44 protein-coding genes, 1 tRNA gene and 2 pseudogenes (1 of these 47 running past the window's edge) are annotated in these 57,671 nt (G+C 45.6%); 13 read left to right on the plus strand and 34 right to left on the minus strand.

The genetic code is table 11. From position 1 onward, the window contains the following. Window positions 1-126 precede the first annotated feature (126 nt). Both ruvA and ruvB read left to right on the plus strand, forming a co-directional pair. Window positions 127-735, plus strand: coding sequence for a Holliday junction branch migration protein RuvA (ruvA, locus tag B7990_RS05070; protein WP_088639953.1), 609 nt, complete (start codon window positions 127-129; stop codon window positions 733-735). A 116-nt stretch (window positions 736-851) separates the two neighbouring features. After that, complete coding sequence (gene ruvB, locus B7990_RS05075; RefSeq protein ID WP_088639954.1) at window positions 852-1,889, plus strand: Holliday junction branch migration DNA helicase RuvB; 1,038 nt, start codon at window positions 852-854, stop codon at window positions 1,887-1,889. 123 nt (window positions 1,890-2,012) lie between these two features. On the opposite strand, the gene B7990_RS05080 is transcribed toward ruvB, so the two are convergent. Continuing rightward, on the minus strand, window positions 2,013-3,464 hold the full coding sequence (locus B7990_RS05080) for a BamA/TamA family outer membrane protein (RefSeq protein WP_254917332.1): 1,452 nt from the start codon (window positions 3,462-3,464) through the stop codon (window positions 2,013-2,015). A gap of 29 nt (window positions 3,465-3,493) precedes the next feature. Here B7990_RS05080 and B7990_RS05085 point away from each other — a divergent pair, with 29 nt between their 5' ends. The 6 genes from B7990_RS05085 to B7990_RS05110 all read left to right on the plus strand — a co-directional run bounded on the left by B7990_RS05085 (window position 3,494) and on the right by B7990_RS05110 (window position 12,153). After that, on the plus strand, window positions 3,494-5,914 hold the full coding sequence (locus B7990_RS05085) for an MMPL family transporter (protein ID WP_088639956.1): 2,421 nt from the start codon (window positions 3,494-3,496) through the stop codon (window positions 5,912-5,914). After that, window positions 5,911-7,101, plus strand: a complete 1,191-nt coding sequence (locus tag B7990_RS05090) for a pyridoxal phosphate-dependent aminotransferase (RefSeq protein WP_088639957.1) — start codon at window positions 5,911-5,913, stop codon at window positions 7,099-7,101. The genes B7990_RS05085 and B7990_RS05090 overlap by 4 nt, the downstream gene beginning before the upstream one ends. Window positions 7,102-7,113: 12 nt before the next feature. Then, entirely contained in the window at window positions 7,114-9,231 is a 2,118-nt protein-coding gene (locus B7990_RS05095; protein WP_088639958.1) for an ATP-binding cassette domain-containing protein, read from the plus strand. Further along, window positions 9,228-10,733, plus strand: coding sequence for a serine/threonine-protein kinase (locus tag B7990_RS05100; protein ID WP_088639959.1), 1,506 nt, complete (start codon window positions 9,228-9,230; stop codon window positions 10,731-10,733). The genes B7990_RS05095 and B7990_RS05100 overlap by 4 nt, the downstream gene beginning before the upstream one ends. A 197-nt stretch (window positions 10,734-10,930) precedes the next feature. Further along, complete coding sequence (locus tag B7990_RS05105) at window positions 10,931-11,338, plus strand: YraN family protein (RefSeq protein ID WP_088639960.1); 408 nt, start codon at window positions 10,931-10,933, stop codon at window positions 11,336-11,338. A gap of 227 nt (window positions 11,339-11,565) precedes the next feature. Further along, window positions 11,566-12,153 (plus strand): L-threonylcarbamoyladenylate synthase, encoded by a 588-nt coding sequence (locus B7990_RS05110; RefSeq protein ID WP_088639961.1) that lies wholly within the window; start codon window positions 11,566-11,568, stop codon window positions 12,151-12,153. A 117-nt stretch (window positions 12,154-12,270) separates the two neighbouring features. On the opposite strand, the gene B7990_RS05115 is transcribed toward B7990_RS05110, so the two are convergent. Continuing rightward, window positions 12,271-12,343: transfer RNA gene (locus B7990_RS05115), tRNA-Arg, on the minus strand. A 520-nt stretch (window positions 12,344-12,863) separates the two neighbouring features. Between B7990_RS05115 and B7990_RS05120 the strand changes: the two genes are divergently transcribed. Next, complete coding sequence (locus tag B7990_RS05120; RefSeq protein WP_088639962.1) at window positions 12,864-14,339, plus strand: C2 family cysteine protease; 1,476 nt, start codon at window positions 12,864-12,866, stop codon at window positions 14,337-14,339. A gap of 40 nt (window positions 14,340-14,379) precedes the next feature. Then, window positions 14,380-15,921: a C2 family cysteine protease gene (locus B7990_RS05125; RefSeq protein ID WP_088639963.1), complete on the plus strand. Its 1,542-nt coding sequence runs from the start codon at window positions 14,380-14,382 to the stop codon at window positions 15,919-15,921. Window positions 15,922-15,967: 46 nt separating this feature from the next. On the opposite strand, the gene B7990_RS05130 is transcribed toward B7990_RS05125, so the two are convergent. The 26 genes and pseudogenes from B7990_RS05130 to B7990_RS05250 form a co-directional block, all read right to left on the minus strand. Next, entirely contained in the window at window positions 15,968-18,178 is a 2,211-nt protein-coding gene (locus B7990_RS05130) for an HD-GYP domain-containing protein (RefSeq protein ID WP_088639964.1), read from the minus strand. Window positions 18,179-18,263: 85 nt separating this feature from the next. Next, window positions 18,264-18,818 carry a DUF1353 domain-containing protein gene (locus B7990_RS05135; protein WP_088639965.1) on the minus strand — a complete coding sequence of 185 codons (555 nt, stop codon included), beginning with the start codon at window positions 18,816-18,818 and terminating at the stop codon, window positions 18,264-18,266. A 76-nt stretch (window positions 18,819-18,894) separates the two neighbouring features. Further along, a complete protein-coding gene (locus B7990_RS05140) occupies window positions 18,895-22,218 on the minus strand; it encodes a DEAD/DEAH box helicase family protein (RefSeq protein WP_088639966.1) in 3,324 nt (1,107 codons plus the stop codon). A 4-nt stretch (window positions 22,219-22,222) separates the two neighbouring features. Then, window positions 22,223-22,660 carry a DeoR family transcriptional regulator gene (locus B7990_RS05145; RefSeq protein ID WP_088639967.1) on the minus strand — a complete coding sequence of 146 codons (438 nt, stop codon included), beginning with the start codon at window positions 22,658-22,660 and terminating at the stop codon, window positions 22,223-22,225. Between the two features lie 99 nt (window positions 22,661-22,759). Next, on the minus strand, window positions 22,760-23,872 hold the full coding sequence (locus tag B7990_RS05150; RefSeq protein ID WP_088639968.1) for a restriction endonuclease subunit S: 1,113 nt from the start codon (window positions 23,870-23,872) through the stop codon (window positions 22,760-22,762). Then, complete coding sequence (locus B7990_RS05155) at window positions 23,869-24,711, minus strand: FRG domain-containing protein (protein WP_088639969.1); 843 nt, start codon at window positions 24,709-24,711, stop codon at window positions 23,869-23,871. Before B7990_RS05155 ends, B7990_RS05150 begins: the two co-directional genes overlap by 4 nt. Window positions 24,712-24,722: 11 nt before the next feature. Next, a complete protein-coding gene (locus B7990_RS05160; protein ID WP_088639970.1) occupies window positions 24,723-26,216 on the minus strand; it encodes a class I SAM-dependent DNA methyltransferase in 1,494 nt (497 codons plus the stop codon). A gap of 1,882 nt (window positions 26,217-28,098) precedes the next feature. Continuing rightward, window positions 28,099-28,404: pseudogene (locus tag B7990_RS15205) on the minus strand (DUF4157 domain-containing protein); the annotation flags it as partial. Between the two features lie 2,062 nt (window positions 28,405-30,466). Continuing rightward, window positions 30,467-30,772, minus strand: a pseudogene (locus tag B7990_RS15210) (DUF4157 domain-containing protein); the annotation flags it as partial. Between the two features lie 377 nt (window positions 30,773-31,149). Further along, on the minus strand, window positions 31,150-31,371 hold the full coding sequence (locus B7990_RS05175) for a hypothetical protein (protein WP_088639971.1): 222 nt from the start codon (window positions 31,369-31,371) through the stop codon (window positions 31,150-31,152). A 61-nt stretch (window positions 31,372-31,432) separates the two neighbouring features. Further along, window positions 31,433-33,121: a hypothetical protein gene (locus tag B7990_RS05180; RefSeq protein ID WP_141099218.1), complete on the minus strand. Its 1,689-nt coding sequence runs from the start codon at window positions 33,119-33,121 to the stop codon at window positions 31,433-31,435. A gap of 71 nt (window positions 33,122-33,192) precedes the next feature. Then, on the minus strand, window positions 33,193-34,527 hold the full coding sequence (locus B7990_RS05185; RefSeq protein ID WP_088639973.1) for an ATP-binding protein: 1,335 nt from the start codon (window positions 34,525-34,527) through the stop codon (window positions 33,193-33,195). A gap of 7 nt (window positions 34,528-34,534) precedes the next feature. Further along, the gene (locus B7990_RS05190; RefSeq protein WP_088639974.1) at window positions 34,535-35,617 is read right to left on the minus strand and encodes a contractile injection system tape measure protein; all 1,083 of its coding nucleotides are present in this window, start codon (window positions 35,615-35,617) and stop codon (window positions 34,535-34,537) included. Beyond that, the gene (locus B7990_RS05195; protein WP_088639975.1) at window positions 35,614-36,942 is read right to left on the minus strand and encodes a hypothetical protein; all 1,329 of its coding nucleotides are present in this window, start codon (window positions 36,940-36,942) and stop codon (window positions 35,614-35,616) included. Before B7990_RS05195 ends, B7990_RS05190 begins: the two co-directional genes overlap by 4 nt. Continuing rightward, window positions 36,939-37,766 (minus strand): hypothetical protein, encoded by an 828-nt coding sequence (locus B7990_RS05200; protein ID WP_088639976.1) that lies wholly within the window; start codon window positions 37,764-37,766, stop codon window positions 36,939-36,941. The genes B7990_RS05195 and B7990_RS05200 overlap by 4 nt, the downstream gene beginning before the upstream one ends. Continuing rightward, the gene (locus tag B7990_RS05205; protein WP_088639977.1) at window positions 37,767-40,907 is read right to left on the minus strand and encodes a baseplate J/gp47 family protein; all 3,141 of its coding nucleotides are present in this window, start codon (window positions 40,905-40,907) and stop codon (window positions 37,767-37,769) included. Between the two features lie 18 nt (window positions 40,908-40,925). Further along, window positions 40,926-41,330, minus strand: coding sequence for a GPW/gp25 family protein (locus B7990_RS05210; RefSeq protein WP_088639978.1), 405 nt, complete (start codon window positions 41,328-41,330; stop codon window positions 40,926-40,928). A 1-nt stretch (window position 41,331) separates the two neighbouring features. After that, window positions 41,332-41,634 carry a PAAR domain-containing protein gene (locus B7990_RS05215; RefSeq protein ID WP_088639979.1) on the minus strand — a complete coding sequence of 101 codons (303 nt, stop codon included), beginning with the start codon at window positions 41,632-41,634 and terminating at the stop codon, window positions 41,332-41,334. An 8-nt stretch (window positions 41,635-41,642) separates the two neighbouring features. Next, a complete protein-coding gene (gene vgrG, locus B7990_RS05220; protein ID WP_088639980.1) occupies window positions 41,643-43,430 on the minus strand; it encodes a type VI secretion system tip protein VgrG in 1,788 nt (595 codons plus the stop codon). A gap of 7 nt (window positions 43,431-43,437) precedes the next feature. Then, window positions 43,438-44,076 carry a peptidoglycan-binding protein gene (locus B7990_RS05225; RefSeq protein ID WP_088639981.1) on the minus strand — a complete coding sequence of 213 codons (639 nt, stop codon included), beginning with the start codon at window positions 44,074-44,076 and terminating at the stop codon, window positions 43,438-43,440. A 1-nt stretch (window position 44,077) separates the two neighbouring features. Then, a complete protein-coding gene (locus B7990_RS14925; protein WP_176407208.1) occupies window positions 44,078-44,233 on the minus strand; it encodes a hypothetical protein in 156 nt (51 codons plus the stop codon). Window position 44,234: 1 nt separating this feature from the next. Beyond that, window positions 44,235-44,717: a phage tail protein gene (locus tag B7990_RS05230; RefSeq protein ID WP_088639982.1), complete on the minus strand. Its 483-nt coding sequence runs from the start codon at window positions 44,715-44,717 to the stop codon at window positions 44,235-44,237. A 13-nt stretch (window positions 44,718-44,730) separates the two neighbouring features. After that, window positions 44,731-45,183 carry a phage tail protein gene (locus B7990_RS05235; protein WP_088639983.1) on the minus strand — a complete coding sequence of 151 codons (453 nt, stop codon included), beginning with the start codon at window positions 45,181-45,183 and terminating at the stop codon, window positions 44,731-44,733. A gap of 16 nt (window positions 45,184-45,199) precedes the next feature. After that, complete coding sequence (locus B7990_RS05240) at window positions 45,200-46,966, minus strand: phage tail sheath C-terminal domain-containing protein (RefSeq protein ID WP_088639984.1); 1,767 nt, start codon at window positions 46,964-46,966, stop codon at window positions 45,200-45,202. Window positions 46,967-46,983: 17 nt separating this feature from the next. Next, entirely contained in the window at window positions 46,984-47,769 is a 786-nt protein-coding gene (locus tag B7990_RS05245) for a hypothetical protein (RefSeq protein WP_088639985.1), read from the minus strand. Next, window positions 47,769-48,347, minus strand: a complete 579-nt coding sequence (locus B7990_RS05250; protein WP_088639986.1) for a DUF4255 domain-containing protein — start codon at window positions 48,345-48,347, stop codon at window positions 47,769-47,771. The genes B7990_RS05245 and B7990_RS05250 overlap by 1 nt, the downstream gene beginning before the upstream one ends. Window positions 48,348-48,840: 493 nt before the next feature. On the opposite strand from B7990_RS05250, the gene B7990_RS05255 reads away from it, so the two are divergent. The 3 genes from B7990_RS05255 to B7990_RS14930 all read left to right on the plus strand — a co-directional run bounded on the left by B7990_RS05255 (window position 48,841) and on the right by B7990_RS14930 (window position 51,883). Further along, window positions 48,841-50,178 carry a LuxR C-terminal-related transcriptional regulator gene (locus B7990_RS05255; RefSeq protein ID WP_088639987.1) on the plus strand — a complete coding sequence of 446 codons (1,338 nt, stop codon included), beginning with the start codon at window positions 48,841-48,843 and terminating at the stop codon, window positions 50,176-50,178. Window positions 50,179-50,381: 203 nt separating this feature from the next. Beyond that, window positions 50,382-50,720: a hypothetical protein gene (locus tag B7990_RS05260; protein WP_088639988.1), complete on the plus strand. Its 339-nt coding sequence runs from the start codon at window positions 50,382-50,384 to the stop codon at window positions 50,718-50,720. A 155-nt stretch (window positions 50,721-50,875) separates the two neighbouring features. Further along, window positions 50,876-51,883, plus strand: a complete 1,008-nt coding sequence (locus B7990_RS14930; protein ID WP_176407210.1) for a hypothetical protein — start codon at window positions 50,876-50,878, stop codon at window positions 51,881-51,883. 143 nt (window positions 51,884-52,026) lie between these two features. Here B7990_RS14930 and B7990_RS05270 read toward each other — a convergent pair whose 3' ends face one another. The 6 genes from B7990_RS05270 to B7990_RS05295 all read right to left on the minus strand — a co-directional run. After that, a complete protein-coding gene (locus tag B7990_RS05270; RefSeq protein ID WP_088639989.1) occupies window positions 52,027-53,355 on the minus strand; it encodes a TldD/PmbA family protein in 1,329 nt (442 codons plus the stop codon). Window positions 53,356-53,433: 78 nt separating this feature from the next. Beyond that, window positions 53,434-53,670, minus strand: a complete 237-nt coding sequence (locus B7990_RS05275) for an XRE family transcriptional regulator (protein ID WP_088629222.1) — start codon at window positions 53,668-53,670, stop codon at window positions 53,434-53,436. A 72-nt stretch (window positions 53,671-53,742) separates the two neighbouring features. Continuing rightward, entirely contained in the window at window positions 53,743-54,405 is a 663-nt protein-coding gene (locus B7990_RS05280; RefSeq protein ID WP_088639990.1) for a hypothetical protein, read from the minus strand. Beyond that, on the minus strand, window positions 54,405-55,697 hold the full coding sequence (locus B7990_RS05285; protein WP_088639991.1) for an AAA family ATPase: 1,293 nt from the start codon (window positions 55,695-55,697) through the stop codon (window positions 54,405-54,407). Before B7990_RS05285 ends, B7990_RS05280 begins: the two co-directional genes overlap by 1 nt. An 82-nt stretch (window positions 55,698-55,779) precedes the next feature. Beyond that, window positions 55,780-57,504 carry a hypothetical protein gene (locus B7990_RS05290; protein WP_088639992.1) on the minus strand — a complete coding sequence of 575 codons (1,725 nt, stop codon included), beginning with the start codon at window positions 57,502-57,504 and terminating at the stop codon, window positions 55,780-55,782. Between the two features lie 36 nt (window positions 57,505-57,540). Next, window positions 57,541-57,671: the final stretch of a hypothetical protein gene (locus B7990_RS05295; RefSeq protein ID WP_254917334.1), read on the minus strand. Its footprint extends 376 nt past the window's final position; the window shows 131 of its 507 coding nt (coding positions 377-507); its start codon lies off the right edge, out of view; its stop codon occupies window positions 57,541-57,543.

Below are 57,671 nucleotides of genomic sequence, written 5' to 3' on the forward strand. Positions count from 1 at the left end.
CGATGGGCTGACAAAACCCAATTTTCTTGCTATGCCAAATTATGCGTATGATTTGGCTTGACAGAGTCGTCAAAAAGCTGTATATTTGAGCAGTAGCACAAAAGAGCATAAGTTTTTGGAGTTTCTATGATCGAACGAATTCGCGGCATCCTGGTACAGAAAACGCCCACATTTGTCGTTGTGGAATGCGCCGGAGTCGGTTACGGCGTCAACATTTCTGCATTTACCGCAGGGAAGCTGCCCGAAGAAGGGGCCGAGGTCACCCTGCACACGAATCTCGTGGTGCGAGAAGATTCCATGACGCTGTTTGGATTTGCGGATACGACCGAAAAGAACCTCTTTCTCATGCTTCTGGATGTGAACGGGGTCGGTCCAAAGCTTGCCCAGCGGATTCTGAGCGGCAGCACTCCAGCAGACCTCCTGAATATGATTGCAAGCGATAACAAGGCGGCTCTTGGGAAAATCAAGGGTCTCGGCAAAAAGACCTGCGAGCAAATGACGCTCACGCTCAAGGAAAAGGCGTCTAACATGTTGCAGTCGCTCGGCGACGTCGAGGGTAGCGGGATTACAAGCGTCGGCGCTTTGACGGGCGCAAAGCTTGAAGCGGTCTTGGCACTGCACACGCTCGGAGTCAAGGACCCGATGGCAGAAAAAGCGGTTGTGAAAGCCGTTGAAGTTCTCGGAGATGGCGTTGATGCCGCAGCACTTATCCCAGAGGCTTTAAAATATTTGTAAAAGGAGATGCCCCCGGAATAAATCCGGGGTGACAAACGGCGGGCATGACAAGCCCCTAAGACAATAACTATTGACTACTGACCACTGACTATTTACCAATGACTAAGAACTAGAATATGGAAGACCAGCGTATAATTTCCCCGCAGAAATGCTCTTTTGACGAGGGCGATTCCGACCGCAACTTGCGACCGCCCAGCCTGAGCGAATTTACAGGCCAGGACGATATCAAGGAAAGCCTTTCGATTGCGATTGAAGCCGCAAAGCAGCGCGGCGACGCGCTGGACCATTGCCTGTTCGCAGGGCCTCCGGGACTTGGCAAAACGACGCTTTCAAGCATCATCGCCAAAGAAATGGGCGTAAACATCCACATCACGAGCGGCCCGGTTCTCGAAAAGGCAAGCGACCTTGCCGGGCTGCTGACGAGCCTGCAAGAGAACGACATTCTGTTCATCGACGAGATCCACCGCCTGAATCGCGTGGTCGAGGAATACCTCTACCCCGCCATGGAAGATTTCAGGCTCGACATCATGCTCGATTCTGGCCCTGCGGCAAGGAGCGTGAACCTCCCGCTCAAGCACTTTACACTCGTTGGCGCCACAACGCGCAGCGGGCTTTTGACGGGGCCGCTCCGCGACCGTTTCGGGTTGCAATACCGGCTGGAACTCTATAACGAAAAAGACATCGTCAAGATCCTCATGAGGAGCGCACGCATTCTAGGCGTCGATCTTTCTGAAGATGCAGCCAAGATTCTCGGCGGCCGCTGCCGCGGGACGCCCCGTGTAGCAAACCGAGTCCTCAGGCGCTGCCGAGACGTAGCGCAGGTTCGCGGTACAGGAGTCATCGACGAACGTGCGGCCCTCAAGACGCTCGAAATGCTTGGCATCGACAGCGAAGGGCTTGACCCGACCGACCGCAAGATTCTCGCGATGATGATCGACAAGTTTAACGGAGGCCCGGTCGGTCTCGGAACGATCAGTGCCGCCATGGGCGAAGAGCCGGACACGCTCGAAGAAGTCTACGAGCCGTACCTGCTACAGAAGGGGCTTATTTCCCGTACGCCACGCGGTCGCGTCGCGACCCACAACGCCTACAGGATGTTGCATAAGCCAATCCCCAAGTCGCTAATCAACGAGCAGACGGAACTGCTACTGTGAAAAATCACTGGATCCCTCGGGCTACGCCCTCGGGATGACGAGAAGAAAACACCCATTCGGGATGACAAAAAAACAACCATTCAGGATAATAAGAAATCGCCCTTTCAGGATGACGAGAAGGAATTACCTGAATTCCGGTGCAATGGTCAGCACAAGGTTGATGCCATGCAGCCCGTGGAACGCAAACTGCATACGGAACAGGAACATATCCGGTTTACGGACACGCACACCAAAACCCCATGAATTATAGAGGTTCTTTTTGGACCAATGGTTGATCTTATCGCTAATGATGGCATATTCATCAAAAACAACGCCATCCACTAGACGGTCGATCGGCCAGCGGTATTCCGCCGAAAATCCAAGAATAAAGGGACTCGCCCAAGAATCGGCATACCCGCGCAACGGATAACGGGCATCCAGCAAGTGATAAGCCGAATACGGTGCGCCACCCTTCTCGACCTCCCACATTCCCATGAAACGCAGCTGGAACGCGAGTACGCGATGTTCAAAAAGCGTCTCCACCAAATTTTCCGGGCGCCATACGCGCAAGACTTCATTCCACGAGAAGTCCGTATAGAACTTTCTCGTCTTGCGGCCTTCTTTTGCGGAAAGCACATACTTGTCGGCACGGCCGATAAAGAAGTAGATCTGGTAAAACGCATCAAGGCTTATATAATCGTGATTCTTGCCGCCATCTTTCAATGCCCCGGATCGTTTCAGCCCCGCCTGGGCCAGGTTTTCCTCGGAAATTCCCCCGTAATCGCTAGTAAACACATAAGAAGCCTTCAAGCTTATACGCTGGCCTCTCGACGGTGCATACGGAAAATCCAAGTTATCAAAAACGATATTTGCATATAAAGGAATTTCAAAATGATTCTGGTACAAGCCTCGATCTGCAATCGAGTACTTCGCATCATCCAGCACAGAATCCTTTATGTCCGTAAAATTTGCAAGGTGATAATCAAAATCAGAACCAAAGCTCAAGTTCAGATTTCTCGATTCAGTAATCGGGAACCCCAGCTTAGCCCCAATCGTAAGCAACGTATCGGACTGATGGAACAGGCTCTTTGTCCCTGGAATTACAAAGAAATCATCGCGATTCATGTCCAGATTGACATTCACGGAACCGTACATTTTCTTGTTCCAAAGTCCCTGCTTCGAATACCGCAGCTTAACTTCGACATCGCTATTTGCAAAATAATGACCTTCAAAGACTCCGTAGTCCCCTTCAATAAAAATATTCCTATGCCGGTAGCAAACGCCAAGCATCGTGGAACTCCCCGGTTTCAGGTTCAGGACCGGATAAATGAGGATATTCTTATTGGAGCCAAACGTAATCAGCTCCACGGCCTTGTCTACAACGCCATTATCAATTGCATATTGTAACGGAGCCGAAATCGGGTAAACCAGCGAACCAAAGAACGGCTGGACCACATGGATAAACGGCCATGAAAGGATCTCAGTAAACGACATGGAACCAGAAGAGGAGTCCTGCACGGCATCGCGCGACTCCTCCGCGTGCGCCGGCAAACACAGCACACCCACAAGCACCAGTAATGTTACCAAACGAATCATTTCCACCCTAATATATAGTTATATTGAGTATGATGTTTTCACTTTTTGCAAAAATTATCAAAAAATTAGCGACTTATCCCAAGATTATCCTGACGGTATTCCTTGCGGTAGGGATTTTGAGCATTTACCCCATCATGCACTTGCGCTGGGATTTACAGCTACAGGACACAATCACCAGCGCTCGCGAACCAAGCAATGTCAAAAAAATCGAAGATGAATTCGGAGGACTTGGCAGCCTCATTGTCATACTCCAGTCCGAGGATTCAAGCGCAAACTACCGCATCGCCAAGAATCTCGCAGAGCAAATGCAGAAGGATCCGTCCGTCCATTTTGCAGATTTTGAAACCGATATCGAATTTTACAGAAAGAACAAGTTTCTCTACGCAAGCGAAAGCGATATCGAGATCATGGTACACCGCATAGAGAAACTCAAGCGCGACTACATATTAAAGAGCAATCCGCTATACATCGACTTAAGAAGCGTGATTGATTCGATTACGCAGACAACGGCAGAACAGCGCGCACAGCTACTGAGCGATCTCGAAAAGAAATATTTCGACAAGCTCTCCGTGAGCCATTCCAACAAAACAGGCACAATCCGCATTATCGAGATTTATCCGTCACACTCGATTTCCGATTTACAGGCAAATAGGCAGCTGTACTATACCGTACAAAGAGCGCTTCAAAAAGAAGAAAAGCCAAGCGACTTGCATATACACTACGCCGGGAAAGTCTACGAATCCATCCAGACCGGCAAGCGGCTCCTGCCCGAAGCGAAAATGGTCGGCATCGTAACGACCGTTCTCATTCTCGTGCTTCTCATCCTCAATTTTTACAAGCAACCGCAGCTGATCCTTATTTCGGCATTGCCTATCGCGACACCGATTGTCACGACGATGGCGTGTTCGTACTTGTTCTACGGACGCATCAACCTGTTTACGCTCTTGCTTGCAATTGTACTTCCCGGACAGGCGCTGCAAATTATCAACCACGTCCTCAACCGATACTTCCTGGAGCGCGAACAGAAGCTGAGTCCACAACTCAGCATCGAAAGCGCGTTGCTCGGCATTGGCCCTTCGACCGCAGTATCCAGTTTTGCGTTTGCCGCCTTGTTCGCATGTCTCATCTTGATTCCTCTGCCTGGGCTTCAGGAACTTGGCGTCCTCGGTTCCACAGGATGCATTTTGAACTGGGCGATCACATTGCTTTTCTCCACCGCCCTTTTGCAAGTGACACAACGCAAAAAACCATTCTCGATTAGGCACGCGCAAATCCATCCGGAATACAGGATTTCGATGCTTTCCAATCGTGTAAACTGGATTATCTTTTCGATTATTATTGCAGCAAGCCTTGTTGGGCTTTACTTCGGGGGAACGAAAATTCACATCCGCAACGACTTTTCAGCAACAGAAATCAACTACAAAAATGCAACCATCGACTCGCTGATTGCACAAACGGGATTCATGAACAAGACTCCCATAATCGTGATGATTCCGGAAAGCGCCGAAAGCGAGAACCTGCTGGAACAATTTACCAAGCTCAAGAATGACGGTAATCTTTCGACCGTCAATTCCCTGTTTACGCTTGCGCAGTTCTCCCCCAACTTGCAGCAGAAGAAAATGGAAAAGCTCCGCCAGCTGCACAACTTGATCACAAAGGAATTCCGCGAAGCGCTCTCGAAGAGCGAACTGGAAAATCTAGAAAAGGTGGAACAGGCGCTGGAATTTGACGAAACGGACGATTTTGAACCGCCCGAGTACATCGCCAAGAAGTTCCGCGACAAACACGGCAAGCAAGGGCGTTTTGCTTTTATCTTCACGGACATCAAGGAACATTTCGGCAGCGAATGCGTGAAGTTGTACAAGGAACTCCACCAGATTGAAGGGATTGATAACGGAAAATACTTGGTGGCGGGCATACCGATTACACGCGCTATTTTCTTGGACAGGATTACAAATAACTTTAGTAGGCCATTGCAAGTGGGCGGTATTCTCGTATTCCTGTTCATGCTCGTTTACTACAACCGTTTAAGCCGCGCCTTGTTCACAGCCCTCCCCTCAGTTTTTGCGGCATGCTGGTTCATTGCGGCGCTCAACTTCTTTGATGTCAAGATTTCGGCGTACAGTGCCCTCATTTTCCCGATTCTCATTGGCGCAAGCGTTGACGGTTCGCTCCAGTTTTTCACGGCGTATTACGAAAAACAAAAAGGGACGGCGCTTACCATTTTAAGGGACAAGTTCTTCACAATCTTTCTTTCGCAGATGGCGGCCTTCATCGGTACATACGGTATGCTCATTTCGTCCCATCCGGGACTGCGCAGCATGGGCTATGTTTCGTTGACAGGGCTTATCTGCATATTCATCGCCCAGTTCACCATCTTCCCCCTCATCGCAGGCTCTCTCGACCAATACCGCCTGAGAAAACAAAGGAAAAAGGAAGCCCACAAATGAAATCGCTTTCCGATAGAACGCAAAACATTGCAGCATCGCTCACCGTCGCCATCGACACAATGGCAAAACAGATGATCGCAGACGGCAAGGACGTCGTGAGTCTCGGCGCAGGCGAACCCGACTTTGGAACGCCCACCCCCATTCAAGATGCGGCTATCGAAGCGATCCGCGCAGGCAAAACACGCTACACCGCCCCCGTCGGGATTCTCGATGTGCGCAAAGCAGTCGCCCAAAAATTGGAAGAAGAAAACGGCCTCCATTACGACGCATCGCAAATCATCATGACGAGCGGTGCAAAGCATGCCGTGTTCAACGCGCTCGCCGCCTTGATTAACCCGGGCGACGAAGTGATCATCCCCGCCCCGTACTGGGTCACGTATCCGGAACTTGTGAAGTGGCTCGGCGGTACACCTGTTTTTGTGGAAGCAGGCATCGAAAAGAATTTCAAGATCGACGCGGAAGACTTGCGCAAGGCTTGCACACCGCGCACAAAGGCGATTCTCCTGAACAACCCGTGCAACCCGACTGGCGCCGTTTACAGCAAGAGCGAACTTGAAGCGTTAGCAAAAGAAATTGTCGCGCAGGACATCTACTGCATCTCGGACGAAGTTTATGAATACTTTGTCTACGATACGGAATTTACAAGCGCCGCAGTGTTCCCCGGAATGGCCGAACGCACAATTGTGATTAACGGTTTTTCGAAATCGCATTGCATGACCGGCTGGAGAATCGGTTACGATGCCGCCCCCGCTTCGATTGCAAAGATTATCGGCAAAATTCAGGGACAGGCCACGCACCACCCGAGCAATGTCGCGCAGTACGCCGCCCTCGGCGCACTCAACATGGACAAGAGCAATGTGCACGCCATGCAGGCCGCCTTCCGCAAGCGCAGAGCCTACATGCTTGAACGCACTTCGTTCCTCTCGACTAAGCCGCGCGCACCCGAAGGCGCATTCTACCTGTTTGCACCGGTGAGCGATTACTACGGCAAAAAGACTACGGACGGCAAGGTGATTGCAGGCTCGATTGATTTTTGCAGCGCACTTTTGGAAAGCAAGGGACTTGCGATTGTGCCTGGCGCCGCCTTTGGCGACGACACTTGCGTCCGATTCTCGTATGCGGCAAGCGACGAAAATCTCGCGAAAGCTTGCAACCGCTTTGAAGCGTTCGTGAAAGAACTACAATAACGGACAAACGCGATGTTCCCATTCCGCCTCGTCAATCCAGACCCGTCAAAGCCTTTCACCATCGGGCGCAAATCGGACAACATTTTGCAGTTCGACAACCTGATGGTTTCGAGGTATCATGCGGTTCTGAATTTTACGGACGGCAAATGGATTTTGCAAAGCTTGACCCAGAACAGCATCACGATGCTGAACGGGAAAGACGTGACGACCGCAGCAATTAGCGACGGCGATGTGATTCACATTGGGCCGAGGCAGTTGCGGGCGACGCTCCGTGGCGCAGATCTGACGCTCTTGATTATGGAGCGAGAAGCGGAAAGCGATATGCAGACCGTAACGCTTTCGACGGAATGGAGAGAAATTGAAATTCCTGGAATCGGGAAAGCGAAGTGCCGCGGGATTGTGAGCCGAGATGCGCGCAGTTCTGGGGAAGCCCGCGAAAATCGTGCCGAGATCAAGTTTGCCAAAACGATTGTGGACGAGAGCGGCAAGCGCACACGCACGATTGCGATTGCAAACGGAGATGCGAGCCGTTTTGAATCAGCCGTGGTCGGGTTCCGCAATAACGATTTGTTGATTGAAGCGCAAAATTCGGGCTTTGACGTTTTCGCACAAAACGTGAACATCTTCGCCGGAAAAAAGCAATTATTAAAAGGGATTGATTTCGAACTCCCCGCTGGCGAGATTCTTGCGATTATCGGGCGTTCCGGGCAAGGCAAGTCTTCGCTTCTGAAGATGATTCAAGGCATCAACAGTTGCGACAAGCAAAGCATTGTACGCATCGGCGGTGTCGATTACCGCAAAAACGAGATTCGCAGGCGCATTGCCATATTGCCGCAAGACCCGCCGCTCCGCCCGGAGCTGACCGTCGAAGAAACCATTCTCGACGGTGCGCGTTCGTCGATGGACATTCAGAATTTCAAGCAAGATGCACTTGCGCGACTCGAAAAGTTCTGCGAACTTTTCGGGCTGAGCGGACGCAAGCATAACCTCGTGAAGACGCTCAGCGGCGGCGAAATGCGCCGCGTCGCGCTCGCACGAGAACTCATGGGCAATCCAGGACTCGTGATTCTCGACGAGCCGCTCTCGGGTCTTGACCCGTACAATTCGAGAATCCTATGTACGCACCTCAAACAGCTAGCGTTCCTCGGCCATACAATTATCCTCACGACGCACAGCTACGAAGCATTGCAGATTGCAAATAAAGTTCTCGTACTGCACCAGGGCGAAGAAGCGTTCTTCGGAACCGTTCAGGCGGCCTACACGCACTTCAACACGAACGATCCGCAAGCGCTCCTCACGAGCATCACGCAAAGCAAATCAGCCGAGTGGCGCGCATTTCGAACAGCATCTAAAGCAAGCGAAAGCCCGAACAGCGTCAAAAAGAAAGCATCCAAGTATTACTTTGAACGCACCAGGCTCCCCCGCAATTTCGCCTACACCGTGCGCATCACCGCCAAGCAGTGGTTCCGCGACAAGGGCCGCATTGCAGCGCTTTTTGTGCAGCCCGCGATTATCGGATTTTTGCTCTCGCAGATATTCTCCAACCAAAGTTCGCTCTGGACCGTCGCCTTTGCGATCATCCTTTGTGCGAACTGGTTTGCGCTTTCGCTTTCCATCCGTGAAATCGTGCAGGAGAAAGACATTCTCCGAGACAAGTTCCGCCGGGGCGTATCCGCCATCTCGACGCTTACAGCCAAATGCACTCTCCCCATCATTTTCACGATGATGCAGACAGCCATTGTCTATGCGTTTATCAGTACCCGCATTACCCCCCACCCCCAAATTGCGCTTATCGCCTGCGTTTTCGCCTGCATCGCCATCCCCGCAACCACCGTCGGGCTGTTCACAAGTACACTTTCCAAAAATACGAGCCAGGCAAACGCCTTCTTGCCGCTACTCATCATCCCGCAAGTCGCGCTCGCAGGCGCCCTCGTGCCACTCGATCAAATGCAGCCCATTGGCCGCGCCCTCTCCAGCATCATCTGGTCGCGCTACAATCAAGCTTCACTCCTCAACATTTTGCTGGAACGAAAAGACGACATTTTCAACACGATTTTTGCCATCGCCATCGCACTTAGTTTCTATATTGTTACTGCAATTTTACTACACAAATTAAAGAAGCCAAGATGATACGTCCAGAACAACCGCAAACTTTTCCGTACCCCTTTAACGAAAACTACGAACTATTGGGAACGCTCGGCAAAGGTGGAATGGGCTATGTCTACAAGGCTCTCGATAAAAGGCTAAACCGCGAAGTCGCCTTCAAGATTCTCGACTCGACCTCCGATGAAGAGGCCATCAAGCGTTTCTACCTCGAAGCGCAAGCCATGAAGGAACTCGACCACCAAAACATCGTTCACGTGTTCGACTTTGGCCAGCAGGACAAGCAGCTCTTTATCGCGATGACTTACGTGCAAGGTATTTCGCTTGCCGAAATTTTGCAGAACAAGAGCAAGCTCTCGTTTGAAGCGATCGAAGTCATCATCAAGCAGATTGCACGCGGCCTCCTTTACGCGCACAGCAAGGGCATCGTCCACCGCGACGTGAAGCCCTCGAACATCATGCTCACGCGCGACAACCGCGTCTACATCATGGACTTTGGCATTTCGTACATCCAGGAAATGGAAAAGGAACGCCTCACCCGCACCGGCATGACGATGGGTACGCCCGAATACATGTCGCCCGAACAGTGCCACGGTGACGAAGTCACGCTCCAGTCCGACATTTACAGCATGGGCGTAATCCTTTACGAAATGACTTGCGGACGCTTGCCGTTCGAAGGCAGCCGCCCTGTAGAAATTGCACTCAAGCACGTGCAGGAACCGCCTCCGGCCCCGGAACTTTTCCGTGAAGACATCCCGGACGGACTTTCGGCGCTCATCCTCAAGTGCCTCAAGAAAAAGCTGAACGAGCGCTTCCACGACATGCAGGAATTCTTGGACGAATGCGACCAGGTGTTCCCGCAGCACGACACGCCACATCAGAATTCGAGTATCGGTCGCAAGACCGGCAGCCACCGCAACGTGCCCTCGATTGCAGAAGCCGCCAAGCGATTCGGCAGCAACATGACTCCGCACAAGCTCATGATCGTAGCGTTCTCGGTACTGTTCCCGCTCATCGTGATTTTGCTCATGCTCCTCATGTTCACGCACAAGCCGCAGAACATGCTGCACGAAGTTGAATGGAGCGAGGTCATCGCGAATTACGAAACGAGGGCCATCGAACCTGAAATGTCGAAGGGCTACCCGCTTTCGAACTTGACCGACGGCGACCTGACCACCGCTTGGCTCAACAAGATGCCGCTAAAGCCGCTAAATCCGGTACTCGCCATGTACTTCGACCAGAACACGCTCATCACGAACATCGGTATTGCCATTGGCTACCAGAAGTCCGTCAACGACGCTTTCGGCGACCGCTTCCGCATTTTCAAGAAGCCGCACACGCTCACCATCGAGACGAAGGACGGGTTCAAGCAACGCGTTAAGCTTGAGAATATCAGAGGCATGCAGTACCCGAACATCCAGGCGGTAGAAACGACGGAACTCAGATTCTACCTCGAAGACGTCTACGAAGCCGACAACGACGACTACGCCATCTCCGAGATTAGATTGCTTGGGATGGAAGTGAAGTAACAATTATCGTCACCCTGAACGAAGTGAAGGGTCCAGTAAAGTTTTATACAAGACATAACTGGATGGGGCTAAAGCCCCAACTCTTCGGCTCGGTTATAAAAATGAGCAGGCTCATTTTTGCAACACTCGCCTTCTGAGTTGTCTTCGCTACGCTCAGAATGACGTTACAGTAACAAAGCAAATAAAAAGGGGAGCACATGATTTCTAAAAAATCACAGAACAGGTCTAAGGGAAATTTTATCGAGTCGCAGGCGGTTGCATTCTTGATGCGCGAAGGCTATGAAGTCGTCGCCCGCAATTACGCGTACCACGGCGGAGAACTCGACATTGTCGCCCGCGATAACGGGACTCTCGTATTCGTCGAAGTCAAGTCCGTCTGGAACAACCAGGAAGGGAATCCGGCCGCCCGCGTAAACACCCTCAAGCAAAAGAAAATATGGCAGACCGCCTGCCACTTTCTGGCAACGCAAAATGCAATCGCGCCCAAAGGATTCGACACGCCATGCCGTTTCGACGTGTTGAGCACACGCGCCTACCAGGAACCGCTCCAGTTCGCGCACTACAAAAACGCCTTCGAAGCAAACGAAGTCCTCCCAAGGATTTAATGATATAGAATATCCGTCACCCTGAAGTCAGCATCTACGTCATCCTGAATCACACTTCTACGTCATCCTGAACGAAGTGAAGGGTCCAGTAAAGTCTTGAGTTGCGGAACAAGATTTTACTGGATTGGGCTAAAGCCCCAACTCTTCGGGCTTCGCCCTCAGAATGACGTTACAGACTTTTTATATATTTTCTCACCAAAAAGTGCAAAATACAGATAAAGAATAATATGCGACTCGAAGTACATCCAGAAAATCCGCAAGCGCGCATTGTCAAGCAGGCCGCCGAGATCCTCGAAAAAGACGGACTCGTCCTCTATCCTACTGAATCCGGCTACGCCATCGGCTGCAACGCCGAATCTTCCAAGGCCATCCACAAGCTTTACGCCCTCAAGAAGCCCATGAAAAAATTCTTCATGGCGCTCATCGTCCCGGACATTCGCTTTGCCTCTGGTTACGCCCACGTGAGCAACTTTGCATTCAACATCATCAAGCAGCGCGTCCCTGGCCCGTACACATTCATTCTCCCAGCCGACCCGCACATCGCGCGCAAGCTCGACGTCAAGCGCCCTGAAATCGGCATCCGCATCCCGACGCACCCGTTCTTCAAGGAACTCTTCCAGCACTTTGATAAGCCCATCTTGAGCACAGCCGCCAAGCTCAGCGACGACGACATCTACGAGACCGACGAACTCTGGAAAGTGTTCCAGCATTCCGTAGACATGATGGTGGACTGCGGCAACATCGAAATCAACCCGACAAACGTCGTGAGCCTCGTCGGCGACAGCGTGGAAGTCATCCGCGGAGAACTGACTTAAAAATACTCGCAAGGGAGATGCCCGCTCGGAGGCGGGCATGACAAAAGTAACGGGTATGCCAATATTGGCGGGCATGACAAAATTAGAAAAGGACCGCACGATGCGGCCCTTTTGCTATACCCGGTTCGCGAGTCGAACGCGAGTTTAATCCTTAGGAGGGACTCGTTCTATCCATCTGAACTAACCAGGCTCTTTAGCGACCGCGAATATAGAAAAAAAACGGCAATTCATCAAGCAAAAGGGCCAAAACGGCCAACATCCAGATATAATTTCGGGAATCCGCAAGTCCTGGGAGCCATTCCAGAGTTCGAACTTTAGATGGCGGTAAGGCGTCAAGACGGGCGCTGCATTCACAACAAACTTCGCCGAATATAACTTATTTTAGCGACAATACAGTATTGAAAAAAGTTTTTTACAACGTCATTGTAAATTTCCAAAACAAACTCTTATCTTTTATTCTCAAAAAAACAGATAACATATACAATATATTTTACACATTTACAAATAAATATAACCGTTTTTTGTTCTCAAAAAATTTATAAAAATTCAATCAAAAGCAATTAAATAACAACAATTTCACACATTCACCACACACAACGTAAACCATTATTTACTCCATTCTGTATAACAGCTTGTTATTTTGTATCATATAACAGCTTTTCATAACAATAAAAACTGTTTTGAATTTTATCTTACACAGGAGAAAAATAATGGATAAAGAAAAAATCTCAATCGGATGCCCAGACCCATTCAGTGTTGCGGAATTGATTGAAGGTAAAAAAATCGATTGGTCTAAGAAAAAAGACGAAATCGACGCATTGGCCGAAATTTTTGGCGTCACGAAAGAAGCATTTTTAAAAGATTCATTTACTCTTTTAAATCCGTTCGTAAAAATTAATTCGAAAGGCGAACTCACCGCAATCTCAGAAAGCGAAGCTACAACACGCCTTGAAACATTCCTGAAAAACAACGCAAGACCGCAAAAGGCTTTGGCAAAGACAGCCACCACAAAGGCTCTCACGCCAGCGCAAAAGCGCAAAAACGTCATCAGCGTCCTGCTTAACAAACAGGTGACGGAAAAAAAATTAGCACAAGAAATAAAAGCAAACAGAATTGTAGTTGCGAACAGTAACAATTCCGTCTACCTGCCAGAAGGAATGACATGGAAAGACAAAGGCTACTTCTTCAACGAGACCGCCCACTGGTACGACATTTGCCAAAACAGCATTGGCGACTGCTACTTCCTCGCAGCACTCTGTTCCGTTGTTTACGCAAACCCGTTCTGGATTAAAAACAACGTCGCCCTAAGGTACAAAAACGGAATCCAAGACGACACCCCGTGGCACGCAATCGACTTTTACGTTCCTAAGACCGGCTCCTACAAATCAAATCAAGCATGGTCTGCCAAAAAAGGAACCGTACAAACCGTCGTCGTTTCTGAAGAACTTCTCGTCAACGAAAACACTGAAAAAAACTACGGTGTCTGCGGACCTAAGGAAAAATCGGGAGACCCCATAAAAAACGTTCCCAAATCAGAAATGGATTCTTGCTGGCCCGCCGTTTACGAAAAAGCCTACGCCAAGTTCCTCGAGAAATGCACATCGGACTATCCCGACTTGAAAGGCAAAATCAACGGTGGCAATGGCGGCGGAGCACTTAAGGAAATACTCCACACTGAAAACGTTGTTACAAAATCTCTGGGCAGCCTGACCGTCAATCAAATCTGGGATATCGGCCTTAAAGCCCACAGCAACCCGACATGCGTTTCCATCCACAGCTACTGGGATGAGAAAAAAAAGGTCTACTATTCCAAAGCCGGAACTAAACAAGAGTACATGGATATGGGCCTCTACATCGGCCACGTCTATTCATTCCTGGACGTCATCATGATGAAAGACTCCAAGAAATACGTCGTTCTCCGCAACCCGCACGGCCGTAACCTCGCCGCCATCAAAAACAACCCGGCGGTCTATCACGACAGCTGGACATATAACTATGGCGCCAATCCGACAAACACCTACCGCGGCGTAAGCAGCATCTACAGGTTCGTCGATGGCAACAACGAGCCGCAAAAATCACGTGGAACATTCCTGATGGAAATCAATGAGTTCAAGCGCGTCTTCGAAGACGTGTATTACTACGACGGTCCCGCAATAGACGAAGGCCTGACCTCGCTCATCCCATGATAACCATCAACCACACAAAGATTTATACAGGAGATTTACAATGGAAGAAAAATTAAACGCAATTGGATGCCCGGACCCGTTCAGTATCGCCGAATTTATCGAAGGAACAAAAATCGACTGGTCTAAGCAGAAAGACGAAATCGAAACGCTCGCGGAATGCCTCGGCGTTACAAAAGCAGGCTACCTGAACAACATAAACGCGATTCTTCGCCCATTCGCCGAAGAAGACTCCAAAGGCACAATCAAGATTCTTTCGAAGGATGTCGCACAGAAGCGCCTCGAAACGCTCATGACAAAGATTGCAAGACCGCAGAACAGCACAAAGATCCTGAAATCGGCAAGCAGCCTCACATTCCAGCAGAAGCGTAAAAACGTCGTCAGTATCTTGATGAACGTTCAGGAATCCCAAAAGGTCATCAACCAGAAAATCAAGAGCGGCGAAATCACAGCAACAACTGACGCCGTCTATCAGCCCAAAGGCATGTCCTGGAAAGACAAAGGCTACTACTTCAACGAAACCGTACACTGGTACGACATTTGCCAAAACAGCATTGCGGACTGCTACTACCTCGCCGCACTCTGCTCCGTCGCCTTCGTCAACCCGTTCCTGATCAAGAACGTCACCGGCTTAAGATTCAAATACAGCGAAGGCATCCAGGATGAAACTCCGTGGCATGCCATCGAGTACTACGTGCCTAACGGCACTTACGAATCTTCAAATGCATGGAGCCATGCAAAGAAGACAACGCAGACCATCGTCGTTTCCGAAGAAGTCCTTGTCAACGCAAGCGGCTACAACTACGGCGCATCCGGGCCAAAGGAAAAACTGGAGGGCCTCGTGAAAGGGGACAAATCCAAGCTGGATTCCTGCTGGCCGGCCGTTTACGAAAAGGCGTATGCCAAGTTCCTCGAAAGATGTACTTCGGACTACCCCAACATGGACGGGCTGATCCATTACGGAAACGCAGAAGACTCCCTCAAGGTGATTCTCCACACAGAAGACGTCGAGACAAAATATTTGTCAAACCTCACCACGTCGCAGATCTGGAGCCTCGCCGGAGACGCAGATACGAAACCTTCATGCGCATCCATCAGCGCCCCCAAAGTAGGGACCGAAGCAGACTATACAAACATGGGCCTATACACCTACCATGTATATTCGCTCCTGGGCCGCACAACAATAAACAACAAGCAATACGTCATTCTCCGCAACCCGCATGGACGTAACCCGATCAAGCTCAAGAACAACGCCCACGTTTACCAAAGCAGCTGGAGCGTCGCAAATACGGTTAGCGCAAACAACACGTACAGAGGGACAAAGGACATCTACAGGTTCGTCGATGGCAACAACAACCCTCAAAAGTCACGGGGCACGTTCCTAATGGAAATTGCAGAATTCAAGCGAGTCTTCACGGCTATCGAGCGCTACAACGGGGCCACAATATCAAACGGTTCAACAAGCTTGACCCCGTCCATTTCAATCATACCAATCCCGGGACCTATTAGCCCAATAGATCCGATCCAAATCCCCAAGCCGATCCCGGAACCGCTTAACCCAATAAAGCCGATCCCGAGAAAATAATTGTCTTGTAGCCATAAGCAGGTCCCGGTTCGCCGGGGCCTTTTTTTTACTTTGCAGGATTTTCTTCGGACGAAAGCTTCGTCCTTGCGTCGTACAGGCTCTTGGAAATATGCGTAAACGCCTCGACGACAACAGGGTCGAAGTGGCTCCCCGCCCCTTCCATAATAATCGCCATCGCCTTTTCGTAGCTGAAGCCTTTCTTGTAAACTCGTTCGGCAATGAGCGCATCGAATACATCCGCCACAGCCATGATTCTTGCAGACAAAGGAATTTCTTCGCCCTTGAGACGGTTCGGGTATCCAGAGCCGTCCCACTTTTCATGGTGGTAGCAAGCCATTTCAATAGATTCATTCAGGTAGTCGGCATCAAAAGCGCCCTTCGCATCATCAACGATTTTCTGGAGGATCTTGCCGCCTTCGGTCGTGTGGTTCTTCATGATGGCAAATTCTTCATCCGTAAGCTTTCCGTTCTTATTCAAAATCAAGTCGGACACCGCAATTTTTCCGATATCATGGAGCGGAGCGGCCTGCTTGAGCTTGTGGATATAGGCATCCGTCAAGATTCCCCTGAACTTCCCCTCGGACTGGAGTTCCTTCGCAATGGCCTCGACATACTGAGCCGTCTTCTTGATATGGTCACCCGTGCATTTATCGCGCGCTTCAACCATCTCGGCAAATTCCATGATAATGACTTCCTGCATGCGCTGGATGCGCAGGTTCTGGTCATGCACCTTCTGGATAAAGTTGAACGTGTCATCCGTCATCGCATTGAAGTAGTCGTAAAGCTGCCCAATTTCATCTTTGGACTTGATCCCGAGACTTGCGACATCGTTCACGGAATTCCGCATACGGGAAAGGTCCAGATCAAAGCCCATGTCCAAAGCATAGTTCGCGCGCATCGTCGCCCCAGCAATCTTCTGCGCTGCATAGGACATCTTGTTCACAGGAATCACGATCCCGCGCTTCATCAGCTCGAAAACAATCATCATGATGATAATCGAAAGCCCGAAGAAAAGCGACAGGAGCTTGATAAAGAACATCGCCTCGTCGCGGACAATAGATTCCATGGAAACATCTGCCGCCACATAGGCAACCGTTTTCCCGGCGGCGTTCCGAAGGGGCTTGTAAACCGTCAAGAGCCAGCCAAACTGGTCATCCGAAATAATCGGCTCAATCTCTTCGCCATTCAAAAGCTTTGGCAGATAAGGCAAAAACGACGGATCAAATTCAAGTACGGAACCAGGCTCGCCCCCCGCCTCGCCATCTACGTCCAAGTCAAAAACGACATGGCAGCCGTCTTCCATGATCTTGTAGACATAGAGGTATTTTGTATGCGGAAAACTTTTCCGGATCTGTTCAAGAATCCTCTTTATTCGGTCATAACCATCAGCTTCATGGCCACGCACAATATACTCATCCACCCTTTCTGCATCGATCGCGATCAACGCCGATTCCGTCACACCACGCGCAGTACTTATATAATTGTTGATCGAATTGTCGCGATACAGGAACAGCCCGATTATGCCGGCAAGTCCGCCCAGAAGCACCTCGGCGACAATCACCATCAGGACAACCTTGTTCAGAAGGGAATTGCTGAACGAAGCCTTTTCCGCAGAATTGCCCCGGGCAAAATTAACTTCGCTCAAATATTCCTTGACATGATTTGGAATAAAGTGGTAGATGAGCGCCGACAGCAGAACAATCACGCTTTTGTCAAAAACATCAATGACGACATCGGCACAGAGCTGCGAAGTGAAACGGTCCCAGTGCATCAAGTCATGGAACGCAATCGCAAACGGCGCCGAAATCCCTTCGCCAAAATTAAAGCCGTATAGCGCATAAGTGAAAATCGACCCAATGCCACCGCCGATCATCGCAAATATCAGAATGAGAACCAGCAGCTTCCAGATGCTCTTGAAAAAGCCGCGACGGAAAAGGAACGTCGCGACAACCGCAATAAAAATGCTCAAGACGCCATAATACATGGCAACAGGCTCGGCGATCCCGTTAATGGCGTTCACGCCAAAGCCGACAATCACGGCAGGCAAATACCCACCCAGCATGGCGGTAAGCACCGTCCCCAGACAATCCAGAAAAAGCGGTATACCAAAGAAAATTGCAAGCTTTGCGGGGACCACGTTCAAGAGCAAGCCTAAAACAATCAGCAGCAGGGCCTTTCTAGAACGCCACAGAAAGCCCCTCACGACCTTCAGAATCCATTTTAGGCTAGACACGACTTCCAAAGCATACTTTCTCATACCCAAATTCTTCCTTTTTGCTTATTTAAAATACATAAAAATAAGACAAAAAGAAAGCCCAGTTTTAAAGAACCAGGCTCAAAAATTAACGGTATTCGAATTTCGCTTCAAATAAATGCTTGCAGTTATTACTGTCGTTGCCCCAGTGGTCCGATGAACCCGCAAAAACCTGGATACCCAAGTCGGCAGCCCCCGCAACAAGGCGGCTCATGCCGGCAATCCTCCAAATACAGCGGAGAATATCGTCGCACTCCTCGCGGCTCAGCTTGCAGCCATCCGTCTGGCCCGCAAGCATATACAAGCCGTCATGGATGAACGGAGCCGCGTTGTAAACATCGTCGCCCTTCTTGATGTCCGGGACAAAGCGCTTCGCAAACGCCGGCGCCGAAGCGCCATCCGACATGAACCCTCTCCTGAAACGGAAAGTCAACATGAAATCGCGGAACTTTTTATCGGCCTTTGTATAGCGAGAACCCTTGACATACACGTAACGGTCCAGCTTGAAAAAATACATCTTGCCGTTGCCGTCAAACACAAGCGGGAAATCAATCTCGATGGACTCCACCGTTATGGAATTTCTGTCCTGCTGAAAATTCTTGCGACTCGTCATCTTGTCGATGAGCATCTTTAATGTTGCCATAGACTCCTTCTTCGCGCAATGTTATTGTTACACACAGGGTAAAAGATATAAAATATATTCAGCATGCAGGGCCATTTTACCCGTGCATTTGGGGATTTACAACGTTGTGCACATTTTCAAGGTAATTCTTCAGCGGAACCATTTTATCGCTGAACACTTGAAGATTTTCGTCAAACGGATAATCGTTCACCACGGTCATGGTGGTTATATCACCGTTTTCGCAGACGTAATCCAAAATCTGGTTCAAAAATTCCAGCTGGTCCGAATTGAGCACATTTCCATCGAGGAACTGGTTGAATCGTTGCAAAGCGATTTCGCGGTCCACGCCAATCAGCGAACGAATCAAAATTGCGACGTTTTCGCCACAGTTTTTGTCCGCAACTAGCTTTTCATAATCCGACTTGTCGCCCAAATCTTCCCAAAGAATACGTTCAAGCTCCAAGATATCGTCAATTGAAAGTTGTTCTAAGCGGTAAATCTTTTCGAGTACAGGCGAATGCCTGTTTTCAAGCAGGTAATCCATGACTTTTTTACGGTACGACACCTGCATATCAACGCCCGTAGTTTCGCCGCCATCCGTCATGACATCTTCGATATCAATCGTAAACGTCTTGCCCTTGTTGCCGACCAAGAACTTGACAAGGTCCCGCAAGTCTTCACGCACTTTTTCGAGCCAGCCTAGCGAGCAGTTTTCCCACGCTGCTGGGTTCAGAACCTCGTTCAAGGTTTTCGTTTTTGCGGCTACTTGCGGAATCGAGCCCATAGACTTTAGCTTATCCGCAATATTCTGCACGTTCACGATAGCCCGGCTAGAATCAAATTCCTTGCATACCATTCCAAGTTCAATCGCCAGAATCAGCACATCGAACTTTTTCGCATTTTCGTCCAAGGTATTGCCCGGCAACAGCTTTGCAATCGTATTTTTCAAAGTCAAAACATCGACATCCGAAATATACACCCAAGCTTCGTCAGCCTTAAAATGGCTTACCGCTTCCCAATTCGCACGCACAGAAATATGGCTATCCGAAAGCGCCAGCACTTGCGACTTCATTGTCGCCTTAAGGTCGTCATGCAAGCGCTTTGCGAATTCATCTTCTTGATACTGCTGATGTTGCAAATAAAACGCCACTTCGGCACGCAAGCCAAACAGCCGCTCCGTAAGCGACATCGACTGACTCACCTTGCCACCATCAGGATTCTGCTCAAAAAAGTCAAAATTGCCACACCAGTCAAAGATGTAAAATACTTCCTTGTCCTTCCCTGCGCCAAAGATTTCCTTCGAAAGACGCGTACCGCGCCCCACCATCTGCATAAACTTGATTTTAGACTTGACCGGCTTAAAAAACACCAAGTTCAACACATCAGGAACGTCAATTCCCGTATCGAGCATATCCACCGAAACAGCAATTTGCGGGTCATTATCGCGAATTTCGAACTTTTCAATCAAGCTCTTGGCATAAGTCACATAATTATCGATAAGCGCACAAAAATCCGGACCGAATTCCGGATAAAGTGCATTAAAACGATTTACAATTAATTCTGCATGCTTGTGGTTGTAGGCAAAAATAATCGTCTTGCCTATGCGTTCACCGCTTTGCACCTTGAGCCCGTTTTCCATCAAGTTCTGAAGCACTTTATCAACGGTATCTTCGTTGTAGATGTACTTGAACATTTCATTGCTCAAGATATCGCGCCCTCGCCCACTCACCGGCGAATTGAGCGAATTCAAAGTGTCTTCGTAATCCCAGACTTTTTCAAGTTGCTCGCGTTCCTGTTCAGAAAGTTCACTATAACGAATGCCTTCGTTCAAAATTTTCGAACCGCGTTTGAACCCGCGATATTTGACAAGATATCCATCAGCAACAGCCTCGTCTAATTCGTAGGCGTAATTAGGTTCGCCATTATCCATTTCAAAGATGTCATAAGTACTCTTGTCAACCTCGTCCCTGGGCGTTGCGGTAAGCCCAATCAGCATGGAATCGAAGTAGTTGAATATGGCGGCGAATTTTCCGAAAATACTGCGGTGCGCTTCGTCAATGATAATAAGGTCGAAATGGCCGACCGAGAAAGTCTTTTCTTCGGTATCGATATAGCCAATCATCGTCTGATAGGTGCTGAACACAATTCGCGCATTCATATCGATATCGCCATCTTCGTTCAAAACAGCGGTAGTCTCGTTTGGCAGCAGCTTTACAAAGTTCTTGTGCGCCTGCGAAACAAGCGAAGTTCTATCGGCAAGGAACAACACGTTCTTTACCCAGTCATTGCGCTTTAGCACATCGACAAGCGATATAGCGACACGAGTTTTGCCCGTGCCGGTCGCCATAACCAAGAGCCCTTTGCGGTGCATTTTGTTGTAATGTTCGCAAACACTCTGGATGGCCTGTTTTTGATAGTAACGATCCGTGATTTTCGGATTCACGCTTAGGTCAGAAATATTCTTGCGTCCACGCTTTTGAATCAAGCGTTCCAAGTCTTCGCGGGTATGGAACGCATACAGCTTACGCGGAGGATACCCTAGCCCGTCAATGATGTTCGTCTCGAAGCCATTGGTGTAGTAAATGACAGGACGGCGGCCATAGCGTTTTTCTAGACAATCAGCATAAAGTTCAGCTTGGTGTTTGCCCTTAAGCGGAGAAACCGAAGTCTTTTTTGCCTCAACGACAGCAAGCGGTAACCCATTTGCGCCAAACAGCACATAGTCTGCATAACCGACACCTTGAGCGTTTGGCATTCCCTGAACTTCGATTTCGATGCAAGCCTTAGAAGGTTCGATACAGCCTTCGCGTTCTAGAACGGTCCAACCAGCTTCACGCAGCATCAAGTCGATAAACGCCTTGCGCGTTTCGGCTTCGGACATTTGGCTCGGAATTTCGCGTACGGGTTCCGCACTTTCAAGCGATTTTGCATCGGCCTTGGCAGCAAACTCGTCGGATTCGTTCACGACGATTTTAGCGTCAGTCACAACGGGTGCAAACTTGCTGTCTGGAATTAAAGCTTTATCGAACGGGGCTACATTTTCCACCACTTTAAGCTTTAGAAGAACCGCAGCGACAACATTGTAGAGGTTCAACAAGCAGAAAAACGATTCCCGTTTGCCCACATGGTCGTTGTGCGCAGCAGCATTCCCCACCTTGCGCACATAATGCACCGCCATCATCACGCGGTCATCGCCGATAAAATCGCGAAACGGTTCGCCATCGACAAGTTCAAATAGCGAAGCTCTTTCAGGGACCAGAACGCCCTTCATAGCATAAAGCGACTTGACTACATACTCCAAGGCACACCTTGCGCTAATCGCCGAAAGCTCCGGGTTGTTCACCTGGTTATCTTCGGCGGCGGCACACAGACTATGCAACCGAAGCATGCCACATTGCTGTAAGTAGTCAAAGTTCTTCATAGGCTTACTTTTCGTTTATGACCCAGTGACCGGTTTTCGAAGGTCCGTCCCAAGAAATATTCAATTTTTTCAATTCCCTTTTTACCGTTTCCCTTGATACAGAGAGCATTTGACAAAGGGACGCAATAGAAACGGATTGATTTTCTTTGATGGCCGCAACAATGTTTTTTTGACGTGAGTTTTGAGGCTCATTTTGAAGCTCATATTGAGGCTCATATTGAGGCTCATGTAAATTTGACCCTAGAGTATTATCCAGCGATACGGTGATCCTGAACACGTCATCTTCCACGAAAGTCGGGTCGGCACCGCCATAAGGCTTGGAATAAAGGAACAATTTACGGACGCCGGAGCCGAGTTGATCCGCATAGCCGATATTCCTGAAAAATCCCGCGATGGTCGGGTTCTTGGGCTTTGGTTCAAGATTTTCGGGATTCAGTTCCATAGTCACTTGTAAAGATAAATTCTTTTACCTCGAATAGCAATACAGCTCCCTTGGATTCTATCGCTACACTGCGTTTCGCTCCAGAATGACTCCTTACTGTCACCCGAAATATTTGTCCATGGTGTAGTCAAGCAACTTTTGCGTGTCGGCGATGGAAGCGCGGATGGTTTCTTTCTGCTTTTCGATGGACTGGATTTTTTCGGCAAAGGATTGCTGGAGAGCGAGGGGCGGGACTTGGACCTTTATATTTTTCAACTTAGTAACATTAATTCCTGGCATTATTGCACCAGAACTCACAAGTTGAATTTGATGTTTGATACTATCACTCAGATGAAGTTGATACATCATAAAGATTGAATTCGCTTTATCATAGTCCAATCTCAACCTCAGCACATCAGAATGAATAATTCCATTCTCAAAAGAATCTGGGAAAACCGAACATTGCCCCACATTTCCCTTGCGCGACATAACAATATCACCAGCTACAACAGAATAATCTTTTAGCGCTACAGCTTTTTCTTGAGAAACATAATCCGAAGGAGGTATAATAAAATGGGAATTAATTTGCGGTATTCCCCATACCGCAACACCTTCTTTTTGGTATTCCGACTTAAACAGTTGTGTTCCAAACGGACCGCATTTAATATCATCTTTTGATACGCACAAATCAATCAGAGTACATTCATCACAAGAAAGGTCGCCGAACATATCGTAAAAGATGGCTTGAGCGAGGTTATCGAGTTCCTTGAGCTGCGCGTTCTGCTTGTCGATAATCCCCGTCAGCAAATCCAGCTCCGCAACAATACGGGATTGCTCCGAAAGTGGCGGGACGGGGACATCTTTTTCTCTTAATAGCTTATAATGACGCGAGTAACCTAAAGACGGAATATCCGCACTTTTCACAAAATAATACAGAAATTTCGGATTAAGAAAATCCTTGGGAGATAGAATCTTAACGCCGTCAGCACCAACAACAAAATCAAAATCGATATACTTAACAGCTCTAGAATGGTCTCCAAAAACAACTACTGGATGTAACAAACGAACTACATCAGACTCATTGTTCCAATAGCCGCTTATATAATCCGCTTCTTGAGAAACAATTGGAAACTCACCTTCCGACAAAAAGTCTTTCGTCTGTAATTTTGACGCCACAGCGACCTTTTCTAGACATTCTTCAATATTTTTATATTCCCAATTTTGCTTCATCATATATTCTCTAGCGCCCTTTGCAAAGCCATTTTAGCAATAGTTTCTTCCTGTGGGTAAATAGAATTCTTCGTTATACCCTTTTCTTCCAATATCTTTTTTATATAAGGCGCTAAAGATTTGTGAATATCCACACACGAGAGATCTTCTTCCAAAGGATTTATCCCGTCACTATAAAAAAGGAATCGTCCATTTTGAGCAACAATATTCAAATTAGCAAAACTCGATCTATTCTGTTGATTACAATTAATTTGCTGAGATTGAAAAACAATTGACTTTGCCGCAGCATTCATTGTTGAAAAACTGAAAAAATCGCGTAAATCATCATCTGAAAGTTTATTGACGCCCTTGGTTGTAGGATATTCTTTTGCATACAGCGAAAAATAGTTGTCTATACCCGTATTCCCCATTTTTCCAAAAGAACACCCATCCTGCATAAAATAAAGAGCTTTTTCAACATCTGCGGAAAAATCAATTAAAGGAGAGACGCCAGAATAATGCTGTAAAAAACTCAAATAAAGAAGATCATGATCCACAACATTCAACAATCGAAAATACTTTTTCAATAATCCGCCGTTAAACTCCTTTACTTGATCCAATTCATCTTGAATAAAATCCTCAATTTTTTTCCCAGATTTATTCAAATCATTTGTAATATACAATCTCTGTGCAGATGTATAAATTTTGTACTTAGCTTCATTTACACCACGAAAAAGTATATTTTCTCTAGGAACCGTATTAAGCCATCTGTCAAATTTTTCAACAGAATCTATCACTAAATAGCCACAAGGCTTAAAAGCTATTTGCTTCTCTTCTAAACTTTTATATACTTCCAGTTCCATTCAAAATCCAATTACAGATACTTTTCCTTGAACTCTTCCATAGCCGCGTTGATTTCGTCTTGAAGTTTCGCGATGCGCTTGAACACTGTCTTGGGTTTTTCGTACTCGACTTTGACTTTTTCGACTTCCTTGTACTTGTTGATGCTGAGGTCATAATCGTTCGCGACGATTTCTTCTACCGGCACAAAGAACGACTGCTCCTTGCGGGTGCGGTTTTCTTCGGCAGCGAGGTTCTTCCAGCGCGCGACAATGTCGGGAATGTCGTTCTCCTTGCATTCGGTGCGCTTCTGGTCCAGCGTGTAGCCGTCGGCCTTCATGTCGTAGAACCACACCTTGTCCGTACCGCCCGCATTTGTTTTTGTAAAAATCATGATTGCGGTCGAAACGCCGCTATAGGGCTGGAACACGCCGCTCGGCATGCTGATGACCGCCTGCAAACGCTGGTGTTCAATCAGTTCCTTGCGAATGGACTTGTGCCCCGTACTATTGCCGAAGAGCACACCGTCGGGAACAATGGACGCGCAGCGACCGCCCACCTGCAACATACGCACAAACAAAGCGAGGAACAAAAGTTCGGTTTTCTTGGTCTTGGTAATCGCAAGCACCGTCTTGTTGACAGCCTCGTAATCCAAGCTCCCCGCAAACGGCGGATTCGCCAAGCAAAGCGAATATTCATTTTCGTCGGTGTTGTCGGTGCTGAGGCTGTCGCGGTAAGCAATGTCCGGATTGTCCGCACCGTGCAACATTAGGTTCATTGCGCCGATACGCAACATTGTCTGGTCGGTATCGAACCCGTGGAACATCTTATTGCGGTAATGCTCCAAATTCTCTTTCTTGAGCAACGCCTTCTTGTTGTGTTCCTGCACGAACTTCGCCGCCTCAACGATGAAGCCAGCCGAACCCATCGCCGGGTCGCAAATCGTATCGTCTAGCTTCGGCTCCATCATCTCAACCATCATGCGGATGATGTGGCGCGGCGTACGGAACTGCCCATTGGTGCCGCTCGCCGCCATCTTGCTCAAGATGTATTCGTAAACATCGCCCATCGTATCGCGGTTGTTCATGTCGAGCCCGTCGATACCATCCACAATCTTCGAAAGCGTGCGAGCATTCGGAATCAGGAACGTAGAACTTTCCATAAAACGGCTGTAGGCGCTCTCCTTGCCGTCGTTCAGAGTCTTGATGAACGTGAACACGTCGCGCGAAACCGTGACGAACATCGTCTCGGCATCCTTGTTCTTGAACACATGCCAACGCAGAGATTCGTACGGAACATCCCTTTCGGTATCGGGATTCTTCCACTTGCCCGCCTTGAAAACCGGGTCCTTGAGCGGAACCCCCATGATGTTCGCATTCGCCTCTTTCGCGCTCTGGCTATCGTCCAACATCTTCATAAAGAACAGGTAAGTCATCTGTTCCAGAATCGTGATGGAATTGGTGATACCACCCGTCCAAAAGCTATCCCAAATAGAGTCGATGCGGTTCTTGATTTCGCCAGTAATCATGTAGGGGTCCTAAAGTTCAACAGTACTCGGTGCAATGTAGAAATATGGGGAGGGGGGGGAAGCGCCCAAAGGAAATCTATCGAACATAAATCGTTCCATATTATACTTCATTTTCGTTCAAGCTAAGCTTTGAATTTCAAGAATTTCTGATTCGAAGAATTTCATATATTTTACAGATTCGTTATAATAATTTGTTACATTCACCCATTCTTTGGAATAAAATATCTCTTTGCGTTTTTCCATTGACAACACACCTATTTAAGCCGAAGCATTTTCCATATTACCATTCAACCTTTGGGGGTTATAATAAGATCGATATTTACCATCAACAACTTGATTAGTAGTTTCCCAATCCTCTGGTTTTGTTAAAAAAAAATTGCCCGTCAGCGATCTCCGCCATTTTTTAACACATTTTTTTTCAATTCTTTCGTTTGAATCATTTATAGCATATCTTCTTCAGAAACTGCAGCAACACGCCAACCACCACAGTTGTTAAAAGAGTAACTATCAACAGCCGGATTTTACCATTCAACCTTTTTGGGTTATAATATGATCGATATTTACCATCAACAACTTGATTAGTAGTCTCCCATTCCTCTGGTTTTGTTTCAAACAATTGCCCGTCAGCAATCTCCGCTAAATTTTTAAACACATTTTTTTCCAATTCTTTCGCTTGAATCTTGTCTAGTATAGATTGACCAGAAACTACAGCAACACGCCGATCACCAAAATTTTTAAAAGAATAACTATCAATAGCCGTTCCCTTATGGTCATCACTAAGTCTATCAACATTTTCGCTGGATAATTCATTCCCACTTACAGATTCATAAACTTTCCATGATAAAAAAATATTTCCCGGCATCCAAAGCAATGCTTTTTGTACACAATCCTCCAAAAATAAATTATAGCTTTTATCTTTCGCCAAACATTTCAACCTTACTAATTCGTCCAAAGATTCTACTCCAGGATTATTTTTAAAATATGTTTTCAAAGCTTTTTCAAACCATTTTACAGCTGCAGGATACCATTCTTTACCCGAATCCCATTCTTCATACATCAAACAGACATAATCTCTTAAACTTTCATAAGGAATTACATGATCACGACCTATTTGAACCGAACGGCCTTCATTATCGCGAATACGATCTTCACCAACACCCTTAGCTGGATTGGACAATCTTCCAAGGCTTTTAAAATATTTTGCAGCCTTTTTCATATCCATACGGTCTTCTGAATAAATTATACAATTAACAGAATCTGTGTCACTATAAAATTTTTGCAATTTTTTTAGTTCTTGTAAAAACTCATCTGGTCGCCCATATGGACACAGTCTATACAATTCATTATAATCAGTCTCAATCTTCTTAAATTTTTCTTTAAACTCAGCAAGGGAAATATTCCTTTTTTCTGTAAAGTCTTTAATTTGCTGATCGTTTTCTGTTATATTAGGATTATTCAATTCAAGAAAAATTATATTCAAATAAAGATCTTGCACAGTTATTCTTATTTTCATCAAAGCATCAATTGAATCGCGATGTTTTTCTTTAAAAGCAGTTAATTTTTCTTCATATGATTGAGCTTTACTTGCACTAGTTATAGCATCACACTCTTGTTTTTCCGTTAACTCAGTCTTATCAGTTCCTTGGCGCTCAATTTCCTTCTGTTCCGCATTATTCGTCTTTTGGTCAACATAATTCTCAGGCTCCGATCCAAAAAGACCACAGACATCATAATATAAATCTTCTGACGATGAAGAATGATTAGAAGAATTCGTTTCTTGCGATTCTCCAGCAGCCCCACCCCCACCACAACACTGAACAGACCTTTTAAATATATTCACATGTTTAAAAGAAGATGGTTTATCCGCGACCTTACACTGCACAGCCTTCTCCCCCATCACATCGGCTTCGTGCTCTAGCGCTGCGTTGTCATTTACAGCCATGCCGTTGATGTTTGTTGTGGGTGACACACGTCCAGCCATTTGCTGGGCAACGTGCCAAGCTTCGTGCGGGAGGTACTTTTCCTGCCCTGGGGCTACATGAATGTCGGTACCCTGGGTGTAAGCAAGAGCCTGAACAGTAGCTGGTTTAGAGCTGTTGTAATGCACACGCACATTGTCCATCGAGAATCCAGAAAGGCTCTCGATTCCCGCCTTTAAATTATCAGGCATCCCCGTATTATTCGGTCGCGGAACCTCAGCACGCTGGGTCGCGGCATTCACCATGTCGGCCTTACGCTGGAGGGATTCGCTTTGAGAAGACGAATCAAGGAGTGAGGAAGCTTTGGAGCAAGCAACCTTTTGAATGGTAGAGAACTTTTGCGTATATGAGGAAATCATTTTACACCTTTTTCAAACCAAAATGGAACTCGATAAAAGCATCTGTAGGATCATTGATTATTGAACTTGGCCAACTATACTAGATCGGCTACAGATCTACTCCAATCGCACAACATGCTTTTTTAAGCCCATCAAAATTTTGATCTTGTAAAGTTTCCTTACCATTAGTTTCCTTACCATTCTTTTCATAAAAATCAGCTTTACGAGCTGTATCGTTACCAGGAAAGCACCATGTGTTATTAGCTTGAGAATGATCCGAGGTCATTGTAGTCACATTTCGATCACCAATTTTTACAACTTTTCTAACATCATCATGTATGCAGGGTGTGGATGAAATCTCATCAATGTTTACAGCATCTCCAGCATCATCATGTATGCAGGGCGTGGATGAAATCTCATTTTTCTTACTAAAATCACCAATTTCTTTTTTATACAGCGTTCCGTGACATTTTGACATCTCAAGATCCACAACACAAAAATAGTCAGCGCTTTCATAAGTACATTTATATTTATATTTAGTCCCAGATCCAGAATCTAAAGTCCATTCCCCTTTTTCTAGAACCATTTTTGATTTCTTATTTACTTTAACACCTTTTTTCTGCGTTCCAGAAACCACCATTTGGGGTTTTTCGTCTCTTTTTTTAAAAGTTCCACTATAAGAAGTATAAGTATCTAATTTTTCATTTTTATTTTGGGACAGAGTTAAAGTACAACTTTGTCCATCATGAAACACATCACATAAATAAATATTTGAACCATTTTCTGAATCAATTTTACGTTCATATTTAGACTTTGTATTAGGACGACTCCAGTCTCCATTTAAAACACTTTTACATTTTTCTTTTATTTTTGCATCTGTTATTTTTGCATCTGTTATTTCTGCATCTGTTATTTCTATATTTTGACTATCTCTTTCTGAATAAGACGCCTTATAACCACCCAAAGAAACAACTTTATAACTTTTAGTTTTGTCTATTACTATTTTTCCTCCCATTTCATAAAAACAATCAAAACATGGTATTTTAGTTCCACCAACACGAATAACTCTTAAGAGGTCTTTTTTTATTTTCGACAATGGAGCTAAAGCTTCATCAACATTTTTTTCACCTTTTTGTTCCAATAATAATTTCATTTCATTTTCTCGTTCCTCATCTTTTTTCCAAACGGGTTTTAATCCACTTTCAATTTTCCCATCTTTCTTACATTCTTGATTTAAAGTACTTAATATTCGCATTTCTGCATGGATACGCTTAGCGTCATCTTTCGGACTAGGATTGTTTACAACTTCGCGAGACGGAGAAACGGGCGAAGCGCTCTTAGCGGCATCTTTCGGACTAGGATTGTTTACAACTTTAATTTTCTGTCCTCTAGAAACAGCCCATCTTAACGCAATATAAGCAGCCTCTTTCCCCACATCATCAACAGATTCTGCCTCATCTGCATTTTTCACCTTATCTGCTACACCCGCTCTACTTTTCTCTTTCACACGTTCTTCAAAATTTTCTTTTGTTTTATGTTCTATTTTTTGCCATCCAGCTGATAGGATTTCAAACACTCTCCCTGCAGGCTCATTTAACCACGACGTCGCATCACCCGCCTCAGGCACATCACTATTCACAGATATATACCAAGCACCACCAGTTATCACAACTGAAATATGCGGACCACATTCATGCGCTGCAAATTCTTCTATTTTTTTCGCTATATATGTCAACATTTCTTTTTTATACTGATCAACTTTTTCTGAAAGTTTTTCCCCTCGTTGACCAGGCTTTTCATGCCACGGCGTTCCCTTACTTTCCCACTGCAATGTATTAACCGCAAGCGGACTAGCAGCAAAACTCATTCGTTGCAACGCCATGCAACCATTCTTTTTTTCAACTGCAGAATCAAATTCATTTTCACACTGCACCGCCTTCTCCCCCATCACATCAGCCTCATGCTCTAGTGCAGCATTATCATTGACCGGCATTCCGTTGATGTTTGTTGTAGGAGAAACGCGGCCAGCCATTTGCTGAGCAACATGCCATGCTTCGTGCGGAAGGTGTTTTTCTTGTCCTGGGGCAACATGAATGTCGGTTCCCTGCGTATACGCAAGAGCCTGAACCGTTGCTGGTTTAGAACTATTGTAATGGACACGCACATCATCCATCGAAAAACCGGAAAGGCTTTCGATTCCAGTTTTCAAATTATCAGGCATACCCGTATTGTTCGGTCGAGGCGTTTCCACACGCTGGGCAGTGCCGTTCGCCATATCTGCTTTGCGCTGGAGGGATTCGCTTTGAGAAGACGCGTCAAGAACTGAGGATGCGGAGGTGGCATCCTTCTTTTGCGCGGGGGATTGGCGTTGTGCGTATGTGGTATTCATGTTTTCTCCTTTTTGTAGAGATCCTTCGACTATGGGCGGGAACAATCCATGTATGCCGTTCCCGGAACGGAGTCCGGGAAGACATGCTATGTCAAGACTTCACTGGATCCTTCGGGCGTTCGCCCTCAGGATGACGAGGCTGCGGCAAGATGACGAAGCTGAGGCAGGATGACGAGGCGCTACAGGATGACAAGAGGGAGGTTCCCGCTCGGAGGCGGGAATGACATTTACGCGAATTCTTCCTCTTCGGGGACGGCTTCGCGCTGGATGAACTTGCCTTGGACGGGTTCCTCGTCATCTTCAAAGGTGGCGCGCTGGAGGGCGCTGTTCATCATGTCGGCTTTGCGTTGCAAGCTTGCGCTCTGCATCGAGGAGTCCATGAGGCTTGCGGCGTTGTTGGAGGCCATGCGCTGGATGGCTTCGGATTTTTGTGAGTACGTAGAGGTCATGAGATGTTTCCTTTTTTTGAATGTTAATGGTTTTGCTGGATTGCCGTGAATGGCACACCTTTTATTCTACTCGACGGGTTGGAACGTCCCTTTTTTCACGGGCCTGCAACAGAATAATGGCTACGGCAACCAAGAACAATACGATATTGGGCAACAAGCCCAGCAATCCGTTTATAAAGGTGACGAAGGGGTCGAACAGCATAACGACAGCCATCGTGATAACAGACGGTAGCACGACTATACCGAGCAGCAAAACCAGGCGGGTTCTGAAGAAATCCTCCACGTCATCTGAAACAAAATAGCTCACGAGGACTCCGACCGCAATAAGGAAGGACAAAAGGTTCAGAAGGCGGAAAATCCAGCGGTGCTTACAGGCGAAAGCGGCAATACTCCCCTGTCGTTCATACCGATTTTTCCCGATTCCAAAAAACTGGACTATACACGTGCCGAGATTTCCAGGCGCAAAGCACGCATCCTTGGACTTGACATCCGTGGCATAAGGGCCAACAGCAAAGCCAAAGTAGGTATCATTGTAGAACGGTTCATCGTTTTGCAACTGGTACCACTGTTTATTATCAAACCAAACCATCGGCACAACAGAATGAATCACATCGCGACGGTTCTTGCCGTCCACTTGCTGATCCAGGTCGTTTAAAACAAAGCGCTTACTATGCGACGTGGGTTCTTCGAGAACCACGAACAGATAGTTCTTTAACTCATTCTTGCTGAACTTTTGATAATCTTCAGGGAACACGCCTATGTCTGCAAAATACTTATAGCTGTAAATTCCATTGTTATTCCCGAGACCCATGGAATCCACAAGATCCAAACGATCCATCATGACATTTACAAAGGCATGCGCATTTTCCGCAGAAAGGACCTTGTTCAACTTCCTAAAAAACACCTTGAACTCATTTGTAGCAATGGAATCTTTCGGATAGTTCTTGAAACGCAGAGTCACGCCATCGCCACGGTATTCGAAATCGTCCGCATAGAAACTGAGCGTATTCACAAACCGCTGGAATCCCGAATTTATTTTCTTGTTCACGACCATCTCGATTTCATTGACCAGATTCTCAAAAAATTTTTTAAACGATTCCTTTGAGTCAATGTAGTTCCAGTCGTCTTTTTGGACAATCCAGTCAAATTTCACAAAGTGGCGGTGGACTTCATTGACAAACTCATAATTTTTTTCATCGCTCAGGTATTCCGAGGCAAGCGTTCCAGAAGGCAAGTGAAGTGTTCCTTTATCATCGGCGTATAGCCCATAAAATTCCAGTCTTGTAACGCCTTCAAAATCTATCCATTTGGTGGAATCGCCGACATACCAGTACGGATAAATTCCAAAAATTTCGCTATCGAATTTATCCTTCGAGCTACAGCCACAGGATTTTTTTCCGTTTGTCAGCAAAGGGGCGTCGTTAAAACCATCGACATGTTCCAGCACCGCACTTAACGATGGCAAAACTGAATTACGGTAAAGGGTGTCAAGATAATCAAGCATTCGCGCCCACTGTTTATCGGAACAATTCTTATCCTGGACACCATCTCCGTCAAAAGATTCTCCACACATATTGTTAAAATACACAGCCAAAGCCTTCAAGGCGTAATGGTGGACTAACGACGTATCAGGGAAATCAACCCCTTGCATGTTCTTGAGCACCTGCAAGGCGACATCTGCCGGTTTCGCCAACGAATCCAGCTTGGCTAGAGAATCAACCTTTTCAGGCGAGACTCTATAATAGTTCATAACCGTGCTTTTCGCAGATGAAAGCACCGAAAATGCGAAAACGGCTAGACACGTGATTATGTATTTGATTTTCATAGGATTTTTCCCTCTTTGTGTAATTCCTTTGTCAACGCCTTGATAATGTCATCGTTAGAAATTTTTTTGCGGCAATCTTGCACAGCGCTTATAGCGGCATAACGAGCCACATTTGTGAGCGCGCCCCCCGCAAGTTCATACTTTTGTGCAAATTTATTCAAATCGACGTTACTTTCAAGTATAGCTTTTTTCGAGAAAATGTTAGACCAAAGTCTCATGCGCTCTTCGGGTTCCGGGAGCGGGAAGTAAATGGCGTTCTGGAAACGGCGCGAGAACGCTTCGTCAATGTTAGACTTCAAGTTGCTTGCCAAAATGACAATGCCCGGAAAATCTTCGACACGCTGCAACAGGTACGAGATTTCCTGATTGGCGGCACGGTCGTTCGAGCTGTTCGTCTGCGTACGCGAGCCAAAGAGCGAGTCCGCCTCGTCGAAAAAGAGGATCCAGTTGCGGTGTTCCGCCTGGTCAAAGATGTTCGAGAGATTTTTCTCGGTTTCGCCGATGTACTTCGAAATCACCTGCGACAAGTCCACACGGTAAACATCCATACCGACTTTTGCGCCGATGAGCGTTGCCGTAAGCGTTTTTCCCGTACCCGGCGGGCCGTAAAACAGCGCACGGTAGCCGCGTTTGAGGTTCTTGCGGAGTCCAAAATCGTCAAGCACGGCTTCGCTTTTTTGAATCCATGCCATAAGCTGATTGATATCGTCAAGAGTCTCCTCGGCAAGCACGAGATCTTCCCACTGCAAATTCGTCGTGATGAGCTTTGCCGGAAAATGCATGCTGAAGTCAGGCTTGTTTTTAACGCCGGTCGTAAAGTACTGCAAGTACTCCGAGGATACACGGAGCGCGGCCGAATTTGCAGGTTCACCGGGTTCACCGTATTCAAGCTGTAAAATGCGTTCTACAAAAAGTGTTGACGAGGTGTCAAACAGCGCCATCATCTGTATACGCTTTTCAATATCGTTACCCGCAAGCAAGAAGAGCGCAGTCTCGCACGTGGGCAAGAACCCGGAATGGCTCTTGCTGCGCCACCCGCCAAATTCCGTGTACGGGCGACCCAGAGTGCGGTTATTCAACAAGAACGAATCAAGCGCCTGCGGGCAAAGGTGCGGCAAAAGCGCAAGCGCAATGATCAGGCGCTCGTAAAAGCCCAGTTCAAAATCGGCGACAACTTGCCCATACGGGGTTCCTGCATCAAGTTCCGGCGGCGGGAGCATTTCGACCTGGAGCTTTTTTTCTTCGGAATCGTCGGCCGAAAAATACTGCGAGAAACGCAGGTCAATCACAGACTTGCACCATTCGATTTCATTTGTCAAATCAAGGCTCATTGGCAAATCATCTCCATTTCACATTCAGCATCTTCTTCATCCACGGGTGCTTTATCATGGAATAGCTCCACGGCAACTTATCAATCAAAATATCGTACGTCTTTTTCTCGACCGAGAGCACATCAGCCGCTCCCGTAGTTTCGATTATTCCCGGTCGTACAAAATACGAGCCGCGCAATCCATCGGGCGACATATTCCCTACCGCTTTCCAATTTGCAATTACCGCCTTGAGCAGGGAATCGACAAGTTCCTTCTCGCTATCCGAAAGGCCCGGGAGTTCATCGGCATAATACACAGGCGTCACAGGCAAGCCACAAAGTAAATTCATAACAGCCGCGTTTCCAGGAGGCTCCTTGTAATTGCCAAAAGCGGCGTACTTGAGAACTGCAAGCGATTTTTTCTGAGAAGCCTCCGAGATAAAAGCGCCTTTTTCGGTGCAACAAGTCCGTTCGAAAAGAGGCGGCAAATACGGAGAAATCAGAACCAGGCCAGAATCGGCAACCGCCTCCGCGTTCTTCAGAGGCGCTGGATGATCGCTCTTCTGCGGTTTACTAGAGTTTTTCATCTGCAAGATTTTCTGGTAAACCACACATGCAATTTGCTGCCAGTCCAGATGCGGAAATTCCGCCTGAATTTTCCTCAAGACCATTTCAGAGAAGCCAAGCGAATTAAACATTTCGCAATCATGTTCCGCTTTCCATTTCTCCAAGAAACTGTCTAGCGCCCTCTCGATATTGCTCGATTTTTCCATCGGTAAATATTGGCGATACACGTTCGCAAGCATGCTCGTGACAGGATCACTTTTGGCCTTAAACACAGCAGTATCAAGCTTTGATCGAAGAGAATCCCGTAATCCGCCCAGAATCCGTAAAAAGATGTCCCCTTCACCATCGAGTTTCAAATCAACTGACAAGGAATCCAGTTCCACATCGCCTTCAATGTGAATACCATCCAGAATTTCGTCAATACACTCAATGAACGGCCCGTTGGCAAATCCGTAAAGTTCGCTTTCCGATACAATCGGATGCGCCGGATTTTCAAATTCGATATTCAAGTTCATATCATGAATGACGTTCTGCGATGTACTCATAACCAGTCTCCATTCGAAGCTGTCAAGCCACGCTTAAACCACAGTTCCATTTCTGGCGATACTTTATAATTTTCAGGCTTCCCTTTCGTCCATTCAGAATACAGCTTTGCAAAGCCCTCTTCTTCGTCCAGCGTTTTCCAGAAAAAAATCGGGAGCAGATGCGCCGGGATTTCACTGCTGACAAATTTTTCTATTTCATCCCTAACATTCTTTTCCAATTTTTCCAGATCAGCAAAGAATACAACACGAACTCGGCCGGCACCTTCGATTCCGAACAAGCAATCGGTATAATAAATTTTTAAAGGATCTTCGTTATCGTGTAAAATACCGAGCATAAGTTCCACATGACGCCGCCAAGAAGACCCTACACGGTGGCACAGCAATTCCGGAAGTTCACGCAAATACTGTTTTTTACAACAAATCGAACGGTATTCAGAAACAAGCCCCAATTTAGGGAAACGAACACCATACATAGCAAGCATTTGATTAAACGGGCGTGAATTACATTGTTTACAATCCAAAGAATCCAGATCTATAGAAACATTTTCATCAATTGAATAAATATTTGGGAAATTTTCCAGTATTCTTAAAAATTTTCTCATTCCATCTTCAATCGGATAAAGATAGTCCATGAGCAATTGCGGATTGTTGCCTTCCCTATAAATAGCCGGGAACAGTTCTATTATCGGAGACAGATTGTTCCATTTATGATAATCGCCCTCTGGGAGATGTTCCCAATTCACTGCATTTTTATCATCAACCTTTGGCGAGAAACTTCCTTCCCAATTGATTTCTAGTTCGCAAACAAGATCCCCCATGCAGCGCCATTTTTTCCACAAGCTCCAAAAGCTTTCAACAACAGCGTTTTTTATAAGATCGTTTTTAGGTTCTGCAACACAAATTATTACTTTATACCAACTATTATAATCATCAATGTTAAAAATCACCTTTTCTGGATTTTTATACGAGCCATCTTCTTTTTTATAAACAATTTTTTTCTGAAAAAACAAAGAATAATCATCCTGGGTTACAGTGCATAAACTTTTAATACGAGACGCACAGTACAAGGCCTGATTTTCATAATTTATTTTTCCATCGGGTGAAACAAGATAATCTTCGATATCAAAACTTGACTTGTAACCAACCTCCGTCAGAGCAAATACAATCTGTTCCAGAATGGTAATGCCTGGATCATGGGCGTTATAGTCCGTCCAGATTTTTCCACTCAATTTTTGCACAATCTCTATAGCTTTCTGCCGTAGAGCCGCATAATCAAAAGGTCTTTCCTCTTGACGAGATATAGTTATAAGATTAGTTTCACTCATTTTGTAATCGATCCATTCATTTGCGTATCGTACCAGAGCTTAGTCAAGTGATAACGTACTTGAACCTTTTTTCCTTCCTTGAAATTACTGCGGACACGCAACTGGAGCGTGAACTCGAATTTATTTTTGCACTTATGCCAGCGGACATCGATCTTTGAGCCGCCACCTCCGCTGTATGAGCGTGTAATGTTCACTGACGGGTGCGAATTGAACACATTCACCGCAATGGCATGAGTCAGCGCAAAACGTCCATCGCCATCCAGCCCGCCGACACCTGCAACGACTTCAAAGCACTGGCATCCCGTCAAGACATCGGTCACATCATACCACTCTCCATCTGCAATGACTTTATACTTTTCATCTTCATAACCGACGCGGCCTCTAGATGCAATCATGCCGTTAACATCTAGCTCACCTTTAGGAGAATTACAGCCAATACCGACACTTACATTGGGCAAATCCATTGACGGGTTGTCCGAGCGTTTGCTCACAAGCGTCACGGCGTTCTTCACGGTATCCCGATTTAGCCGCATATTTACATTCAAGGAAGATTCTTTACTTTCCTTATTGTTTACAATATTGACAGACCAGTCATAATCCAACGTCTTCTGATCCTGGAATAAGCTGATTAGGCAACCGTTATCCCTACGCGACCGAAGTTCCATGCCGTTAGCTTCGGAAACGACAATGCCCTCGTCAATAGAATTCACTACAGAATCAATCAGGCAGTGAAAATCTTCTTCAGCCGGCATGTTCCCTGCACTAAAGCGCTTTTTCAGTTGTTCGCGACTTTCTTTATCGAGTGTATTTTTTTCTTCAGGCATTTATTTTTTCCTTATGATAAAGGTTTGACCTATTTCAAGCGCCCCATAGCCATTATTGACAGGATTCTCTATTTTCTTTTTTACCTCAATAAAATGCTTTCGCATCGGAACAGGGACGCTACACGGAAACGATCCGGAAACAACACTATCATCCATTTCTTCGTCAACATTTACATCAAATTTACGGTCATCAACCGATTTAATTTTCATCAAGGTAAATTTTCCACGGTCCACTTGTTTTACATAATCCAGGCTTTCGATAAACGCTATGAGTTTCTCTTTCTGAATCGACCAGCCGAAATGCTTGACAATCCCGCCAACTTTAGACTTGTCAACTTCATTTACGTAAAGATACCACGGCGAAAGAAAACGGCTTATCTTTTCGTTCAAGTCCAAAATGGCCTCGCCTTCATTCTCAAGCGAACGAAGCACGATATTGCAACGGACTTGCAATTTGTCGAAAAACGGATTGCGGACTTGGACCTTTGAAATCCCAGGGCAGTTTTTTTGCACAAATTCCCTTATTTTGTACAAAAGGTTTCCACGGACACAAGGGTCCCACTGAAAACTTCCATCATTATACAACGGCGATATCGGGATCAGCAACAAGCTTCTCGGGCAACAAGTATCTATAGATCCATTCTCTTCGCTTACCTGCGTATGCGGGAAACATTTTACCTTGAGCAATTCTGGGAAATTTTGCAGAACCATGCGTTCATAATCTTCTGCACAGACGCACCGATTCTTGTTGTACAAGGATTCAGCCACGCGGGTTCGCATTTCGGAATCCGTTTCACAGCGCTTTCCGCCAAAGGATTCTTCAAACTGGTAAACATTCGAAAAACCTTCAACGCTCGTCGTAAGTTCCTTAATCGTTTGCGGCTTGCAGTGTTCTAATTCAGAGTCATCTTCAAAGCCCGAAACACGCTTGACCTCGAGCGACTGCGTGAACACGGTCAACAATCTTGAGCATTCCCTCCAGTTTTCTTCGCAAGGTTCAATCCGAATCCAGTAATAGCCTTTCGGCATCAAGCAGGAATCATTCACCATATCGTTTGGCAAATTCAGCGTCACGATTCCAGAAGACGTGAAATTCGTCGTAGAATCGGCCAGACGATTTTCATCTGGAACAGGAGTCCATCCTAAAGGACCGAGATACGACCATTTGCATTTTTCATTTCCGCTGCTGCGCATAGCCGAATCACGATTCAGCAAGAAATAGAAATTCGCTTTTTTCGGTTTGCCCTTAAAGAGAATCCCTAAGTAAAGGATTCCACTTTCAAGAATGAACTTTTCCTTTTCGCTGAAACCAAACGGATGCACAAAAAAGATTCCGCTATCCTTATGTCCGTCATTCAACTCAGGCAAGATCTTTGTTTGCGCCGTATAATCGACATAAAGATCTTCAATACTTGGTGTATAAGGCTGATTTGGCAGTTTTATCTTTTTCTTATTATCCTTATCCTCTTTAACCTTGCTCAAATAGGAATTGCATATAACTTCTGATACTTCTCCATGCAAAAAAGCCTTGTCAGGAGCCACAAGCTTCATCTTGAAAAAGCCATCCTTCATTGATGGCGTATACATGAAATATTCTTCATCTGGAATATTTACACTTGTATTCAAGCAAACAACGCTCTTGAACGAGATATCGAAATCGGGCAGAATTTCTTCGTCCTTACGTTCATAGCCTTCATTTTTAACAGTCTTAAAAAGATTGCAGAGAACCTCTTTTTTTTCAGAAGGAACCCATGAACCGTTGTAAAGTCCGCTCAAGGCCACCATAAAATCAGATGTATGCGGAGGATTTTCATATTGACTATACCATTCTGAAAAATCCTTGCACTTCGGAAGGCCGCACCATTTTCCATGAACCGTAAATGAATCGAGATCCTTTCCGCAAGTTTCCTTGCAGCCCAAAATGAACGAATGACCAAGAGCAGGAACAGGGCCAAAAGGCTGCACCGGCAAATCCATCGAAACAGGGCCAAACTCATTAGAGGCGACAATATCGCGGCATTTGGACACATTCACAGCGATGTTGACCGATTGCAATTTCATTTGCCTATAAGCATACCAAAGACCTTGCGACCTATGCGGATTCATCAAAAGTCTAAGCATCGGGTGCTTGAACCGAAACTCGCCACCGTGAATTTCTGGATTGTAGTTGACGATCGGAGGCTCGGAATCGTTGAGCGTGAATTCAAGAGACATCTGATTGTTGGCGTACCCGTTCATCCCGTTGCCAATGACAATCCTGTAGTTCTTGACATCAAGCCAGCCCTCGCTCGTCGTGAGGGAAACTCGAAACGCGCTTGAAAGCACTGCCAAAAACTCTTTTGGCGCACCAGATATTCCATCAAAGACCGTATTCTTTATAGAATTTGGCACATACGTAAAATCGACTTTCACATTCCTTTCACCACTGGACATGTAGAAAATTCGATCTGAAATACATATACCAAGCCTTGAGAACTTGGTTCCTTCGAGAACATCATTCGATCGGGTCAGTCCAAACAGTGGATAAGGCACCATTTTCTGTTCAACCGCCTGACTTACCTTATAAACAGGAAGCTCCGTCTGCACAATCGGATAATCCGCAACATTCGAAAGCGTGAGAATTTTTGCAACCTTTACATCATTGAGGTTTGCATCGCTAATAGACTCAAATTCAATATCTTCGCCTTTGCTGTTCACACCCGCACTAAAGCGCGTCCCTTTCGGAAGCACACACGAAACATTCTCGTTTTCGATATCAAACGTGACAAAAGCATGATCCCCATCAGCTTCTCGTCTATCTTGTCCGAGAACCTTCCTGTAATAAAAATCAATGCGTTTATCGGGAAACTCGTTAATTTTATCACGAACATTTCCAAAGAGATTTGCACTCGCAGCATACAAGGCAACCGCAGGATCCGTCTTGCCATCAGCGTCAATGACACCGTCTATCATCAAGGCGATATCCTTAGCATCGGCCTTTTCAAAAAAATCAGGAAGTCCTTTATCCTTTGATTTCTTAAGCAGTTCTTCTAAAATATTTTGCGTTTTACGGCTATCTACAACAAAATAATTCTTCTTAAGTTCATAGAACTCGCGAGTACGATTACTTAAGCCATCTTTTATTCTATAAGCTGCAGTCATATTCAAATTCTTCAACTTTTAAATGCTTGCATCCGTCGCTTCATTCAGATAGAACGGGAACACCAAATTCATTCGGCTATTCGTCGAACGAACAACATAGACAACTTCGACTTTCAGGACCTCTTTCTTTTCACTCTCCATCACATTCACATTTTCAACATCAACACGGGGTTCATTCATCAGGATTGCGCGACGAACTTCGGACTGTATAAGCGTAATCAACCGTAGCGAATACGATTCAAAGCAATAGTCCCTCAAGCGGCAGCCAAAATCCGGGCGCATCGTACGTTCCCCAGGATACGTCATCAGGAGAATACGAAGGCTTTCATGAATATCCTCTTCGAACTCCGACATTTTCGTTCCTGTATCCAGAAACATTACCGGGAACGACCAGCCGCGACCTAAAAAAGATATATCCCGCATTTCAGCCCCCAATCATCACCGTGGGGCAGCCCACTACAATAACGCCGCCATGCGCCGTACTGTCGCCCATTCTTGCAGCAGGCTTTCCGCAAATCAGGACCGTCGCAGAGCCTTTTATGATCGAATCAGGAGGGCCAACGCAAACGCAGGAATCGCCCATTACAGCAGCAGGCATCCCGCCAATCAAAACCGTTGGCGCACCAGGCCCTACGACAGGCCCTCCCACATGCGGCACAGGCGATGGGAATGCAGGGGTCTGCATGGGACATGTATGCATATCTGTAAGTCTAGCAGCGCACGCCATAAAAGCTCCTAATTGATCATCACCATAGCACCTTTAATAACGGTCTGGCCAGAAGCCGAAACTTCGGCCTTGGCACTACCCTTTCCCGTAAAGCCAATTTTTCCATTGAACTCCACGTTCAACCCTTCCCCTTTAAGGTCGCCTTTAGAAGAAAGCTCGATCCCTCCGACAGCCGAGACTTTAAACTTCCCCTTCGTATCGAAAGATATATCTTTATTCGACGATACCTTAATACCGCTATCAGACATTTCGATCTTATTGCCCGAAGAATCCTCGACTAGAATCTTTTTTCCATCATCATCAAGTATAAATTTGCGATTACCGGGCGTTGCAATCGTAATCGACTTTTTTTCTTCGTTGAATTCGAGATTCAGCTTTTCACGCGTGAGAATCTGCTTGACATTGTTCTTTTGTTCCAAAGCATGCGGAGGAGCAAGCTTGGAACTGTAAAGGCTCCCGAGAATTACAGGACTCGAAGGGTCACCGCCAAAAAAGCCAAGAACCACCTCGTCACCCACTTCCGGATAGAACAAGCACCCAACCTTGTTCGATGCATAAATGCCCCCAAGGCGGGCCCACACATCCTGTTTTTCATTTTCCATTAGCGGGATATTCACCTTGACGCGGTTCAGCTTTTCAGGATCGTCATGTATTTGCAATACGACACCCGTCAATAACCCATGTACACCGCAGTTAAGCCCAGACGCAATGGGCGCCGAGGTCTCGAACTTTTCGTAGAACCATTCTTTAGGCATGCCAAACGAAAATTCCGTGGTCCAGATTCCATTGCGGACATTATGGTGGATTCCAGAAACAAGCGCTCCGCCTTTAAAACGGTTTCCGACATTCTTGAGATTCACCAATTTTCCGAGATTCGCCTTTGTCGTCCCGACGCACACCACAGAACCGCAAATACGCGAAAGCTCATTTTTCAGCTGCTCCGATTCCGCCCAGGAATTTAGCGCACTCTTGGAAATCTGGGTGCTGGTCTGAAGCGTATTCGCAGAGACCTTCAGGACATCGGCAAGCTTGTTTCCCGTAAAGCTGTTTTGGCCCCCCAGAGTTTTGCTTGTGGACTTTCCAGAAACGACCTGCTGGGATGTTACATCCCAAGATTTGGCCGTGACATTCTTGACCATGAACAAGGCATTTGCCTCCGCCTTAAATTCAAGAATATCCGTTCCCCAAATGAGGTCAACATCAGCATCCCCCTTAGAGTTGATTTTTTCTATGGACAATCCACTGTCATCAGCCAGGAGCCAGCAGCCATTCGCCTCTGCACGAGTCATCATAAAATCCCAGTCCGTACAGTAATACTGCAACATTTCTTTATGCACTTCGCTGCCCATGCTAGACTTTATCGAGACCCCATAATTGCCTGTCAGTTTTTTTACGATATCGTCATCGGATTTATCCAAAAAATTCGCATTTTTACGTGCACACGTCATGGCAATCGCCTTATGGCGGCATTCGATTTTCACGCAACAGCGGCCACTTTTATCAATCGATATTCCATGGCGCAAAACGATCCCCTTGAAAATCGGAGTCGATTTCGTTTCATATCCAGCCTTAATTGTCACTTCGGAACCAGGAGCAAGCTCCTCGCCATCACTTAAAGGAAACGAGCCATTGCTCATTTCACCGTCTTCTATGACAATAACAGCTTTCGGAATGGAATTGATTCCATAGTAGACGTCAACGGAAACAATCGGAAGGATCGAAGACAACGCCTTGCCACCCGATTCAACCACGCATTCAACAGGACCTTCTGCACTAAGAATTGGCGAATTACTCATGAAAACCTCAATCAACCAACGGAGGGAACACCAAACGCGTTCCAGGGACCAGGCGGCAAAAATCAGAAAGATTATTTACTCGGGCCACCTGCATATAATAAGAAGGATCGTTGTAGACCTTGTTGCAAAGATTCGGCAAAGTATCTCCGGCCCTGACTTCAATGACATGCGTCAAATCAGGAGAACTCTTGTTTGATTCAGCCTCAAGATCTTTAAAGGTCTTGAACAAGGCAAAACTCAAGTTCACTTCAGCTCGAATCGGATGGCCATCCTTATCGAACAAAGCAAACTTGGTCTCCATTGAAAGAAGACGGCCCTGAACTTTTAAATCACCCCACAAGATATCGACGACAGAAGGCTCATGATTTTTTCCATTGTAATCGTAGACAATGCTTTTCAGCTTTTTTATCATTTCATCAATGGACCCATTGAACGGCCATTTTTCAACAGGAATCGAACCGGTTGTATCTAAGAATATTTTAGGGATCGTAAGAACAGAGGCTTCGTACCGGTCAAACTTTTTGCTTCGCGGTTCGTTATAATCGGAATACTTTATAGCATCCTTAATGCTATAATCCTGCGGATTAACCATAACCGAAAAACTTTTGTTATTAGCCGATAATGTAAGCATTCCGTCTGCAGCCATCTTAGCGTTCCTTCTTACTTTCTACAAATTCATTCACATAATCACGACATTCTTCCAGGATTTCAGCACGCATTTTTTCAAGAGTCCTCTGCATATCATCAGAAGAAATTCCCGCTACATGGACATTTATCGTCAAATTCTTTATATCCAAAGACATGTTACAAATCCAGCAATTTAAACGAATAATATTTCAGCGTTATCGTTTCGAGAGCGATTTCGTTTTTCATGGCATCAAATTTTCCGAGAGTCCACTTTACAGGATAAGCATGCTTAAATGCCCACGACACCAAAGGTTCTTCCGATTCACTCAGCAAAGAAACAATGACGTCCTTAGGCTTGATGCTTTCTTTAGACAGGGGTTCTGCTAGAATGTCTTTACACCAGTTAAAGAAAGCATCGCCTTTTTTTACAAAACCGCGCTTTAAGACCAAATCGGTAAACTTGCGCGATTTCGGGACGTAAAAGCAGTTGTAATTGTCGCCCCCAGACTGAACCGGTTCAATTTCCAAAGAACATTCAATTCCGCTCACTTCACAGAAGGAGACTTGTGCATCGCCCACAGTCACCCTAAAATGAAACGCAGCAGGAATATCCCATTCTTCGAGTTTATTCAATTGAGAGGATTCACCTTCAGGGGGCATACGCAATTACCTTCTACTTATTTTCAACTTCAAAGCCTTCGTGAACAATTTCAATGCTTTCGATAGCAACTTCGTTGCCTTCGGCCTTGAGATCTGTTCCCGTTACTTTGGTGGGCCATGCATTCTTGAGCTTCCAGGTCACGGTCGGCGTATCGGATTCGTCCAGAAGGCTTATCGTAACGTCGGTACGTTCGATGGTATTCATCTTGATTTTCTTGAACCATTCCCAGAGCTTGTTATTGCCCTTGAAAATGCCCTTCTTCATTGTCACATTGCCGAACTTGATCAGTCCAGGCATCTTGACCACCGAGTAAACCTTGCTATCGCCAGCGCGATACTTGATTTCTTCAGATTGTGCGTCAAGACCAGAAACCTCCTGGAAGGACATCGTATCTTTACCCCACATTACCTGAAAGTGGAATTTTGGCATAGGCCAAATATCAGGACTTTGGTTTTCACCAGCCATATTATATTACCTCCAATTAAGATTTCTGTTGAAGTTGTTGGAACGTGAGTTCAATAAATTCCGCCGGACGGATCAAGGCGACCTTGACAGTGATTCTCAAATAGCCTTCGAGAATATCATCGGCTGTCATGGTATCGCCAAGCCCCACATGCACTTCATATGCATCTTCCGGAGTCTGGCCAGCAAGGCCGCCACGTCTCCAGATGCCGTTGAGGAAGTTGTCGATCATATTTTTCATAGTAAGCCACGTTGTAGCCGTGTTGTTTTCAAACACGTAAGCCTTACAAGCCTGCTTGATCGATTCTTCGAGCATGATAATCGTGCGGCGCACATTGATGTAACGCCAGTCAAGGCTATTGCCATTCAGCGTACGAGCGCCCCAGACCTTGATGCCGTCGCCAATAAAGTAGCGGATGGCATTTACAGCCTTGCCGTTCAGAGGGACATTCAAGTCCTCCTGTTCTTCGTTGGTCATGTTCACTGCAGTCGATACAACGCCATTAATGCTAACATTTGCCGGAGCTTTCCAGACGCCATTGCTGTTATCGACACGGGCGTAGACACCAGCCATTGCCGCAGAAGGAGCCATCAAGTTGAGTTCATCAAGCATCTGAGACACCATTTCGACATACGCCGGGCAAACAGCCATGAGCTGATTATGCAAATCCGTCGGATCATCATTCGTCATGTCGAAACTGCTCAAGCGCTGGAAAATCTTGATGAGATCTTTGTTTTTTTGTAAATAACTACAAAGATTGTTTAATTGCGCCTTTATTTTTTCCTTATTTTTTACATCATCAGGATCATCCGGTTTAGCTTCAGGAACAACTACATTATCCAAAGTCTTTTTAACAGCATCAAAATCTTTTTCAATATTTATCGGGAACAAATCTGCTGGAAAATTTTCTAGCTTCGCAGCAACCAGCTCTTTGTAATCATCATCGGTCAAATCCGGCAAAACAGAAATTTTCAAATCATCCGCTAACTGTTTGTATGGAGTTCCCGTAACCTGACCATTATCATCTTTTTCAGGTTCAATGATTGCAAACGAGACCTCATTGGAAGAAACGACATTCGTTTTAACCCACGGGTAATAAGATGCGCCGTAGTTGAGATACATCGTTCCAACTTTTTCGCGGAAATCAGCGACGCAATCTTTTTCAAGATTTCTTTCGGTAAAGCCCTCAAAAACATCCAGAATCGTAAAGCGATTCTGCATTTTATTGCAATGTGCGAGCAATGCCGTATGCACATTTGCGCATAGACCAGCATCAGCGAGCGAAACCGCATCAGGAATAATCATCAAAGTCGGTTCCTGTTCCTTTTCGAACGGAGTAATGCCTTTGCACAACACTTCCTGATCAATTTCATTATTCTCAATTACTGTTATTTTTTTTGTACTGTCGCCCGGATCCGGTTTTTCTTTTTCAACCGTATAGCCGCCCACAGAGCAGATATAGCAGGTTGTGCCACCGTTCTGGAAGAAGATCCGCATGGAATCGTAAAGGCGGAATGCCGGCTTCGCACTAAGGACAGCCTTGGCGTCATTGCTATTGTCTTTTTTATAAGTATATCTTACAGATGGCGCACCGCCGAAGATGCTCAGATATTCGGCAAAGGACGTAATACGCACCGGCTTGTTGATCAAGCTGTTTTTGTTGTATTCCGTCTTTTCGGTATAGCCGATAAAGGCTGGGACCGCCGTAGCGACTTCTACGACCGATCCCGGGAAAGCGTCCTTCTCGACGAGATAGACGCCAGGGGTTTTGTATGCTGTTGGCATTTATGATTCTCCTATTTTTATGGATTAACAAAACATTCTGCGACAAAAATCGAGCCACCGTCCTGACCTGTTTTTGTTTTGGCAATAGACTTTGCATTTGCATTCGGAAGGCATTTCATCAAAACCTTCGACGTCGCTGAGTCAAGCAGCTGAAACCGTGGAGGCGCCCCACTTACAATCGGAATTTCGCGTTGAGATACGTAAAGCGAAAACCGCGATGATCTTTCAATACACTCAAACCGCACCGGGTCATCAGTCTTCAACGAATCATTTATGAGCAAATTTTTATTCGCATACGCGCCAGAAACGCAATAGCACCACCTCAATTTTTTCGTCGGTATCTTTACAGTACATGTAAGATATTTTTCATGATTTATATATTCCGGTTCCAAAACAACTTCAAGCAAAAAAAGCACACCAAATATCTGTTGCAATTCAGGCAAAGTGCTTTTTTTACGCCCCTTGACACACACACCATTTGAGCATGACACATTCGCAACCGGGAGTTCATCATGAGCAACATTATCAAATCTCGTCACATTCCAGACCTCCGAAATAGAAGCCCTGACGAAAAAGGAAAGCGTCATTTTTTTTGAAATAACGTTTTGATGAGGTTTGCAAAAAGCAAAAATTCGGACTTTCCCATCGTAAATACGGCAGAGAAGCCCTTCCCTTCTCATTATTTCCGCAGTTTCAGAGGACGGGGTTACATTAAAACCACAACAACTCCCGTTGTAGTACTCATGGCATAAAGATACATCGACGATTCTTTCGTATCCTTCACGTTTATCTTTTTGATCCATTATATCAACCCCAACTCTGAATTTTCTGGCAACCGAATGACATACGGCTGGTAATACGAATAGTTTCCACCAAGAGCAACTGTTTTTAGGCGATAAACAACAGAAGGAACATATTTTGCACCAACCATTCCCCACAAATTGTTCAACTCTTGCATATTCAAGTTTTCCATGTCAATTGCAATTTTTTCCAAGCCCTCAGGCAAGTCTGGCGAATTCGAGCGGTCGAAAAAAGAATGATCCATGAAAAAACCAACCGTTTTCGACAAATAACGCAACGAATCCAAATAATTTCGGCCTTTAAAATTTGCTGCAATAACAAAATACAGGTTTAAAAAGACCATTTTTGGCGGAACAACAGCTCGATCGCCAGACACTTCTGGAACAGAATGATTCTGCATCATACTATCCCGCTCCATATTCACAAGAAAGATGTTCAACTTATTTACTGCGTCTTCATATTCTTTACCATCATTTTCAAGCATTTTCGAAACAACAACAAGATCTTCACGGACAGACATTTCCTGACGCAAATGAAGATTTAACCTCATAGCCAAATACTGTAAAGAAGCTCCTATCATATTCTATACAAGTACCAACATTTATATTTTATATATATACATTTATATGCATTTTTTCATTTAAATTCATTCACCTTAAGTCGCAATATAACATTCTGTCAAGCTTTTTGTAAATTGTAAAATTTATTTTTCTGTAGTTCATTTGTTTTCATAAACAAAAGTTTGTATAAGCGCAAGTCAACAGATTTCCAGGCGCTTAAACTCATAAAAAATGTCAACATTTTACAATAATTTTACGAGTAAAAATCGAAAAATTGTTATGCGTACGCAAAGATCTGCATTATACAAGCAGCGTTATAGGTAATCCATATAATACGCACAAAAGCAAAAAGACCTTTCGTGAACAAACAAAGCTCCACAAAGACGTCAAGCCATCCCAAAAGCCCGTTTTTAGCGCAAAAAACGGCAAAAAGACGACTTTTGTAACAAAATTAACAGATTATTTTACAATAATACTATGTGATTAGGACCAATTTTATATTAAATTAAGCCCATGTTTGAGCAAAATACAAGGCAAGAGCTGACCTCTCGCCAGAAAGAAATATTGTCTCTTTTACGCAAGGGACTCACAAATACAGAAATATGCAAGACCTTAGGCATTTCAGCGAACACCGTTAAAGTGCATCTTGCAAATATTTACAAAATTCTCGAAGTTACAAACAGGACCGAAGCTGTTTCTACGCAGAACGAGTCCGCCATAAAATTCGACGATTTAAAAAAAGATTTAATCATCGTTTTCAACAAAGAAAACGATTTTGCAGCGACGCCAAAGGCGCAAGAACTTTACCTGTCCGTCGTCGAGTCGTTCCATCAGTACCACATATTCCGTATCATTGATTTTCCAGAAAAAGATCTTGTGCCGGGATTTGTCATTAGCGTTTCTGCAACACACGACAACGAAGAAGTTCTATTCATTTCCATCAGGCAAGGCAACTCTCGAGAACTGCTCTGGACAACATCAATCAAAGTCAACAGCGACGACATTCTGCTGTTAGCACAAAAGACTTCAATGCTTTTGTTCAGAAGCCTGGTACTTGCAACCGCTAAAATGAAGTATACCTCCTCCAGTTCCGTCCCCTATTGGTGGTATGCTTCAATGTACTGCAATGTCAAGCTAGAAAACCGTAGCAAAGAATCATTCGATATCAGCAAGAAAATGCTCACACCTCTTGCTACAGGCAGTGAATACAATGAACAGGCCACCTACATGTTGTCGATGGCTTATTACATAGCCTTTCTTGAAAACTGGGGCGACAGGCAAACGAACAGCCTCGCACTGGGAGAGCTTGCGCGCAAAGCGATGTACAATGCGCCGTATTCGGTCTATTCAAAAGTCATCATGGCCTTCTACAACACGACCATCGGCAACAAGGCAGAGGCAATTTCCTACCTCCAGCAGACCATTGAAGAAACCCCTCTTTTCATTACGGCTCGCATATACCTCATACAAATTTATCTGCTCACTGGAGAAGAGGAAAGAGCGCTCAAGCTCATCGACGAATGCGAGCGTCTAATTCCAGAGACTGCAAACAAGGCTTCAGTCACCCATGCAAGGTCATTGATTCTTTTTTTACAAGGTCGTTACAGCGAGTGCAAGAATATAGCCAAACAAGTTTTACTTTATACACCCAACGCAATGGCAGTCCGCCTTATCATGATTGCATGCTGCTATAAAATGGGGCAAAAATCAGAATGCGAAGCCCAAATCAAAAAACTATACGAAAACCATCCGTCTTTTAATCAAAACGACATAGAACAGCTTTTAACCGGTGTCACCCCGCAAAAGAAAGCCTTTATTATGGAATCACTACAAGAGATCTTCAAAAAATAATACTAAAATAATACATAAAATAATCCCATATAATTCCAAGGATAAACGCTCCGTAACCATACAAATTAGTACATACAAACGCCAAATCAGGTTATTGCGAAATAATACCATTTGATTCTACCTTTAGGTCAGTTCTTAAGAACAACGAATCAATCAGTTCTTAAGACATGCTCAAACAACCAAAAAAACAGGAGAAAAATCAAATGGATAGCATCCGCTACTTCAAACTTCACAATTCGGCAGCATTCGTAGTACGCATCGGAGTCGAAGTCACAGACAACGACGGCAAGATTTACGAAGTTGAAAAAGATGGTTACGACGATATCTGTGCCGGCGCCGAAAGAACATTCGATTTGAAGAACGACCCGAACAGAACCATTGCCCCGGGCTATAAAGTACGTTTGAAAGCCATTGTTGTTGGTGGATCAGATAAACTTGCTGAGGAATCTTTCATTTACGACCCGAATTCTTCTAAGACGGCTCGTTACAAGATTACCGGTTCCCTCTTTGGCAAGACCCTCCATTTCGAAGACTGCAACTAATTTTTAAACAAATTAGTAAAGCAAAAGGTGAAGACCCATTTGAGGTTTTCACCTTTTTAATACTCAATATAATCCAAACGGGTTATTGCGAAACAGCTATTATACATTTATTTTTGATTCTGCAATTAACAAAAAACTTTATACAGGAATAAAACATGAATACGCAAAATGCGCCCCAAAACGAAGAAGAAAAAGAAATCGAACTCAAGGACTTGAAACCAGGTGACATTCTCATTTTTGATGGAGAAACAGACGACCTCATTTCCCGCCTCATCATGGCATTTACCAATTCCAGAGTTACCCACGGCGCAATATTCATGCAAAACGGCGAGAACGCGGCATTAGCAGACGCTGGGCAAGACGGCATCAACATGCATCTTGTTACAAGTACTCCAAACGCCCGCGGCGTACACGTTCGCCGAATCACCAAAAAAGGCGGTTTCGGAGACGATTTCGACAAGATCGTGGCACCAGTCACTGATATCGCATACGACTACGTCAAGCAGGGACTCGTTTATCCTTACTCGAATCTGGTTTTGCTTGCCATGATCCTCATTTACAAGGACGTTTCTCACGTAAGCCTCAAGCAAGCTGCAATTATCAAGTTGTTAAAGCTTGCAGCCGCCGAACTGAAGACATTGATCGATGAAAAATACCACGATGGCAAACACACGATGGTTTGCTCTTCATACGTGTACCAGTGCTATCTGGATGCATCCAAGAACAATCCTGATTTGAAGATCGATATTAAAAACGGCGACGTTGACGCCAATCTCAGAGCCGGTAAGCGCACGGCAACGCTTTTGGATCTTTACGCCGAACACGCTGCAGAATACAACTTCAACAAGACTTTCACCGCAGAAAACGACGAACCGGTAACGGAATCCGCCCAAGAAGTTTTGGAAGATCTCGTTGACGAGAAAAACGAAGATCACGTTTACCTGTTGAAGAGTAACTTCTTGAGCAATGCCATCGAAGATTTCTTGAAATCGCTCTTGAAGGCAAGCGGCATTGTCGTTGACAGCATCAAGGATTTGATTGAAAACGCCAAGAAACAGCAGGCCATGTTCGTCACACCGCACGACTTGTATTGCCACACGACAAATACGGTTTCAGTCGGTAAAGTTCCTCTTGACCGACACAGCGAAAAATACAACCCGTAATAGTATAAAAAAAAACGCCTCAAACATAGTGCTGCAAGAGCTTGAAAAGGATCCACCTCCCCAAGGAAAGTTCTTGCAGCATTTTTTATACAGAAAAAAGCGGGACAAAGCCCGCCGAAATGTAACTTGCTGAAAGCAGAGCGTTAGGCGCTCACGCTTAATTCGCTCACGGCAAGTGCAGGCACTTTGTAGCTTGCAAACGGATCACGGTATTCATTACCAACCGCCACGATGTTCTTGATAATATCGAAGAAGTTCCCGCTGAGCGTGACGCCATCGACCGGATGTTTAATAGCCCCGTCCTCGCACCAGAAACCGTGTGCCCCGATGCTGAGTTCTCCGCTCACGGAATTGCAGCCGGAATTGCCTTCCAGGCGCACCACGAGCAAACACTTCGGGAAGAGCTTCAGAAGTTCCATCGTCGTCATGTTTCCTGGCGGCACGAGCATGTTGTAGAAGCTCGTAGACATCTTGCTGCCAAAGCTGCGAGCGCCATTGCCGGTTGTTTCACGGCCCGCCTTGGCGGCCGTTTCGAGATTATAAAGCGCCGAATTGAAAACGCCGTTTTCGACGACCTTCACGCGTTTGGTGAGGCAACCTTCGGAATCGAAATAGAACTTGTGCTCAAACATTTCGCCGGTCGGATCGTTCCAAAGCGAGAACACATCGCTTGCGACTTTTTCGCCTTCCTTGCCGTCCAAACGGGATTGTCCCTTTTGCATGGTTTCAGCGAAAAACGGTTGGTTGTACATGCCGAGGAAACGCGCCGAGATGCGTTCCGAAAGGATTACCGGAATCTTGCCGCCTTCAATTTTCTTGGCGCCAAAAAGTTCCGTAGCGTATTCGGCGGTCTTGCTTGCAATTTCATCGATCGAAAATTCGTTCCAGTCGCGGCCATTCTTGACAAAGTTGCCAAGCTTCTTGATGCCACCCCGGCTTGCGACAGCACCTGCACCCGCAGAAGCGCAATTCGAACGAGCCTCGTAGAAAAGCCCCGTGTTGTTTGCGACAACAGAATAATCACGTTCGATATCGCCACCGAGGTACGGGATGTTCTCGATTTCCTTGGACTTTGCAAAAGTTGCCTTTTCAAGTTCGATGCAGAAATCCTTCATCGTTGCAAGGTCTAGCGATTCCAGCGCCGGATTGTAATTCGGTTCGTCCTTCGGGAGTTCCACCGCCTTGGGGAGCGTAATATCGATTTTTTCGGTCCACTGCGTGTGGCAAAGAGCGTCCTTGAGCGTCTGTCGTAAAGCTTCATCCGTCAAGCGTTCCGTATGCGCGTAACCCGGACGACCATCCTTAATGACGCGGACCCCGAGACCTACGGAATCCGAGATTTCGGTATTCTGCACTTGCCCCTGAAAGACAGACAAACCTTCGGAATGGGTGTTAGAAGCGATAACATCGAACTGTTCGGCTTCGCCCTTGGCGAGGTCGCACATGAAAGAAACGGCATCTTTAATATTCATATCGCAAGTATAATAATTATATAGTCAGGCAAAACCACTCTAATTTGTCATGCCCGCCTCCGAGCGGGCATCTCCCATCTATCGAGAAGCGCGGCTTTTGCGCTCGAGCATTTTCCAGTAGGCGGCGGGACTGCCGGTCACGGATTCGAGAGCGTTCGCCATCTCAGTCGAGATGCTGATTTCACCTGCAATGAGCTGGTCGAGCATTTCTACAGAAACGCCCACCCTGCGTGCAAATTCCGGCTTGTCGATTTTAAGCCATTCAATTCCTTCGAGGATCGCCTGTCCCGGCGTCGGGGTTCCATGTCTTGGCATAATTTTTAAGTAATAAGGGTTAAAGCATTCAAAATTTAAATTTTTATTGGAAATATCGATGTTTGCTAAATCTTAATACTGAAAATTTTGTACAAAACTCTGATTAAATTCATTCGCTGTATATGCTTGTGCAGATTTAAAAACATACGATTCAAGCTTTTTTAAAAAAGTAAACGAATCAGGAAGTGGAAGATGGGCTTTTTTAGCTTCCCTCATTTTTGCAAGATATTGCACATCTTCGCCATTATCCCACGCTACAAGAACAAAATGACAATGTTCTTTTACGAAATCAAAAGGACTGATTTCTGACGGACACGAACTAAAATCTTTAAATAAAAAACGCCCCTCATTTTTCAATTCCTCGAGAATTTTCATCAGCCAAAAGACATTTGAATATGATTTTTCTATACATTTTTCCTTAGTCTTGGCTAATTTTTGATTTTTATACTCAATAAAATACCATTTTCCACTAGCATCAATCAAAAAGGCATCTACTGACGCCGGAGAATCACTATTCTTCGTAGAACCAGCAAAATGAATTTTTCGCACTACATTCTGCGCAATCGAGTCCATTGAAATGGCATTTAAATTTTGATTCAGCGTAATATACTTTGGATTGGTTGGATCAGTATCATTAAGTGAAGCATCTCTCAGAGTTGTTTCTATATTGGTAGAACAATTCTTTTTTGCACAATAGGATTTTAACAAATGCAAAAAATCTTGGTATTTACTCATTATTCAATGCCTTTTTCTTCTTTTATTTTATCGATAAGGAAATTTGGTTCGACAAGACTACGATAAATAACATCTAAATTTCCTGCAATATTTTCAAAAGAACTTCTTTGAGATTCATCTAACGAAGCAAAATAATATGAGCAACATTCATTTGTTTTATGAATTTTTGAATATAAGTCCAAAGCTTCTAAGAAATGAGAACTATGAGTCGTTACAACAACGGTTAAATTACAAATCTTTTGCAAAAGAACAATTATTTCAGCATACTTTAACTGCCATGCAGGATGCAGGTGCACTTCTGGTTCATCAAGAATCAAAACATCACGTTCACGCAATTGTTGATTCAACAACAGCTGTTTAATCAAAGCAAAGGACTTGAAACCTGTAGATAATGAACTGACATTCAACGGCAGTCCATCATCTTCTTTGTATACATACTCTCCATCAGAATAATCAATATTTCCAGGAACAACACCATTCAATTCAGCTACTATCTGTTCAATTTTTTTTAGAGCAAGCTGTTTGGACAAAACACGATCTTCAACTCGTCCTGATGCAGTATAATCGTCATCATCGTCATAATACGTATTATTTATTTTTTCTGTTAAATCTTCCAACAAAGACGATCCATAAATAGAATTGTTTAAACTATCTAACACAGACGGATTTTCAATATACGTTGCAGAGTTTATTAAAGAGATTTCCTTATTAAAAGACTCCAACTCGTCTTTTCTAAAAACAAAATCCAATTTTTTCTGTTTAACTTTCAAATGTATTTGCGCATCCAAATCACTTTTCCGAACATCATTTATTTGACCATTGAAAATATCACGAAATCGTTCCGTTACTATAGACTTGACAAATTGGTCATTAGAAACCGATAGAATGGCATTAACAGATTCCCGTATTCGTATTTTAATTTTTTCTGTCAAATCAAATTTATAAACGGATTCCTTCTTTTTTAAATACTCAAATAAAGCATCAAAATCCACTCTATTTTCTTTAACAATATACAGATCATCTAAAAAACCATAATAAATGCTACGATTCAATCTAAACTGAACAGATCCATCAGGATCATTAAAAAGGCTCTCCCAAATTGCTTTTTGAAGAGCCCGCATTTTTGCGTTCGTTATTGCTCGATCAATATTTTTTACCGAATTAAAAACACCATACAAAATTTTTCCAACAGTACTTTTCCCAGTATCATTTAAACCAGCAATAACAGTCAACCCTTTTAAATCAATTTCCGCCGACTTAATTTTTCCAAAATTATAAACATTCAGATTCATTTTCTATCCTCAGATTAAATATATACAATTCGGGGTCACTAAAGAATCTAGAAAAACAATCTAGTAACTAGTAACTTAGAACTCAAAACTCAATAGCCTTCCAGCCTTCAGCGCCGAAGCGGAGGTCGCGTTCCACGAATTCCCAAATGAGGAGCTTTTTGCCCTTGAGCACGCTAGATTTGCGGGCGAGCTTTTCACGGACGAGCGTCGAGGCGCCACCGTCACTCACGATGGATGCGACCGAGCGGTTCATGTTCTTTGCGAAATGCGCGATCCATCCGGCGTTCACCGGAGAATCGGTCTGGTAAATGCGGCTGAAGCTATCACCGAGAATCAAGATTTCGGACTTGCGGAAATCATCCTTGAATGGAGTGATTGAGGTGTCGTAAAGCACGGTGTCTCGCTCGCAAAGTGCAGACTGAGCAATAAAGCAAGAATCGCTCTTTTTGCAAGCATTCTTAGCCGCAGCAACGCAAGCAGTATCCATTGGGAGTTTTTCGGTGCGTTCCTTGATATTCTGTTGCATCACGACATGCCCAGTCACCTTCTGCACCTTGAACACGCCGAACTTGTTGAGTCCACTCATCTCGCCTACATCCCCCATGCGGTCTGCGATGGAATCAGAAGCTATGTAGCGCACATCATCAGTTTTGCGGAATTTGACAATTCCCGCATCCACCATTTCGCGGACTTTCTTCGCAATCACGTCAGCCGCAAGTTCCGCACCGCGCGGTGTCCAGTGCGTATCGTCGTTCAGGTAAAGCGCACCTTCAACGGAATCGCGGGACTTCGCGGCCAAAAGCGGCGTGTACAAATCTACAGTATTAAAGCCAGCACGCGTGAGCGAATCCAAAATCTTCTTGCCATGCGACTGGAGGCCGGCGGCATTCCCGACCGCGGCAGCATTTCCAGCACCCGCGACTCGAGAATCGCGCCCCGTCAAACGTTCGGTATAAATGCTCGGCTTGCCCGGAGTAATCACCACCAAGAGTTCCACGCCCTTCGCCTTGAGCTGGTCGCGGAACTTTTCAATCGCCTTCACTGGATTGTCGAGCTTTGCACTGCGCACATCAAGCGGAGACGGCTGCACCAGGAATTCCACATCCTGGCGGTAGAAAAGCCACTTGTCTTCGGGCTTGGCCTCTTCCCTGCCGCACGACTTGCCGATGCAATCGCCAGCAGCGCCAAGAACGACCTTCTCGCCTGGATCGCTAAAGAGGTTCCACACCGCAAGCTGGTACTTGGGGCGCAACGCCAACACAATAGCGCTCTCGTCATCAATCTTATTTTCGAAAGCACGCAAATAGCGGCTCGTCCACACGCCGTAATGCTTCACATCCAAGAAAGCACGCCACAGCGACACATGACCAAGATCCGCCACGAGAGCCTTGATGCAAGAATCCGCCTGCGGGAACGATTCCGGTTCGTCCTCCAGCTTCGATATGAGCGTATCTGCCAACTTGAGGCTCTTGTAACGAGCTTCAGATGTATCGAGTTCGGCATACGTATTCACCGAAAGCACCGCCGCTTCCAAGTCCGAAAGCGAAGACGTCACAGGCTCCAGTGCATCAGCAACCTCTACACCCGCAGCAATCGCCTCGCGCGCCGCCCGCCACTTCACATCGAGCGAGTCCGCAGCCGCAGCGACCTTTTTCTCGCGCACAATCGGAGTGTAAACCACGTCCTTGAATATGTCAAACGGCTGGAAGCGCTTTTCGCCACGCAAGTCGTTCACTGCCTGCACACCAAACGGGAGCAACAACAAAATCGAAAAAATAACGACAGGGATAATGTATTTCTTATTCACGGGAGATAAGATAGAATTTTGTGAAGTAGTTACTAGTTAATAGTTAGTAGTTTCTAGTGATATATCGTAGGAATATATGTCGTTATAGAAGTTGATGTAGTAAGGCATGTATTCTTTATAGAAATGCACCCTAAGTGTTTCAACTCCAACAAGCGTCGGTGTTTCGA

It is taken from the genome of Fibrobacter sp. UWB4, assembly GCF_002210345.1.
GTDB lineage: Bacteria > Fibrobacterota > Fibrobacteria > Fibrobacterales > Fibrobacteraceae > Fibrobacter.

Coding starts and splice junctions, on each gene's coding strand:
- vgrG (WP_088639980.1), bottom strand. CDS start 43,430: ATGAGTAATTCGCCAATTCTTAGTGCAGAAGGTCCTGTTGAATGCGTG.
- B7990_RS05120 (WP_088639962.1), top strand. CDS start 12,864: ATGGATAAAGAAAAAATCTCAATCGGATGCCCAGACCCATTCAGTGTT.
- B7990_RS05105 (WP_088639960.1), top strand. CDS start 10,931: ATGATTTCTAAAAAATCACAGAACAGGTCTAAGGGAAATTTTATCGAG.
- B7990_RS05085 (WP_088639956.1), top strand. CDS start 3,494: ATGATGTTTTCACTTTTTGCAAAAATTATCAAAAAATTAGCGACTTAT.
- B7990_RS05095 (WP_088639958.1), top strand. CDS start 7,114: ATGTTCCCATTCCGCCTCGTCAATCCAGACCCGTCAAAGCCTTTCACC.
- B7990_RS05205 (WP_088639977.1), bottom strand. CDS start 40,907: ATGACTGCAGCTTATAGAATAAAAGATGGCTTAAGTAATCGTACTCGC.
- B7990_RS05215 (WP_088639979.1), bottom strand. CDS start 41,634: ATGGCGTGCGCTGCTAGACTTACAGATATGCATACATGTCCCATGCAG.
- B7990_RS05130 (WP_088639964.1), bottom strand. CDS start 18,178: ATGAGAAAGTATGCTTTGGAAGTCGTGTCTAGCCTAAAATGGATTCTG.
- B7990_RS05255 (WP_088639987.1), top strand. CDS start 48,841: ATGTTTGAGCAAAATACAAGGCAAGAGCTGACCTCTCGCCAGAAAGAA.
- B7990_RS05270 (WP_088639989.1), bottom strand. CDS start 53,355: ATGAATATTAAAGATGCCGTTTCTTTCATGTGCGACCTCGCCAAGGGC.
- B7990_RS05250 (WP_088639986.1), bottom strand. CDS start 48,347: ATGATAGGAGCTTCTTTACAGTATTTGGCTATGAGGTTAAATCTTCAT.
- ruvA (WP_088639953.1), top strand. CDS start 127: ATGATCGAACGAATTCGCGGCATCCTGGTACAGAAAACGCCCACATTT.
- B7990_RS14925 (WP_176407208.1), bottom strand. CDS start 44,233: ATGTCTTTGGATATAAAGAATTTGACGATAAATGTCCATGTAGCGGGA.
- B7990_RS05200 (WP_088639976.1), bottom strand. CDS start 37,766: ATGCCTGAAGAAAAAAATACACTCGATAAAGAAAGTCGCGAACAACTG.
- ruvB (WP_088639954.1), top strand. CDS start 852: ATGGAAGACCAGCGTATAATTTCCCCGCAGAAATGCTCTTTTGACGAG.
- B7990_RS05140 (WP_088639966.1), bottom strand. CDS start 22,218: ATGAAGAACTTTGACTACTTACAGCAATGTGGCATGCTTCGGTTGCAT.
- B7990_RS14930 (WP_176407210.1), top strand. CDS start 50,876: ATGAATACGCAAAATGCGCCCCAAAACGAAGAAGAAAAAGAAATCGAA.
- B7990_RS05100 (WP_088639959.1), top strand. CDS start 9,228: ATGATACGTCCAGAACAACCGCAAACTTTTCCGTACCCCTTTAACGAA.
- B7990_RS05180 (WP_141099218.1), bottom strand. CDS start 33,121: ATGAACTATTATAGAGTCTCGCCTGAAAAGGTTGATTCTCTAGCCAAG.
- B7990_RS05230 (WP_088639982.1), bottom strand. CDS start 44,717: ATGCCCCCTGAAGGTGAATCCTCTCAATTGAATAAACTCGAAGAATGG.
- B7990_RS05240 (WP_088639984.1), bottom strand. CDS start 46,966: ATGCCAACAGCATACAAAACCCCTGGCGTCTATCTCGTCGAGAAGGAC.
- B7990_RS05145 (WP_088639967.1), bottom strand. CDS start 22,660: ATGGAACTGAATCCCGAAAATCTTGAACCAAAGCCCAAGAACCCGACC.
- B7990_RS05235 (WP_088639983.1), bottom strand. CDS start 45,183: ATGGCTGGTGAAAACCAAAGTCCTGATATTTGGCCTATGCCAAAATTC.
- B7990_RS05125 (WP_088639963.1), top strand. CDS start 14,380: ATGGAAGAAAAATTAAACGCAATTGGATGCCCGGACCCGTTCAGTATC.
- B7990_RS05155 (WP_088639969.1), bottom strand. CDS start 24,711: ATGGAACTGGAAGTATATAAAAGTTTAGAAGAGAAGCAAATAGCTTTT.
- B7990_RS05210 (WP_088639978.1), bottom strand. CDS start 41,330: ATGCGGGATATATCTTTTTTAGGTCGCGGCTGGTCGTTCCCGGTAATG.
- B7990_RS05185 (WP_088639973.1), bottom strand. CDS start 34,527: ATGAGCCTTGATTTGACAAATGAAATCGAATGGTGCAAGTCTGTGATT.
- B7990_RS05080 (WP_254917332.1), bottom strand. CDS start 3,464: ATGATTCGTTTGGTAACATTACTGGTGCTTGTGGGTGTGCTGTGTTTG.
- B7990_RS05285 (WP_088639991.1), bottom strand. CDS start 55,697: ATGAATCTGAATGTTTATAATTTTGGAAAAATTAAGTCGGCGGAAATT.
- B7990_RS05260 (WP_088639988.1), top strand. CDS start 50,382: ATGGATAGCATCCGCTACTTCAAACTTCACAATTCGGCAGCATTCGTA.
- B7990_RS05280 (WP_088639990.1), bottom strand. CDS start 54,405: ATGAGTAAATACCAAGATTTTTTGCATTTGTTAAAATCCTATTGTGCA.
- B7990_RS05175 (WP_088639971.1), bottom strand. CDS start 31,371: ATGACCTCTACGTACTCACAAAAATCCGAAGCCATCCAGCGCATGGCC.
- B7990_RS05150 (WP_088639968.1), bottom strand. CDS start 23,872: ATGATGAAGCAAAATTGGGAATATAAAAATATTGAAGAATGTCTAGAA.
- B7990_RS05135 (WP_088639965.1), bottom strand. CDS start 18,818: ATGGCAACATTAAAGATGCTCATCGACAAGATGACGAGTCGCAAGAAT.
- B7990_RS05090 (WP_088639957.1), top strand. CDS start 5,911: ATGAAATCGCTTTCCGATAGAACGCAAAACATTGCAGCATCGCTCACC.
- B7990_RS05190 (WP_088639974.1), bottom strand. CDS start 35,617: ATGAGTACATCGCAGAACGTCATTCATGATATGAACTTGAATATCGAA.
- B7990_RS05110 (WP_088639961.1), top strand. CDS start 11,566: ATGCGACTCGAAGTACATCCAGAAAATCCGCAAGCGCGCATTGTCAAG.
- B7990_RS05225 (WP_088639981.1), bottom strand. CDS start 44,076: ATGGCTGCAGACGGAATGCTTACATTATCGGCTAATAACAAAAGTTTT.
- B7990_RS05245 (WP_088639985.1), bottom strand. CDS start 47,769: ATGGATCAAAAAGATAAACGTGAAGGATACGAAAGAATCGTCGATGTA.
- B7990_RS05160 (WP_088639970.1), bottom strand. CDS start 26,216: ATGATTACTGGCGAAATCAAGAACCGCATCGACTCTATTTGGGATAGC.
- B7990_RS05275 (WP_088629222.1), bottom strand. CDS start 53,670: ATGCCAAGACATGGAACCCCGACGCCGGGACAGGCGATCCTCGAAGGA.
- B7990_RS05195 (WP_088639975.1), bottom strand. CDS start 36,942: ATGAGTGAAACTAATCTTATAACTATATCTCGTCAAGAGGAAAGACCT.